The sequence below is a fragment of the Streptomyces sp. NPDC003284 genome, from assembly GCF_053589675.1.
The window spans coordinates 167,631-225,301 of sequence record NZ_JBSFSI010000010.1 but is presented as its reverse complement, the minus strand read 5'-3'; the positions used below and the strand labels follow the sequence as shown (position 1 = coordinate 225,301).

Here is a 57,671-nt window from a genome sequence, read left to right as displayed (position 1 = left end):
GTGCGCAAGGCGCTGGACGAGATGGAGGTCCGCACCCTCCTGTCCGGCGAGTACGACGCCCGTGAGGCCCTGGTCAACATCCGGGCCGAGGCCGGTGGCGTGGACGCCGCCGACTTCGCCGAGAAGCTCCAGCGCATGTACCTGCGCTGGGCCGAGCAGCACGGCTACAAGACCGAGATCTACGAGACGTCGTACGCCGAAGAGGCCGGCATCAAGTCGACCACCTTCGCCGTGCAGGTGCCCTACGCCTACGGCACCCTCTCGGTGGAGCAGGGCACGCACCGCCTGGTGCGCATCTCGCCCTACGACAACCAGGGCCGTCGGCAGACCTCCTTCGCGGGCGTCGAGATCCTCCCCGTGGTGGAGCAGACCGACCACGTCGAGATCGACGAGTCCGAGCTGCGCGTGGACGTCTACCGCTCCTCCGGCCCCGGCGGCCAGGGCGTGAACACCACCGACTCCGCCGTCCGCCTCACCCACCTGCCCACCGGCATCGTGGTCTCCTGCCAGAACGAGCGCTCGCAGATCCAGAACAAGGCCACGGCGATGAACGTCCTCCAGGCCAAGCTGCTGGAGCGGCGCCGCCAGGAGGAGCAGGCCAAGATGGACGCGCTCAAGGGCGACGGCGGCAACTCCTGGGGCAACCAGATGCGTTCGTACGTCCTGCACCCGTACCAGATGGTCAAGGACCTGCGCACCGAGTTCGAGGTCGGCAACCCGGAGGCCGTGTTCAACGGCGAGATCGACGGGTTCCTGGAGGCCGGGATTCGCTGGCGCAAGCAGCAGGAACAGCAGAGCAAGTAGCGATCGGACGCTTTGTCGACAAGGCAACTGCTGCCCTCGTGGCGGCAGTTGCCTTTTCTGTGCCCGATGTCTGGGTTTTGCGTCACACTCACATCGCTCTTCCTCCGGCAAAGAGCGCTTACCCGGACATCGCGGTCGCAACGGCCTTGACGTTGCTTTGAAATATGGGAAGGGTGAGGCGCGGCATGCGTAGGTACGGGGCGCATGTGAACCGGGGGGCTTCATCGTTCAGCACCTCCGTCGATCACTGCCCCCGGCGCGGCCTCATTGACGATCGGCTACTGGGGGTAGCGAACATATGACGAAGAAGACGCGGGTCCGGGTCGCGCGCATAGCCGCCGGCGCGGTGATCGCCGCGGGTGCCTCGCTGACCGCCGCGGGCGCGGCTTCCGCGCTGGACGCGAACGTGCAGGTCGGTCCGGTCAGCCTCGGCGTCGCCGTCGGCGGTGACGACGAGGGCACCAGCGAAGGCACCGACCAGGGCGGCACCAACGAGGGCACCTCGCTGGGTGTGAGCGAGGGCCAGTCGGAGGGCACCTCGACGGGCTCGGAGGGCACCTCCACCGGGTCGTCGGAGGGCACCTCGGAGGGTACGTCCACGGGCACCTCGGAGGGCACCTCCACCGGTACGTCCGAGGGCACCTCCACGGGCACGTCGGAAGGCACGTCCACCGGTACGTCGGAGGGCACGTCCACCGGTACCTCGGAGGGCACCTCCACCGGTACGTCCGAGGGCACCTCCACGGGCACCTCGGAGGGCACGTCCACCGGCAGCTCCGAGGGCACCTCCACGGGTACGTCCCAGGGCGGCGACAACGGCGGCAACGGCAACGGCGGCTCCGGCAACAGTGGGGGCGGCAACGGCGGCAACGGCGGCGGTTCCGGCAACAATGGCGGGAACGGCAACGGCGGGAACACCGGCGGCAACGGCGGGAACACCGGCGGGAACGGCGGCGGTGACACCACCGGCGGCACCACCCCCGACGGCAGCAGCGGCGGCAACGGCGGCCCCGCCCCGCAGGAGCAGGGCTCCTCGGCCCTGACCGACACCGGCACGGACACGCCGGCCGGTACCCCGGCGAACACCGCGCCCCAGGGCAGCGGCAAGCAGCTGGCGGAGACCGGTGCAGGCCAGACCGCGTTCCTGCTGATCGGTGCGGCGACGATGATCGCCGGCGGTATCGGCTTCCGGATCCTGCCGCGCATGATGGCGGGCCGCGGCGGCGCCACCGCCTGAGTGTGCCCACGGCCTCACGGGGCGTGAGCGACACGTGCTGAGGGGCCCGGAGCGCACCGCTCCGGGCCCCTCAGCCCTGTCCTGTCCACCCGCTCCCGGCGGGGCCCGCCGACCGCGGCTATACGCCGCCGCTAAGCGGTCTGCTGCGCCAGCAGCGCCACCCCGGCGATCAGCACCGCCAGCAGCGCGATCAGCGCCATCGGGTTCAGCCCCGCGAGGAAGTTGTTCTCCTGCTGGAGCCGCTCGCGGTTCGCGCGGCACACCGGGCAGCGGCCCTCACTCACGGGCGCCGCGCAGTTCGCGCACACCAGCCGGTCGTACGTCATGCGCTCGCCCTCCTTGCACCGGTTACACCCGGACAACGCCCGCGGGCACGCGAACGTTCCCTTCTCCACCATGCCAGGTTCCCCGGATTTCAGCGCGGGGTCCTCCCGGATCCGGGCCGCGGGCACGACAAAACGCACAACTGTCCCCAACCCCGACCGGTGACTGCGCACCCACACCCGACTCGCGTATGGTCACGCTCATCTACCCCCGGCGACCCGTGGTGCATCCGTGATCCGATTCGACAGTGTCTCCAAGGTCTACCCCAAGCAGACCCACGCCGCCCTCAGGGATGTCTCCCTGGAGGTCGAGAAGGGCGAGTTCGTCTTCCTCGTGGGGTCCTCCGGCTCCGGAAAGTCCACCTTCCTGCGGCTGATCCTCCGCGAGGAGCGGTGCAGCCACGGCCAGGTGCACGTCCTGGGCAAGGACCTCGCGCGGCTGTCCAACTGGAAGGTGCCGCAGATGCGCCGCCAGCTGGGCACCGTCTTCCAGGACTTCCGCCTGCTGCCGAACAAGACGGTCGCGGAGAACGTGGCCTTCGCGCAGGAGGTCATCGGCAAGTCGAAGGGCGAGATCCGCAAGTCCGTGCCGCAGGTGCTGGACCTCGTCGGACTCGGCGGCAAGGAGGACCGCAGGCCGGGCGAGTTGTCCGGTGGTGAGCAGCAGCGCGTCGCCATCGCGCGGGCGTTCGTCAACCGGCCCAAGCTGCTGATCGCCGACGAGCCCACCGGCAACCTCGACCCGCAGACCTCCGTAGGCATCATGAAGCTGCTCGACCGCATCAACCGGACGGGCACCACCGTGGTGATGGCGACCCACGACCAGAACATCGTGGACCAGATGCGCAAGCGCGTCATCGAGCTGGAGAAGGGCCGCCTCGTCCGCGACCAGGCGCGCGGCGTCTACGGCTACCAGCACTGAGAAGTCCACGACGGAAAGGCTTGACCAGACGCCATGCGCGCCCAGTTCGTCCTGTCGGAGATCGGTGTCGGTCTCCGCCGCAACCTGACGATGACGTTCGCCGTCATCGTCTCCGTGGCCCTGTCCCTGGCCCTGTTCGGAGGATCCCTCCTGCTGAGCGACCAGGTGACCAAGATGAAGGGCTACTGGTACGACAAAGTCAACGTGTCGATCTTCCTCTGCAACAAGAGCAACGCCGAGTCCGACGCGAACTGCGCCAAGGGCGCGGTCACCGAGGACCAGAAGAAGGCGATCCTCGCCGACCTCCAGAAGATGTCGGTGGTGGAGAAGGTCACGTACGAATCCCAGGACGAGGCGTACAAGCACTACAAGGAGCAGTTCGGCAACTCGCCGCTGGCCTCCTCGATCACCCCGGACCAGATGCAGGAGTCGTACCGGATCAAGCTGAAGAACCCGGAGCAGTACCAGGTCATCGCCAGCGCCTTCAACGGCCGTGACGGCGTGCAGACCGTGCAGGACCAGAAGAGCATCCTGGACAACCTCTTCACCCTGCTCGGCTATCTGAACTGGGCGGCCCGCGGCGTGATGGCGGTGATGCTCACGGTGGCGACGCTGCTGATCGTCAACACCGTGCGGGTCTCCGCGTTCAGCCGCCGCCGGGAGACCGGGATCATGCGCCTGGTCGGCGCCTCCGGCTTCTACATCCAGGCGCCGTTCATCATGGAGGCCGCCGTCTCCGGACTGATCGGCGGACTGCTGGCCTCCTCCTTCCTGGTGACCGTGCAGTACTTCGTGATCGACAACGGAGTGGCGCTGTCCTCGAAGCTCCAGCTGATCAACTTCGTGGGCTGGGACGCGGTGCTCACCAAGCTGCCGCTCATCCTCGCCGCGAGCTTCCTGATCCCCGCGCTCGCCGGTTTCCTCGCGCTGCGCAAGTATCTGAAGGTGTGACGCTCGTCCATCTGATGGTGTGACACATGTCGGCAGGGCCGCACCGCCAAGCGCGCGTGCGGCCCTGCGCGTTGTCCTAGACTCACCGCCATGTCAGGCCGTGACCCCTTCTGTCAGCCCCGCCGCAGCCGCTCCGGGGCCGGTCTGACGCTGGTCTTCGTGGGCGTGCTCGTGGCGGGCGCGGCGACCGGTTCGCTGCCCGGACACGAGCGCGGGTCCGCGGCGTCCGCGCACCGCGCGGTCCCGGTCCCGTCCGCCCCCGTCGGCCCGCCCGCCCCCGGCTCCGCCCCCGGCTCCGCCCCCGGCTCGTCCTCCGACTCCTCGGACCCCGACTCCGCCGCCGCCTCCGCGCACCGGTCGTCGTCCCCCGTGAGCCCGTCCGAACAGGTCGCGCGGGCCGCCGCCGAGGCCATGGCCGCGGGCAAGTCGCCGGTGGAGGCCGCCGAACACGCCGTCAGCCGCAGCGGCGACCGCTGGGGCGCCGTCTACTCCCCGGGCGACTACGAGGAGTTCCAGGACGCCCTGGACGGCCGCTACACCGGCGTCGGGCTGTGGGCGCGGCGCGCGCGGGACGGCCGGATCGACGTCACCGAGGTGCAGACCGGCTCACCGGCCGCCGACGCGGGGATCCGCGCGGGCGACCGGCTGCGCAGCGTGGACGGCGAGACGGTGGACGGCCGGCCCGTCACCGACGTGGTCTCCCTGCTGCGCGGCGACGCCGACGACGCGCCCGCCGGCACCTCCGTCACCCTGGGCCTCCAGCGCGGCTCGCGCACCTGGACGCGGACGCTGCGCCGGGCCCGCCTGTCCACCGACTCCGTCTCGGTGCGGCGCCTGTCCGACGGTACGACCGTCATCAGGATCACCGCCTTCACCAAGGGCGCCGGGGACAAGGTCCGCACGGCCGTGCGCGGCGCCCCGGCCCGCTCCGGGATCGTCCTGGACCTGCGGGGCAACTCCGGCGGCCTGGTCACCGAGGCGGTCACCACCGCCTCCGCCTTCCTCGACGGGGGCCTGGTCGCCACCTACGACGTCGACGGCAGCCAGCGCGCCCTGCACGCCGAGCCCGGCGGCGACACCACCCGGCCGCTGGTCGCCCTGGTCGACGGCGGCACGATGAGCGCGGCCGAACTGCTCACCGGCGCCCTCAAGGACCGGGGCCGCGCCCTCGTCGTCGGCTCCCGCACCTTCGGCAAGGGCTCCGTCCAGATGCCGACCCGGCTGCCCGACGGCTCCGTCGCCGAACTCACCGTCGGCCACTACCGCACCCCCGCCGGCCGCAGCGTCGACGGCCACGGCATCACCCCCGACCTGGACGCGGGCACAGACCCGCTGTCCCGCGCCCGCACGGTCCTGACGGGGCTGGGAGACCCTTCGTAGCGTCGGGCGACTGCCGTAGCGTCGGACGACCGCCCGGTGCCGATGGTCCCGGTCGGCCGCGGGCCTCATACGGCGCCGGTCAGCGCCGCTATCCCCCGGAACTCGTGCGCCAGCCGGTTCCGGCCAAGACCAGCCCACTCCCTCTCCAGGGCCGCCCGGGGGAGAGGGGTGACGTGCTGGAGTTCGACGAGCATGCGGTGGGCGACCGTCCAGCGGACGGCCGAGGACTCGGCCTGGATCTCCACCCCCACCGCGCGCGGCGCCAGCGTCCGCGGATCGTGGACGTCACCCGTGACACCCCAGTAGGGGGCGTGCCGCGCCCACGCCGCTGTCCAGCAGTCCCGCAGGTCCGGGCAGACCTGGACGGCGACGGCGGCGCAGGGCAGATGAAGGGGCGGGCTGCCGGTGTGCTCCCCCTCGCAGACGGGACCGCCCCCGGCCCTGCGGAGGAAGAGGTAGGGGCCGGTGTATCCGGGATCCACCGGCCGCTTGCAGATCCGGCACCACAGATCGAGCATCGCGCGGCGCTGCCGGTACGGATGGACGACCTGGAGCCGCGGACTCCCGCGCCGGTCCCTCGGCGGCATCGCCGTCCGCGTCCACAGCGTTCCCCAGCTGTCCCGGTCGTACGGCGTCTCGTCCGCGTAGGCCAGCCGACCGCGGACCGGATCCGCGACCAGGGCGAGCGGCAGCGGTGTCTCGCGGCTGTAGCCCGCGATGTAGGGGGTGATTCCGGCGGGGACGGGGGGCAGGACCGAGGGGACACCGGTCGGAGCGGGGCGGCGCTCGGTGCCGGTCATCCCGTTCCCACCTCGGCCCACACGCTCTTGCCGCGGCCGCAGGGCGTGACGCCCCAGTCCCGGGACAGGCCGTCGACCAGACACAGCCCCCGGCCCGTCTCGGCCATGAGGTCCCCGCTCCCCGGTCGCGGCAGCAGCGGGCTCCCGTCCGCGACCGCCACACACACCTTCGCGTGTCCCGTACGGGTCACCGTCATCCCCACGTCCGGGCCACGCGCATGCCGGACGGCATTGGTCACCAGCTCCGAGGCGACCAGTTCGGCGTCGGCCACGAGCCGGGGCAGATGCCACACGGCCAGCACGGTCGCCACCATCACCCGCGCCTCCCCGGCGGCCCGCTCGTCCCGTGGGAAGACTCCGCTGTAGGACGGGTGTCCGGTGGCCGAAGCGACCGGGTGCCATGGCGGCCGCGGCCGTTTCGTACCCGTCGACCTGTGCCCGGCCGCGCCGTCCGTGCCGGGCACAGGCTCGTTCCGATCGCCGGACACGCCGGGGACCATGCTCGTTCTGGTCATCTCACGCCTGGCCTCTTCGGAGAGTGGGATGCCCTGCTCGCCTTCCTCCGCTACGCACGGAGGCGGGCCGGGCCACTAGCCGACGGCCTGTACTGTGCGGGCCGTCCGTGACCAGACAACTCCGCTCGCCAGTGGTCCGGTTAGGGCGATGAGTGGGGAACCGGGCGTCGCCCCCCAGGGGGATTTGACTCGCGGTTTTCCTGTCGAGACGCGTATGCGGCGCTACGGTGCGCGCATGGGTGCCGCGCGCAACGAAGCTCTTGAGACGTGGATGAAGGAGCACGGGCACAGCGCCAACAGCCTGGCTGAAGCGGCCAACAGAGCTGTCGAGCGGCTGACCGGACGCACGGGCAGCTATGACGGTTCGTCGGTCCGCGCCTGGAAGTCTGGCCGGGTCCGGTGGCCGAATGAGTTCACCCGCAAGGCTCTTGAGGCCGTGACAGGGATGTCCGCGACGGAATTAGGGTTCGTGCCTCGGGGTCGGGCTCAGGCCATCCCCACTCCTCAGCAGGAGGACGACATGAAGCGGCGCACCCTGATCGGCGGAATTGCCGTGGCCGCCACCGCAGCAGTTCCCGGCACTGCCCCCCGACGTATCGGCATGAGCGACGTCGACCGTCTGGAGCAGCGATTCACCGAGATCATCGCCAGCGACATCCGCTGGGGAGGACAGCCCGACATCGAGCGGCGGGCCACCGCGCTCGCGGACGAGGCACTGAACCTCCAGAACGCCGGCAGCGCCGCCCAGCGTGTGCGCAGCAGCCTGTACGCCTCTGCTGCCGCGTTCCGTTCGTCAGCGATGTGGGCTGCCATCGACGGCTGTCGCTACGACGCTGCCAAGGCACACATGCGTGAGGCTCAGGCCCTCGCCGAGATGTCCGGTGATCAGGCGATCAAGTTCCGTGTCTGGAGTCACGCGGGCAGCATGTACCGGCACCTGGGCCGGACCGCCGACGCCCTCGCGGCGAACGACGTCGCCCGCAACCTGCACATCACGCGGCGTGATCCCTTGTTCAGCTGCCTCGGACATGCCCGGCATGCCGCCACCCTCGGTCTCACCGGCGACACCGCAGCCGTTCACCGCGCCCTAGGATCCGCCGAGGACGCGCTCGAACGCGCCGACCCGGACGCCGTGCGCCCCATGTGGATGGGCGCTGTACGCAACGGAGCCGAGCTGGAAACGCTGGCCCTGTCCGCACATCTCCGCCTCGGCAACTTCGAACAGGCGGAAGCGCACGCCCACCGGAGCCTGGCCCTGCTGCGTCCCCAGATGCGACGCGACCGTGCCATCAACACGGCCCGGCTCGCACACGCCCAGCTCGGGCAGGGGGAAGCCGACGCCGCCGCGTCCACCGCGATGAAAGTCCCCGCCGTCGTCGCCACCCGACACGCTCGGGTCGCCCGGATGCTCCAAGAGTTCGGCGCCGCACTGCGCGCCACCGCGCCCGGCGACGCCGTCGTCCAGGACTGGACCGAGCACACCGCCACCTGGAGGACGGCCACGTGATCACGGAGCCCACCGTCATACCGCGCGCGCCTCCCCCCCCCCTTGATGTCACCGCCGCCGCGACACGTACCACTGCTCACCTGCCGTCCTACGCCGTCACCCCCTTCGGCGAGCGCTTCGACCGGCACGGCACCGAGCCGGGCTTCGTGGCCGTGCTCGCGTACGCCGACGAGCACCCGGTCGGATACGCCTACGGCAACCGGATCGAGCACGGCGACCGCTACTGGCAGCGCACCAGCCCGGCGCCGGCCGACGAATACACCGAACACCCGGTCCTGGCCGTCAAGGAGATCGGCGTCCGGCCGAACTGGCGCAAGACCGGAACGGCCCGGCGCATCCACGACGCTCTGCTGCTCGCCGGCCCCGACGAGCGGTACGTGACGCTGATGGTCAACGAGGCAGCCGGCGACGGCAAGGTCCACGCGCTCTACCGGTCGTGGGGATACGAGGACATCGGCCACAGCCAGCCGTCACCGGCCTCCCCGCGGCTCACGGTGATGATCCGTCCCGTCCGCTGAGGAGCAGCGGTCGCTGCCTTCGAGCGTCTGAGGCGCGGACCTGAGCCGTCCCCGGCCCCGGTGCCGGGTCCGCCCCCCCCGGAAATGGACTTCCCGCCCACCCCCCGTCTAGTGCCAAAATGGCAGGCACTATGGCTAAGGAAAAAGGGCGCAAGCTGATCGCGCAGAACAAGAAGGCGCGGCACGACTACCTCATCCTCGACACCTACGAGGCCGGTCTGGTGCTGACGGGTACCGAGGTGAAGTCGCTGCGTCAGGGGCGGGCCTCGCTGGTCGACGGGTTCGTGCAGTTGGACGACCACGAGGCGTGGCTGCACAACGTGCATGTGCCGGAGTACACGCAGGGCACCTGGACCAATCACAGCGCCCGGCGCAAGCGGAAGCTGCTGCTGCACCGCGAGGAGATCGACAAGCTGGAGTCGAAGTCCCAGGAGACGGGGCACACGATCGTGCCGCTCGCCCTGTACTTCAAGGACGGCCGGGCCAAGATCGAGATCGCGCTGGCGAAGGGCAAGAAGGAGTACGACAAGCGGCAGACGCTGCGCGAGAAGCAGGACCGCCGCGACGCGGAGCGGGTGATGTCGGCGGTGCGCCGCAAGCAGCAGGCGTGACGCGCGACGGGACCGGGCGGGGCGCCGGGGCAGCGGGAATAAGCTGGCAAGGAGCCGCGTTGGTCACGTACGATGGCAACTGCACCGCACAGCCGGTGCGCACCGCCTCTGCGGAGGGCCTCTGAGGGCCTCTTCGGAGGGATTGAAAAATCAACATGGGGATGATCGGTTTCGACAGCGGCTGTCGAAGCAGGGGAAGCGTGTCGAGGAAGCGGCCATGATCTCGTAAACCACAGGCCGAAAAAAATAATCGCCAATACCAAGCGCGATTCCTCCCAGCAGGCCTTCGCCCTCGCTGCCTGATCTCAGGTAGCGATCGCGAGCCTCCTATACAGGGAGTGTCAGCCCGGGGCTGTTCCCGACCCGGATCCTGGCATCAGCTAGGGGACTAAACCTTGATCCCGGTCACGGGGTGAAGAGGGAAACCAAACAGTGACTGAGCCCGTCGGAGACTTGTCCGCGTGATCTCCGGGGCCGAGAAAATCGTAGCGGACTGCACACGGAGAAGCCCTGGTTCCGCACCGTTGGACGCGGGTTCGATTCCCGCCATCTCCACTCACCCGTCCGCGGGTACCCCATGTGAGACAAAGGCCCTGCCGCTTTCGAGCGGTGGGGCCTTTGTCGTGTGCCGTGCGCGCACCTGCGGGCGGGGACGGTTCAGGGGGCGGGATGGTTCCCGGGTGTGCTGGCGTGATTCGGCCAATCTGGGCCGGGTCCGGGTGTCCGGAAACCGCTGGTTTCACAAGTGCTGCACGGGTCCTGCGGGGCATCTCCTTGTTTCGGTGAGGGGGGCGTTTTCGGCCACCGGGTGATCCGGTTCTTGTCATGTACGCCTGTGACCTGCCTAGAGTTGCCGGCGCGCCCGGCCGGAACTGACCCTTCCGGCGGTGGGCGCATCGGCCTGCGGTCGGGGGAATCGCCGGCAAGTGTCTGCTCGCGTCCCGCGCCTTCGGACTCTCCGGACGGGCTCCCGCCTGCCCGTTCACGAAGCAGGGATGCACTTTGAAGTCCAGAACAGGCCCGAGACCGCCCGTGCGGCGCGGCCGGCGCGGACCAGGGCGGTCCGCGCGTCTCGTACCCGCCCTTCTCACCCTCGCCGTCCTGACCCCGCTCGCCGCGCGGTCCGATCTGATCGGCCGGTGGGCCGAGGACGCGGTCCCGGTGGCCGACAGCTACGACGGCTTCGACGCCGCCGCGGCCGAGCGGCTGCGCCAGGACCAGTGCCTGATGGCCGGTGTGCTGCGCCTGGGCGGCCCCGGGATGTACGGCGTCGCCCAGAACGCGCTGAACCAGACCCCCGAGCAGCTGCACACCGCGGCGAACCAGGAGTACTGGAACAAGACCCCGCTGTCCGAGGCGTACGAGGCGGACCGCAGCGCCGCCGACAAGGAGGGCTCGGCCCTCTACGACCGGGTCAAGGACTGGAAGATCTCCGGCCTGCCCACGCCCGGCGGCTTCAAGTCGGTCGCCGACTTCGAGGACCCGCCCGGCCTGCCCGGCGACAACCGCAAGGACTTCTTCGACCAGACCGGTCTTGGCCAGTGGACCGCGGCCCAGTTCTGGAAGGACGAGGACGGCTTCTACGAGGACCCCACGCCCCAGGCCGACGCCGGGACCGTCAAGGCGGTCAAGGACCTCGGCACCCCGCTCTACGGCAAGGACCCCGACCCGACGCTCCCCGGCCAGGACTGGCAGCAGGCCACGGCCGAGCACGCCGCCTGGGACGACCTGGTCAACTGGGACATGGAGCCGACCGGCGCGGACAACGCCCGGCTCTTCCTGTCCTCCGGCGGATTCGCGCGCACCGCGCCCGAGCCCGGCAGCCTGGAGTACCGCATCGCGGTCGAGGACCTGAAGACCCGCTTCGCGGCCTGCGGCTGGCGCACCCCCGTCGACCCGGACAAGGTGCTGGGCAAGGAGGTCGCCGACGCCTCCGCCGAGTGGCAGCAGGAGATCGCCGCCCAGGCCGTCCAGCGCAACCAGATCCTGACCGCCAACAGCGACGCCACCAAGGCGCTCGCCGCCGGTGCCAAGGCGCTGGGCGAGATGCTCGGCCAGTCCTGGTACGCCGACCACCTCACCCGCTGGCAGGACTACTGGTCCGCGGGCGGCCCCGGCTGGATCGGTGACAGCCCGCTGGTGCTGCACGCCCACGGCTCCTCCGCCAACTGCCTCGACGTGGAGGGCGGCAAGAAGGACAACGGCACACCGGTGCAGCTCTACACCTGCAACGGCTCCGCGGCCCAGCAGTGGCAGATCCGCGACGGCGCGCTCGCGAACGTCGCCTCCGGCAAGTGCCTGGACGTCAAGAGCGCCGGTACGGCCGACGGCACCGCCATCCAGATCTGGACCTGCAACCAGAGCCCGGCCCAGAACTGGACGTACACCTCGCACGCCACCACGAGCCTGGTCAACGCGGGCTCCGGCAAGTGCCTGGACCTGAAGGCGTACACCAAGGGCCAGAACAGCCGGCTGCTCACGTGCAGCACCGCGGGTGTGCAGAAGTTCGACATCGTGCCGTCCGGCCACAAGGGCACGGACAGCCTCGAATACCCGAAGACGGCCCAGTTCAACACGGCCAAGAAGGGCGTCACCGACGCCCAGGCCGCCGCGAAGAAGCAGCTCGACCTGCTGAAGGCACAGGCCGCGGCGGCGAAGAAGGACGCCACCGACACGGACACCGCCGAACAGGCCGCCTACGCCATCGCCGACAAGGCGGGCGCCCCCCGGGGCCGCGCGCTGCTCGTCGGCCAGCAGAAGGCCCAGGTGACCAAGGCGTCCGCCGCGGCGCTGGACGCGATGGCCAAGGCGGGCGACACCGCCTACGCCGCCACCCGCGCCGCCGCCGGTGACAGCGCCACCGTCGCCGCCCGCGCCCTGACGCAGGCCGCCGAGTCGAAGGCCGCCTTCCGTACGGCCGCCGCCCAGGAGGCCAACGCGCAGGCGAAGGCCGCCGCCGACGCCGCCGCCGTACAGGCGCAGACCGCCAAGGCCGCCCGCGACACCGCCCGCGCCAAGCTCGCCGAGACGCGCAAGGCCGAGGCGGACGCCAAGTCGGCCGCGGCCACCGCGCACGCCAAGCGGCTCGCGGCCGAGGCCGAGGAGGCCACGGCCAAGGCGGAGAAGGCGACCGCCGCGCAGAAGCAGGCGGAGGCCGCCCAGCACCGCAAGAACGCCGAGGGCTACGCCAAGACCGCCGAGGAGGCCAAGGGCCGCGCCGAGACGGCCGAGTCCACCGCCCGCGAGAAGCGGCAGGCCGCCGAGCAGGCACGGGACGGCGCCAAGGCCAAGCGGGACGACGCCTGGGACGCGGAGAGCAAGGCGAACGCCGCCCGCGCCAAGGCCGACGCCAAGGACGCCTACGCCGACGCCCACGCCTCCGCCGACGACGCCAAGGACGCGCGCGCCGCGGCCGACGCCGCCGACCAGGCGGCCGACGACGCCGAATCCGCCGCGCGCTCGGCACGCGGCGAGGCGAACGCGGCCACCCAGGCCGCCGCCGACGCCGACGCGGCCGCCACCCGCGCCGAGGCCGCGGCCGAGCGGGCCCGCTCCGACTCCGACGCCGCCCAGGCCGCCAAGCTCAAGGCGGACGCCGCGGTGCGCACCGCGACCAGTTCGGCGGCGGATGCCATCAAGGCGTCCCAGGACGCGGCCACCGCGGCCCGTACCGCCGTACAGCTGGCCGACGAGGCGGAGAAGCACGCCGCCGACGCGAAGAAGCAGGCCGACGCGGCCAAGGCGGAGGCCGCCAAGGCGGTCTCCGGCGCGGCGGACGCGGCCGGACACGCCCACGTCACCGCGCAGGCGGCCGAGGACGCCCGCAACTCCGCCCAGCAGGTGGCCGCCCCGGCCAACGACGCGATCCAGCTCGGCTCGCCGTACATCACCACCGACGCCGCCGCCGGGCTCGCCGTGCTGACGGGCCAGTCGTCCAAGACGATCGCCGAGCAGCAGCAGGCGGTCGCCGAGGCGCACGCCCAGAACGCGCAGCAGGCCGCCGCGCAGGCGCAGTCCACCGCGAACGCGGCGACCGGCGACGCCAAGGCCGCCTACACGATCGCGGCCGAGGCCGCCGGACACGCGGCGGACGCCCGCAAGTCGGCGAAGGAGGCCCTGGGATACGCGGCCGAGGCGGCACAGGCGGCCGCCGACGCCCAGACGTCACTGGCCAACACCCTGGAGTACGACCGCCAGGCCGGTGAGGACGCGGCGGCGGCCGACAAGGCCGCGGGACGCGCCGAGGGCTACGCCAAGGACGCCCGGGACTCCGCCGACCAGGCGGCCCTGGACGCCGAGGCCGCCCGTACCGCCGCCACCGAGGCGGAGCAGGCGGCCAAGGACGCCCGCGCCGCCGCCGACCGCGCCGACGCCGAGGCCACCGCGGCCGAGGAGGCGGCCAAGGACGCGCAGAAGTACGCGGACTCGGCCCAGCAGGCGGCCGACGAGGCACAGCGCAACGACGCCAACAAGCAGGTGCAGGCCGGTGCCGCCACCGGTGCCGGGGGCGTGTTCTCCGTCATCGACGAGATCAAGCAGAGCGGGGACCCGGAACGCCTTCCGGACGACTGCTCGCGGCTGCCCTGCGACCTGGTGTTCAAGGCGCACTTCGACGCGGTCGTCAGCTTCTACCTCTGCACCAACCCCGATGTCCCCGCCACCGAGTCCGGCTGCCCGGCCGAGGACACCGTCTTCCTCACCACGCAGACGATCAAGGGCCTGACCAAGACGGTCAAGGTCTCCTCGTGGCAGGCGACCAAGGACCTGTGGAAGGGCATCTTCGACTCGGTCGTCGGTGACTTCACCGGCTGCTACCACAAGATCAAGGGCGACGGCAGCGGCAGCTACGGCGACTGCGCCTGGGCCGCCACCTGGCTCCCGCTGGGCGGCCCCATCGCGAAGATCACCGAGGCGATCCGCGGGGTGGACGCCGCGCTGCGCACCGGCGTGGGCGTCTCCGACGCGCTGAAGGCGCTCAAGGCCCTCGACGTGGACGCGCACACGCTCGCCGACATCGAGCGCACGGTGTCCGTCTACGAGGACGCGCGGACGGCGTGCCGGATCAACAGCTTCCCCGGCACCACGGACGTCGTCCTGGCCGACGGGAGCCGCAAGCCGATCCGCGACGTGCGCCTGGGCGACCGGCTCCTGGCCGCCGACCCGGCCACCGGACGCAACCGGTCCGAGCCGGTCACGCGGACCTTCCGGCACACCACCGAGGACCTGCTGGACGTCACCCTGGCGGGCGGCGGGCACCTCACCAGCACGCCGGGCCACCGCTTCTACGTCACCGGCCGCGGCTGGACCCTCGCGTCCGACCTGCGCACCGGGGACCGGCTGCGCACCCCGGACGGCGGGACGCGCACGGTGGCCGCGCTGCCCGGCCGTGACTCCGCCGCGCCCCGGACGGTGTACGACCTGACCGTGTCGGGCCTGCACACCTTCTACGCGGTGGCGGGCAACGCCCCGGTCCTGGTCCACAACTGCAACGACCTGATCGCCGACGAGGGCAAGTTCCCCGGTCTCGCGCACGTCCTGGACGAGCACGTGGACCCGAGCAAGGCGGAGGCGGTCGCCCTGGCCGCCCAGAAGTCCGCCAAGGCCGGCCGGGACACGCCCAACAGCGTGTTCTCCGACGGCGTGACGGCCCAGCAGGTCGTCGACTACGCCGTCGCCGGCCGGGCGGGCGCCATCGCCAAGTGGCTGCGCGGGTCGAAGCAGGAGCTGGAGTGGAGCGGTACGTTCGGGGCGAAGAACTCCCTGGGCACCGTCTACTACGCCAACAACACCGAGAAGGCCGCCGGCAACGGCTTCTACATCATGCTCAAGCGGGCCAAGGGCCACCCGCACGGCTACTACGTGTACACCGCGTACCCGAAGTAGGAAGAAGCAGGGAAGCAGGAAGAAGCAGGAAGGAAGCGGAACGAGATGCAGCGCTTCACCGACTTCGAGTTCGGTGTGCCGTGGGTGATGGGCTTCTTCCACGCGGACTGGACCCACTCGGGGGACACCCCCGCCGAGGTGGTGGCCAATCACTTCGCGGAGGAGGACGACCGGGAGGTCCTGGCCGTCCGGCGGGACGCCCTGACCCTGCTGGACGGCCTCGCCCCGGAGGCGGTCGGAGCGCTGTGGTCGGCCGGCGCGGAGTACCTGCCCGGTGCCGCGCCGGCCGACGGGACCGCGTGGACGCGGACGGTCGTCGCCCTGTGCGACGCACGGCTGTCCGCGGCCACGGAACCGGCCGCCCTGTCCGGGGCCGACCTGGAGGACGGACGGGACCAGGAGGAGGCGGTCGTCGCCGAGATCGCGGGACTGTCCTTCCTGGCCGCGGGCGTACGGGACGCGCTCACCGCGTGCGCCCGCCGCGGCACCCCCGACCTCGCGTTCCGGATCCTGCTGCGCGTCCTGCGCGGCACTCCGGGCGCGTGGCTGGCGCCGGACCGGTACGCGCGGATGGAGGCGATCGGTACGGCGCTGCGCCTCGGCGAGTTCGTGGTGGACTCCGTCCGGTACCTGGTCGACGACGAGCCCCCGCCGGACCCGCCGACGGAGCGCTTCACCGACGGCGACTTCGGCATGAGCGGGCTGATGCGCGCCTTCGCTCCGGACGGCGGGGCAACAGCGCCGGTCGCCGTCGTCCGGGACCTGCTGGCCGAGGCGTCCGACCCGCGGGCGGTGCTCGCCGTCCGCCGGGACGCGCAGGCGCTCCTCGACTACCTCCCCGGCCGTACGGGCGAGGTGCTGTGGTGCGCCGGTACGGGGCTGGGCCCCGGCTTCTTCGCCGGGGACGACCCCGCGAGGGCCTCGGGCAAGGCGTGGCTGCGGACCGTCGTCGCGGAGTGCGACGCCCGGCTGTCCGGCCTCGACGTGCCGCCGCTGGACGGAGGCGACCTGGTGGGCGGCAGCGCCAGGAACGGCCCGGCGACCCGTGAACTGGGCGAGTTCGCCGCGGTCCTGGACCCGGAGACCGCCCAGGCCCTCACCGACTGCGCCTGGCTCTACGACCCGGAACTGGCCCTGCGCCTGCTGCTGCGGACGCTCGTGCGGACGCGGACACCGCTGACCGCCGGGCAGTACGAACTGCTCGCGGGCCGCGCGACGGCCTGTCTCCACGGCCCCCGCCTGCTGGCGGACGTCCGCCGCCTGGTGCCCGAGAACGCGGAGGGCTGACCCCGCCCGCACCCGGGGCGTGTCCGGCGATGAGAACATGAGGTCTCGGCAACTACACCGCTGTAGAAGGACGTCAGGCACATGTTCGAACAGCTCAAGAACCTGAAGAACCTCAAGGACAAGGTCGAGGACCTGGCCGAGACCCACGGGGACAAGATCTCCGCCGGTCTGGAGAAGGCCGGTGACTTCATCGACGGCAAGACCGGTGGCAAGCACCACGACAAGATCGACAACGCCGTCGACAAGGCCCAGGACTACATCGGCAAGCTCGGCGAGAAGGAGAGCGGCAAGAAGCCGGAGAACCCGGAGAACCCGGAGAACCTGGAGAAGTCAGAGAAGCCGGAGAGCGCGGGGGACGGGAAGGGCGGGGAGAAGTCCTGAGCCTCCCGGGAAGGGGGCGGGCGGCCGGTCCCGCGAAGCCCGCCCTCTCGGCCCGCCCCCGCCCCGCCCCCGAGTGAGCGGGGCGGGCGACAATCGGGGGGCGAGGTCGCGGCGCCGCGACGGCACGTGACACTGGTGGCAGGCACGACGAGGCGAGCACGGGACGATGAGCCATGGGTGAGGTCGAGGAACAGCAGCAGCCGGGACACGGACCCCTGGCCGGGTTCACCGTGGGGGTGACGGCCGCGCGGCGCGCCGACGAACTGGGCGCGCTGCTCGGGCGGCGCGGCGCGCTCGTCGTGCACGCGCCCGCGCTGCGCATCGTCCCGCTCGCCGACGACAGCGAACTCCTGGCCGCCACCGAGGAGATCGTCGGCCGGGCGCCCGACATCGTGATCGCCACCACCGCGATCGGATTCCGCGGCTGGCTGGAGGCCGCCGCCGGCTGGGGCCGGGGCGAGGCCCTGCTCGACCGGCTGCGGCAGGCGGAGGTGCTGGCCCGCGGGCCCAAGGTCAAGGGCGCGATCCGGGCCGCCGGACTGACCGAGCGGTGGTCGCCGTCCTCGGAGTCGATGGCCGAGGTGCTGGACCGGCTGCTCGAACAGGGCGTGGCCGGACGGCGGGTGGCCGTCCAGCTGCACGGGGAGCCGCTGTCCGGCTTCGTGGACACGCTGCGGGCGGCCGGGGCCGAGGTCGTCCCTGTGCCGGTGTACCGGTGGCTGCCGCCCGAGGACCCCGGCCCGCTGGACCGGCTGCTGGACACCACCGTCGCGCGCGGCCTCGACGCGCTCACCTTCACCAGCGCCCCGGCCGCCGCGTCCCTGCTGTCCCGCGCGGCCGAACGGGGGCTGCTGGCCGAGCTGCTGGCCGCGCTCGCCCACGATGTGCTGCCCGCGTGCGTCGGCCCGGTGACCGCCGTGCCGCTGGAGGAGCACGGGGTGGCCACGGTGCAGCCCGAGCGCTTCCGGCTGGGGCCGCTGGTGCAGGTGCTGTGCCGCGAACTGCCGGGCCGGGCGCAGACGTTGCCGGTCGCCGGGCACCGCGTGCAGCTCCGCGGGCACGCGGTGCTGGTGGACGACGACCTGAGGCCGCTGCCGCCCGCCGGTACGGCGCTGCTGCGGGCGCTCGCGCGGCACCCCGGCCGCGTGGTCTCCCGCGCCGACCTGCTGCGCGCCCTGCCCGGCACCGGCCACGACGAACACGCGGTGGAGAGCGCCATGACCCGCCTGCGCACCGCACTCGGCCATCCCGAACTGATCCGGACGGTGGCCGAACGCGGCTACCTGCTGGCCCTCGACCCGACGCCGGACGCGAAGCACACGGACGACTAGGGTCTGTCCGCGCACTGCCGTGTCCTCGGCGGGACGGCGTCCCCGCCACGCCCGGCGGCCCGGCGGGGCGGCGTCCTCGGCCGGGCGGCGTCCGCGTGGGGTGGCGTGTCCGGTGCGGTCCACCGGCCGCGGCCCCCGGCCGTCCCGCCGGCCGCCGTCGGGCGGTCCTGCCGGTCGACGGCCCCGGTGCGGGCCGGGCCGCCGGTCGGCCACGGCCGTGCCCCGCGCGCCGCTCGGCCCGGCGAGCCCGCCCGCCGGGCGGCCCGCAGCGGCTGCCGGTCTCCCCACGCCGCACGGTCCGCCGCCCCGACGCCGTACGGCCCCTGCCCGGCCCGGCGGCCCGGCCTGCCGGTCCCCGGGCCGCCCGTCGACCCCCGCCCGTTGCCCCCCGTCCGCCGCCCCCTCACCCGCGCCGCTCCGTCCGCCCGTGCAGCAGCAGCGCCCGTGCCAGGCACGCCAGGGCCAGTGTCACCAGTACGGTCCGGACGGCGTTCCAGGCCACCCACGGGTTCTCGAAGTGCGCGCGGGCCGCGCCGGGGGCGGTGGCGCGGGCCAGCGCGTCGTTGAGGGGGACGTTGCACGCCGCGGTGACCGCGAAGGCGAGGACGTGCGCCGCCAGGGCCGCCCACACCCACGGGCGGGGCGGCCGGGCGCCGCGCAGCCGCCACGCAGAGACGGCGGTCAGCAGCGGGGCGCCGAGGAAGGCGAGGAAGAAGAGCGGGTTCTGGATCACGTCGTTGACGTCCCGCACGACCTCGACGTACGTGCGGTCGTCGCTGCGGGCCAGCGCGGGCATCACCGCGCAGGCGAAGACGTAGTAGACGCCCGCCAGCAGCCCGGTGGCGACGGCGGCCGTGCCCAGCACACCCGCCGTGGCGCCACGGCGCACCCTGTCCCCGCCCGCGCCGCGGCCCAGTCCCTCGCGGTCGCCGATCTCGATGTCCGTCATGCCACCCAGTCAACGCACCGGCCCGGCCCGCGCCCATCGCCGAGACGCGCGGGCGCATACGCGGCCGTCCACGCGCGGGGGGTTCCGGCCGGGGGAACGGGCGGGCACTGTGGAAGGGAACGCTTCCCCCAGCCCTGACGAGCACCCCGCCGCCCGGTCCGGCGACCGGCCGGGGTGTCGCCCCCTAGGCGGTGACAGGCACATGGCACTGGGTACGGCTCCGCACACGGCCACGGTCCTCCCCGAACTGCGCTTCGACGCCGGGAGGATCTGTCTGGACCTGCTCGCCACCACCCACCCGGTGGAACGGCTCGGCACGCCCGCGCCGCTGCGCGCCTGGATCACGGGCTCGGGCCTGGTCCCGCCGGGCACCGGCCTGGCACACGCCGACCACACCTGGGCGGCGGCCTTCCGCGAACTGCGCGGGCAGGTGGCGTACCTGGTGGACGCGCACCTGGACGGACCGCCGCCGCGCGACCCCCGTGACCCCCGCGCACCGCGTGACCCGCGCGACCCCCGCGCCCACGGCCTCGCTCTCGCCCTGGCCCGCGTCAACGACACCGCGCGCGCCGCCCCGCCCGCCCCGCGCGCCGTGCGCGGCGCGGACGGCGCCCTCGTACGGGTGCTGGCCGCCCCGCCCGAGCGCGCCGCGCTGCTCGCGGCCGTCGCCCGCGACGCCCTGGACCTGCTCACCGACCCCGCCGCGCGCGCCGCGCTGCGCCGGTGCGCGGGCGACAACTGCCCCCTCGTGTACCTGGACACCTCCCGGGGCCGGCGGCGCCGCTGGTGCTCCAGCGAGGTCTGCGGCAACCGCGAACGGGTCGCCCGCCACCGCCGCCGCGCCGCCCTCGCCCGCACCTGACGGACCGCCCCGCCCCCGCCCGGCCCACCGCTCCGGGCGGCGCCCCGCCCGCAGGCCGGGTCCGGCTTCCGCCGACGGGCCTCCTTCGCGTACGGTTGACGGCTGCCCAGCACGTCAGAAGGGGGCCCGGTGGCCGCTCAGGCTCAACAGGATTCCGCGGTCGGTTCGGTTCACGACGCAGCGCACGACACCGTGCGCGACCGAGAGATCAGCATGGAGCAGGACCACCTGGACCGGGTGTACCGGCGGCTCGAGGTGAAGATCCACGAGGCCGAGTTCCTGATGCGGGACGCGGCCGAGCGCGGCCAGGTCGGCACGCCCGGCGCGCTGGCCGAACGGGACGCCCAGGTCTTCCGGGCGGGCATCCACCTCAACCGGCTGAACAACGAGTTCGAGGACTTTCTCTTCGGCCGCATCGACCTGCTGCGGGGCAAGGACGGCAAGAAGGGCCCGGACGGCGCCTACACCGCCGTCGAACCGGCCGAGGGCGCGGTGCGCGAGGACAACACCGCCGACATCGCCGAGACCCTGCACATCGGCCGCATCGGCGTCCTGGACGAGGACTACGCCCCGCTGGTCATCGACTGGCGGGCGCCCGCCGCCGCGCCGTTCTACCGCTCCACCCCGGTCGACCCCGGCCGGGTCGTGCGCCGCCGGGTGATCCGCTCCAAGGGGCGGCGGGTGCTCGGCGTCGAGGACGACCTGATGCGGCCCGAGCTGACCGCCCGGCTGGACGGCCGCGAGCTGCCCGCCGTCGGCGACGGCGCGCTGATGGCCGCGCTCGGCCAGGCCCGCAGCCACAGCATGCGGGACATCGTCTCCTCCATCCAGGCCGAGCAGGACCTCGTCATCCGGGCGCCCGCCGCCTCGGTGACCTATGTCGAGGGCGGTCCGGGCACCGGCAAGACGGCGGTCGCCCTGCACCGCGCCGCCTACCTGCTCTACCAGGACCGCCGCCGGTACGCGGGCGGCATCCTCATCGTCTCGCCGACCCCGCTGCTCGTGGCGTACACCGAGGGCGTGCTGCCCTCCCTCGGCGAGGAGGGCCAGGTCGCCGTCCGGGCGATCGGCTCGCTCGTCGACGGCGTCGAGGCCACCGTGTACGACGCGCCGTCCGTGGCCCGCGCCAAGGGCTCGTACCGGATGCTGAAGGTGCTGCGGAAGGCGGCGCGGGGCGCGCTGGAGCTGGGCCCCGGCGCACGCGGCGGGGCGCACACCTCGGCGGGCACGCCCGCGCACACGCCCGCGGGACAGCTCGCCTTCGGCGAGGACCCGGAGGACCCGGAAGAGGCGGCGAAGATCCCGGCCGGGCCGCCCACCCGGCTGCGGGTGGTCGCCTTCGGCCGCCGCCTCGAACTGGAGGCCGCGGAGCTGGAACACGTACGGCGCACCGCCCTCGGCGGCACCGCCCCGGTCAACCTGCTGCGCCCGCGCGCCCGCAAGCTGCTCCTGGACGCCCTGTGGGAGAAGTCCGGGGCCGGTACCCGGCACAGCGACCCGGAGCTGGCCGCCGAACTGCGCTCCTCCTTCGACGACGACGTCACGGACGAGGACTCCTTCATCGCCTTCCTCGACGCCTGGTGGCCCGAGCTGACCCCGCGCGCGGTGCTCGCCGCCATGGCCGACGAGCGGCGCCTGGGCCGCTGGGCCCGCCGGGTGCTCAACCCGGGCGAGGTGCGCAAGGTCGCCCGCTCGCTGCGGCGGGACGGCTACTCGGTGCACGACATCGCGCTGCTCGACGAGCTCCAGGCGATCCTCGGCACCCCGGCCCGGCCGCGCAGGAAGCGCGACCTGGACCCGCTGGACCAGCTCACCGGCCTGGAGGAGCTGATGCCGGTGCGCGAGGAGTCGCAGCGCGAGCGCGCCGAGCGGCTGGCCCAGGAGCGCGTCGAGTACGCGCACGTCATCGTCGACGAGGCGCAGGACCTCACGCCCCTCCAGTGGCGCATGGTGGGCCGCCGCGGCCGGCACGCGACCTGGACGGTGGTGGGCGACCCGGCGCAGTCCTCCTGGTCCGACCCGGACGAGGCGGCCGAGGCCCGCGACGAGGCGCTGGGCACCCGCCCGCGCCGCCGCTTCGAGCTGACGGTGAACTACCGCAACCCGGCCGAGATCGCCGAGCTGGCCGCCCGGGTGCTGGCCCTGGCCATGCCCGGCTCCCGCGCGCCCTCCGCGGTGCGCTCCACGGGCGTGCAGCCGCGCTTCGCCGTCGTCCGGGACTCCCTGGCGGCCACCGTGCGGGCGGAGGCCGAACGGCTGCTGGAGCGGGTGGAGGGCACCGTCGGCGTGGTCGTGGCGATGAACCGGCGCGAGGAGGCCCGCCGCTGGCTGGCCGGCCTCGGGGACCGGGTGGTGGCGCTGGGCAGCCTGGAGGCCAAGGGCCTGGAGTACGACGCGACGCTGGTCGTCTCGCCCGCGGAGATCGCCGACGAGTCACCGGCCGGGCTGCGGGTGCTCTACGTCGCGCTGACCCGCGCGACCCAGCAGCTCACCGTGGTCTCCGGCGAGCGCGACGAGCCCGACGCCGCCGGGGTGCCGGACCTGCTGCGGGACTGAGCGCGGAAAGGAACCTCGCCCGGGGGGAATGGTCTCGCCGGATCCGTTTGTTAGCCTTGGTGTGGCACCGGCCCGATCCAAGCCCCCGGGCCCAACCTTCGTCGCTACGAGCGACCACTTGCCGCGAGGCGAGCATGGCGGGCCGGTGTCATCAAGCTCAGCGGAGGCCCACGTCACAGCGAATGTGACGTGGGCCTCTTTTGCTGCTTCCGCCCCTACCGCGGCCCCCACTCTTCTCGTATGGTGGAAGTCACTTTCCGAAAACAGCGCCTCCCGGTGAACACAAAGTCCGCAATACGGGGCGGCTACCACGTACTCAGGGGTAGGTGCGACGATCGGACGGCACAACTTCGCGACACGGTGAAAGCAGAGGAAGTCGGCCATGGCAACGGCGCCCAGCGTCTCCTACTCGATGACCATCCGGCTGGAGGTGCCCGCGAGCGGAACGGCAGTCTCGCAGCTCACCACCGCTGTGGAGTCCTCCGGAGGCTCGGTCACGGGCCTCGACGTCACCGCGTCCGGCCACGAGAAGCTCCGTATCGACGTCACCATCGCGGCGACGTCCACCGGCCACGCCGACGAGATCGTCGAGCAGCTCCGGGGCATCGAGGGCGTCACCCTCGGCAAGGTCTCCGACCGTACGTTCCTGATGCACCTCGGCGGCAAGATCGAGATGCAGTCCAAGCACCCCATCCGCAACCGTGACGACCTCTCCATGGTCTACACGCCGGGTGTGGCCCGCGTCTGCATGGCGATCGCCGAGAACCCCGAGGACGCCCGCCGCCTCACCATCAAGCGCAACTCCGTTGCGGTCGTGACGGACGGTTCCGCGGTGCTGGGCCTGGGCAACATCGGCCCCAAGGCCGCGCTGCCCGTCATGGAGGGCAAGGCGGCCCTCTTCAAGCGCTTCGCCGGCATCGACGCCTGGCCGATCTGCCTGGACACCCAGGACACCGACGCCATCGTCGAGATCGTCAAGGCGATCGCCCCCGGGTTCGCCGGCATCAACCTGGAGGACATCTCCGCGCCCCGCTGCTTCGAGATCGAGGCCCGGCTGCGCGAGGCCCTGGACATCCCGGTCTTCCACGACGACCAGCACGGCACCGCGATCGTCGTGCTCGCCGCGCTCACCAACGCGCTGCGCGTGGTGGACAAGCCGATCGAGAACGTCCGGGTCGTGATGTCGGGCGCGGGCGCGGCCGGTACCGCCATCCTCAAGCTGCTGCTCGCCGCGGGCGTGAAGAACGCCGTCGTCGCCGACATCCACGGCGTGGTGCACGCGGGCCGCGAGGACCTGGTCGACGCGGCCCCCGAGTCGGCGCTGCGCTGGATCGCCGACAACACCAACCCGGAGAACCTCACCGGCACCCTGAAGGAGGCCGTGCGCGGCGCGGACGTCTTCATCGGCGTGTCGGCGCCCAACGTGCTCGACGGCGCCGACGTGGCCGCCATGGCCGACGGGGCGATCGTGTTCGCGCTCGCGAACCCGGACCCGGAGGTCGACCCGGCGGTCGCCCGCCGGACGGCCGCGGTGGTGGCCACCGGCCGCTCCGACTTCCCCAACCAGATCAACAACGTGCTGGTCTTCCCGGGTGTCTTCCGCGGCCTGCTGGACGCGCAGTCGCGCACCGTCAACACCGAGATGATGCTCGCCGCCGCCCAGGCGCTGGCCGATGTCGTCACCGAGGGCGAGCTGAACCCGAACTACATCGTCCCCAGCGTCTTCAACGACAAGGTCGCCGGGGCCGTCGCCGGGGCGGTCCGGGAGGCCGCCAGGGCGGCCGGTGCGAGCGCGGCGGCCGGCCCGGCCACCGGAGTCTGACAAACGGCACGCATCAGCCAGAACGGACGTTCGGGGGCGATGGTTCCCGGGCGTGATGATCGCCACGACGCGCCGGGACCCGGCGCGTCGCGGCGGACGCTGTCAGTGGGGCGCCCTATCGTGGCTGGCCGGAGTCTGCGGCTGGAGCCGGACGGCAGGCCCTGGTCGGCAGACCCTCTTTTCGTGTGACTCCCAAGGGTGTTCTCACGACTCCTACGGGTGCCGGATTGGCTTTCCCGCCGCAGGTGGGGGCAGGATGCCTCCCTGGGCGCGAGGGTCTGACGAGGGACCCGGGTCCGGGGACCCCCGAGGACCCTGGCAGCATCGGCTTGGCTGGCCCAACATGCGGCTTCGCCGCGTGGCACGCCTCAACGGCAAGAAGAACACGGGAGTAACAACATGAACCGCAGTGAGCTGGTGGCCGCGCTGGCCGACCGCGCCGAGGTGACCCGCAAGGACGCCGACGCCGTGCTGGCCGCGTTCGCCGACGTCGTCGGCGACATCGTCTCCAAGGGGGACGAGAAGGTCACCATCCCTGGCTTCCTCACCTTCGAGCGCACCCACCGTGCCGCTCGCACCGCCCGCAACCCGCAGACCGGCGAGCCGATCCAGATCCCGGCCGGCTACAGCGTGAAGGTCTCCGCGGGCAGCAAGCTCAAGGAAGCCGCCAAGGGCAAGTGACCTCGCCTTCCGTACGCCACGGGACGGCGTACGGGGCCCGCTAGGGCCGACAACGTCCATGGGGCGGCCCCCTTCACCGGGGGCCGCCCCATCGTCGTCGTACGCACGCGCGCGGCCCCTCCGGCAGGAGGCCGCGCGCACGTGCCCGATGGCTCAGCCGAGCGCCTGGCCCGGCAGCTCGACCTTCGCGCCCAGCTCCACCAGCTTGTCCATGAAGTTCTCGTAGCCGCGGTTGATCAGGTCGATGCCGTGGACACGGGAGGTGCCCTGGGCGGCCAGGGCGGCGATCAGGTAGGAGAAGCCGCCGCGCAGGTCGGGGATGACCAGGTCGGCGCCCTGGAGCCGGGTGGGGCCCGACACCACCGCGGAGTGCAGGAAGTTGCGCTGGCCGAAGCGGCAGTCGGAGCCGCCCAGGCACTCGCGGTAGAGCTGGATGTGCGCGCCCATCTGGTTGAGCGCGGAGGTGAAGCCGAGGCGGGACTCGTAGACCGTCTCGTGGACGATCGACAGGCCGGTCGCCTGGGTGAGGGCGACCACCAGCGGCTGCTGCCAGTCCGTCTGGAAGCCGGGGTGCACGTCCGTCTCCAGCGCGATGGACGTCAACTGCCCGCCGGGGTGCCAGAACCGGATGCCCTCGTCGTCGATCTCGAAGGCACCGCCCACCTTCCGGTAGGTGTTCAGGAAGGTCATCATCGACCGCTGCTGGGCGCCGCGGACGTAGATGTTGCCCTCGGTGGCCAGCGCCGCCGACGCCCAGGAGGCCGCCTCCAGGCGGTCCGAGAGGGCGCGGTGGGTGTAGCCGCCGAGCTTGTCGACACCGGTGATGCGGATGGTGCGGTCGGTGTCCATCGCGATGATCGCGCCCATCTTCTGCAAGACGCAGATGAGGTCCTCGATCTCCGGCTCGACGGCCGCGTTGGACAACTCGGTGACGCCCTCGGCGAGTACGGCCGTCAGCAGCACCTGCTCGGTCGTGCCCACCGACGGGTAGGGCAGCCGGATCTTGGTGCCGCGCAGCCGCTGCGGCGCCTCCAGGTACTGGCCGTCCGCGCGCTTCTCGATCGTCGCGCCGAACTGCCGCAGCACGTCGAAGTGGAAGTCGATGGGCCGGCCGCCGATGTCGCAGCCGCCCAGACCGGGGATGAAGGCGTGGCCGAGCCGGTGCAGCAGCGGGCCGCAGAACAGGATCGGGATGCGGCTGGAGCCCGCGTGGGCATCGATGTCGGCCACGTTGGCGCTCTCCACCCGGGTCGGGTCGAGCACCAGCTCGCCCGGCTCCTCACCCGGACGGACCGTCACCCCGTGCAGTTGCAGCAGACCGCGTACGACGCGCACGTCACGGATGTCCGGAACATTGCGCAGCCGGCTCGGTTCGCTGCCCAGCAGAGCGGCGACCATGGCCTTCGGTACGAGGTTCTTCGCACCGCGGACACGGATCTCGCCCTCCAGCGGGGTTCCGCCGTGGACAAGCAGTACGTCATCAGTGCCGTTGACGGTCATGTATCTCGCGTTCCGATGAGGTGGGGCAGGGGCGCGGCCGGTCACTCGGGCAGGGGCCGGACAGACAGACTAGTCGCGGCGGAGCCTGCTTTCGTAAGCCTGTGCACCACCCGTACGTCATGGCTGTGTCACAACACGAAGTGTCGGGCACCGGGCACGTGCGGTGACCGCCGCGGCCGTGCGCCCGCGACGCTCCCGTGCCCCGGGCGCGCCCTCACTCCGGTAGCCGGATTGGCTCCCCACGCCGGGGGAAGATGCGGGATCATGTCTGGCATGACCGAGGTGTCCTCGCTCACAGGGCGGCTGCTCGTGGCCACGCCCGCCCTGGCGGACCCGAACTTCGACCGTGCGGTGGTGCTCCTTCTCGACCACGACGAGGAGGGTTCCCTCGGTGTCGTCCTCAACCGGCCCACCCCGGTGGACGTGGGCGACATCCTGGCCGGCTGGGCGGACCTGGCCGGGGAGCCGGGCGTCGTCTTCCAGGGCGGGCCGGTCTCGCTGGACTCCGCGCTCGGTGTCGCCGTCATCCCGGGCGGCGGCGCGGGCGGCCGCGCCCCGCTGGGCTGGCGCCGGGTGCACGGCGCGATCGGCCTGGTCGACCTGGAGGCGCCGCCGGAGCTGCTGGCCTCCGCCCTCGGTTCGCTGCGCATCTTCGCCGGGTACGCGGGCTGGGGCCCCGGACAGCTGGAGGGCGAGCTGGGGGAGGGCGCCTGGTACGTCGTCGAGTCGGAACCGGGCGACGTGTCCTCACCGTTCCCCGAGCGGCTGTGGCGCGAGGTGCTGCGCAGGCAGCGCAGCGAGCTGGCGATGGTCGCCACCTACCCGGACGACCCGTCGCTCAACTGATGCCCGCGCACTTCAGTACCCTTGGCGTATGAGCACTCTCGAGCCCGAGCGCGGCACTGGTACGGGAACCCTCGTAGAGCCGACGCCGCAGGTGTCCCACGGAGACGGCGACCACGAGCGCTTCGCCCACTACGTCCAGAAGGACAAGATCATGGCGAGCGCCCTGGACGGGACACCCGTCGTGGCGCTGTGCGGCAAGGTGTGGGTGCCGGGCCGTGACCCGAAGAAGTACCCGGTCTGCCCGCTGTGCAAGGAGATCTACGAGTCCATGAGCGGCGGCGGCGACCAGGGCAAGGGCGGCGACAAGAAGTAGGCCACCGGCTTTCCCCGCCCGTCCCGCGGGCCTTCGGGCCGACTGGGCCCCCGAGTGCGTTTCGCGCGCTTCGGGGGCCTTTGTGCGTTCCCGCGTTGCACGGGGTGCGTCGGGCGGTCACAGAGTGGTTGAGACCTCTTGTCGTCGCGTTCATGGAGTACCTAGCCTCCGTGGTGTTGTGCAGAGCAAAACCGCCATTGCATATGTTGCAACACTGACCGGAGGAACCGCTCCATGAAGCTCTCCGCAAGACTCCCCGGCCGACTGGCCCTGCTGGCCGCCGCGGCCGTCGTCGCCGCCACCGCCTGCGCCCCGCAGACCTCCGACAACTCCTCCTCCGGCAAGGACGAGAAGTCCGGCACCGTGCGTCTCTGGATGTTCCAGGAGGTCAACAACAAGCCGAAGGAACAGGTGGTCGCACAGGTCCTCGCCGACTTCCGCACGGCCCACAAGGACACGAAGGTCACCGTCGAGTACATCCCCGTGGAGACCCGCGCCCAGCGGATCAAGGCCGCCTTCAACGACCCGAAGAGCGCCCCCGACGTCATCGAGTACGGCAACACCGACACCGCCGGCTACGTCAAGGACGGCGGACTCGCCGACGTCACCGCCGAGTTCGGCGCCTGGAAGGAGGCCAAGGACACCGACCCCACCGCCCGCACCTCGGTCACGGTGGACGGAAAGGTCTACGGAGCCCCGTACTTCGTCGGCGTCCGCGCTCTGTACTACCGCACGGACGTCTTCCGGGAACTGAACCTCCAGCCGCCGAAGACCCTGGACGAACTGGCCCGCACCGCCAAGAAGATCCGGTCGGAGAAGCCGGACCTGTACGGCCTCGCCGTCGGCGGCGCCTACACCTACGGCGCCATGCCGTTCATCTGGGCCAACGGCGGCGCCCTCGCCACCGGCCAGGGCGGCTCCTACGCCTCCGCGATCGACACCCCCGCGGCCCGCAAGGGCATCGAGCAGTACACGGACCTGTTCGGCGACGACAACTGCCCCGCCGCCAAGTGCGCCGGGATGACCGGCAACGACACCATCACCGCCTTCGCCGCGGGCAAGGCCGCCATGGCGGTCGGCGGCGACTTCAGCCACCAGGCCGTGGAGGCGGGCAAGGCCAAGGGCAAGTACGCGGTCGTGCCGCTGCCGGGCGTCAAGGCCGGCTCCATCGCCCCCGCCTTCGCGGGCGGCAACAACATCGGCGTGCTCAAGAGCACCGCGCACCGCAGCCTCGCCGTGGACCTGATGGAGCGGCTCGCCTCGAAGAAGACCCAGGCCCAGACGTTCGACGCGATGGGCTTCCTGCCCACCTTCACGGACGTGCGCCGGGAGGTCGCCGCGAAGAACCCCTTCGTGAAGCCCTTCGTCGACACCCTCGCCGCGGGCACCGAGTTCGTGCCGGCCTCGCCCGCCTGGGCGCAGATCGACTCCTCGCTGGTGCTGCCGACCATGTTCCAGGAGGTCGTCAGCGGCAAGAAGGACGTCGCGGCCGCCGCCGGGGACGCCGCGAAGAAGATGAACGACGCGTTCGGCTCCGTCGGATGACCGCTTCGCCCACGAGCCCGCAGGGCGTGGTGCGCGGACGGCCGCGGGCGCTCCGCGGCCGCCCGCGCGGCGCCCCGCGCCCCGGCGGGCGCGCCGTCACCCCCTGGCTGTATCTCGCCCCCGCCCTCGTCGTCCTCGGCGGACTGCTCGTCTACCCCGTCTACCAGCTCGGCCTGATCTCCTTCCTGGAGTACACCCAGGCCCAGGTCAGCGGCGGACAGCCGGCCACCTTCCAGGGCCTGGGCAACTACGCCGAGCTGTTCGGCGACGACCAGTTCTGGCGGGTCCTGCTGGCCACCGTGGTCTTCGCCGCGGCCTGCGTGCTGTGCACCCTCGCCGCCGGCTGCGCGCTCGCCGTGCTCCTCACCCGGGTGCGCGCCGTGCCGCGGCTCGCGCTGATGCTCGCCGCCCTCGGCGCCTGGGCGACCCCCGCGGTCACCGGCTCCACGGTCTGGCTGCTGCTGTTCGACGCCGACTTCGGGCCCGTCAACAAGATCCTCGGCCTGGGCGACCACTCCTGGACGTACGGGCGCTACAGCGCCTTCCTGCTCGTCCTGCTCGAAGTGGTCTGGTGCTCCTTCCCGTTCGTCATGGTGACCGTCTACGCCGGGATCCGCGCCGTCCCCTCCGAGGTGCTGGAGGCCGCCGCGCTGGACGGCGCCTCCCAGTGGCGGATCTGGCGCTCGGTGCTGGCACCGATGCTGCGGCCGATCCTCGTCGTGGTCACCATCCAGTCCGTCATCTGGGACTTCAAGGTCTTCACCCAGATCTACGTCATGACGAACGGCGGCGGCATCGCCGGACAGAACCTCGTCCTCAACGTCTACGCCTACCAGAAGGCGTTCGCGTCCTCGCAGTACAGCCTCGGCTCCGCCATCGGCGTCGTGATGCTGCTGATCCTGCTGGCCGTGACGCTGGTCTATCTGCGGCTGCTGCGCCGCCAGGGGGAGGAGCTGTGAGCCTGGTGCGCACCTGGGTGCGCCGCCCCTGGCGGCTCGCCGCCGAGGCGTCGGCGCTGCTGATCGCGGCCGTGGTCGCCTTCCCGTTGTACTGGATGGTGCTGAGCGCCTTCAAACCGGCCGGGGAGATCGAGTCCGCCGAACCGCGCCCCTGGACGGCGTCCCCCTCCCTGGACTCCTTCCGGCGGGTCTTCGGCCAGCAGGAGTTCGGCCGCTACTTCCTCAACAGCCTGCTCGTCGCGGGCACCGTGGTGATCGCCTCCGCGCTGATCTCGTTCCTGGCGGCGACCGCCGTCACCCGGTTCCGCTTCCGCTTCCGGACCACCCTGCTGATCATGTTCCTGGTGGCCCAGATGGTGCCCGTGGAGGCGCTCACCATCCCGCTGTTCTTCCTGATGCGGGACTTCGGCCAGCTCAACACCCTGGGCTCGCTGATCCTGCCGCACATCGCCTTCTCGCTGCCGTTCGCGATCTGGATGCTGCGCGGCTTCGTCAAGGCCGTACCCGAGGCCCTGGAGGAGGCCGCCTACCTCGACGGAGCCGGCCGGGCGCGTTTCCTGTGGCAGATCCTCTTCCCGCTGGTCTTCCCCGGACTCGTGGCGACCAGTGTGTTCTCCTTCATCTCGACCTGGAACGACTTCCTGTTCGCGAAGTCCTTCATCATCAGCGACACCTCCCAGTCGACGCTGCCGATGGCGCTGCTGGTCTTCTACAAGCCCGACGACCCCGACTGGGGCGGGGTGATGGCCGCGTCCACGGTGATGACGATCCCGGTACTGATCTTCTTCGTACTCGTACAACGACGACTCGTCTCCGGCCTCGGCGGAGCGGTAAAGGACTGACGTGATGGACGTGATCCCCCAGCCAGGGCGTGCGACGGCCGACGAGGAACGCTTCCTCGAACTGGGCCCGGACACCACGGTGTCGGCGGGCGAGGGCACCGGGCGCACCGAACGCTGGCTGCGCACCGCCCTCGGCGCCGCCACCGGACTGCCGCTGGCCCCCGCCCCGGCCGGTGACGACGGCACCCTGCGCCTGCGCCTGGACGACACCGTCGCCCGCGACCTCGGGCCCGAGGGCTACCGCCTGACGGTCACTGAGCGGGGCGCCGACCTCGCGGGCGGCGGCCCCGCCGGGCTCTTCTGGGGCGCCCAGACGCTGCGCCAGCTCCTCGGCCCGGCCGCCTTCCGGCGCGCGCCGCTGCCCGGCGGCCGCTGGCGGCTGCCGCTCACCGAGATCGAGGACACCCCGCGCTTCCGCTGGCGCGGCGTGATGCTGGACGTCGCCCGGCACTTCATGCCCAAGGACGGCGTCCTGCGCTACCTCGACCTGATGGCCGCCCACAAACTCAACGTCCTGCACTTCCACCTGACGGACGACCAGGGCTGGCGCGTCGAGATCAAGCGCTACCCGGAGCTGACCGCCACCGGCTCCTGGCGCTCCCGCACCAAGTACGGCCACCGGGCCTCCCCGCTGTGGGAGGACAAGCCGCACGGCGGCCACTACACCCAGGACGACATCCGGGAGATCGTCGCCTACGCCGCCGAGCGGCACATCACCGTCGTCCCCGAGGTGGACGTACCGGGGCACTCCCAGGCCGCCATCGCCGCCTACCCGGAACTCGGCAACACCGACGTCGTCGACACCGCCGCCCTCGGCGTCTGGGACGACTGGGGCGTCAGCAAGAACGTGCTCGCCCCGACCGACGCCACCGTGCGCTTCTACGAGGGCGTCTTCGAGGAACTGCTCGACCTCTTCCCGCCGGACGCCGCGCCGTTCTCGGACTTCTTCCACATCGGCGGCGACGAGTGCCCCAAGGAGCAGTGGCGCGCCTCGGCCACCGCCCAGGCCCGCATCAAGGAACTCGGACTGGCCGACGAGGACGAGCTCCAGTCCTGGTTCATCCGCCACTTCGACACCTGGCTCGCCGCGCGCGGCCGCCGGCTCATCGGCTGGGACGAGATCCTGGAGGGCGGCCTCGCCGAGGGCGCGGCCGTCGCGTCCTGGCGCGGCTACGCGGGCGGACTCGCCGCCGCGCGCGCGGGACACGACGTCGTCATGTGCCCCGAGCAGCATGTGTACCTGGACCACCGGCAGGACGGCGGCGCCGACGAACCCGTACCGATCGGCTTCGTCCGCACCCTGGAGGACGTCTACCGGTTCGAGCCGGTTCCGGCCGGTCTGGAACCGGAGTTCACCGGCCATGTGCTGGGCACCCAGGCCAACCTGTGGAGCGAGGTGATGGACAACCCCGCGCGCGTGGACTATCAGGCTTTCCCCCGGCTGGCCGCCTTCGCGGAGGTCGCCTGGAGCGCCCTGCCCGCTCCGGAGCAGCGGGACTTCGCCGGGTTCGAGGAGCGGATGACGGCCCACTACCGGCGTCTGGACGCGCTGGGGGTCGGCTACCGGCCGCCCGCCGGACCGCACCCCTGGCAGCGCAGGCCCGGTGTCCTGGGGCGGCCGATCGACGGCCCGCCGCCGGTCAGGTAGCGGGCGGCGGCCCCGGGCCGGGCGGGGGTGCGGTGCGGGCGGCGTGGCCGTCCGTACCGCACCGCCGTGTCGCCGTACCGTCCGTGCCGGCCGTCTGTCTCGAACTGGCGGCGGAAAAACACCGCAAGAGTCAGCGAACACCGGTAATTCGCTCGCATCGGTGATCCCGCGCCAAAACGGACCCGGCCCCCGATGAGGTGGGCGAACGCCTCCGCGCGGACCCGTGTCCGCGAGCCCTGCGAAGATGTGCCAGAGTTGCCACGTCCGCCCTGTCAGGCCGTACCGTACGGCAGCACGGGTGGGACCAGTGGGGCAGCGGGAAGGGGCAGCCGGTTTGACCACGCACGCACCACAGGCGGCGCAGGCCGTCACGCTGCCCACGACACTCGACGAGGCCGTGGCGGCACTCGCGGCCATGCCCGCCGCCGTGCCCGTGGCCGGCGGCACCGACCTCATGGCCGCCGTCAACTCCGGGCAGCTCAGGCCCGCCGCGCTGGTCGGCCTCGGCCGGATCAGCGAGATCCGCGGCTGGCAGTACCAGGACGGGCACGCGCTGCTCGGCGCCGGTCTCACCCACGCGCGGATGGGCCGTCCCGACTTCGCCGCCCTGATCCCGGCGCTCGCCGCCGCCGCCCGCGCCGCCGGACCGCCGCACATCCGCAACGCCGGCACCCTGGGCGGCAACATCGCCTCGGCCGCCCCCACCGGGGACGCGCTGCCGGTGCTGGCCGCCCTGGAGGCGACCCTGATCGTCGCGGGCCCGGACGGCGCCCGCCGCGAACTCCCGGTCTCGCACCTGCTGGCCGGTGTGGAGATGCTCCGCGGCGGCGAACTCATCGGCTACGTACGCGTCCCGCTGCTGCACGCGCCGCAGGTCTTCCTCAAGGCCACCGGCCGCACCGGCCCCGGCCGAGCGGTCGCGTCCGTGGCGCTGGTCCTCGACCCGGCCCGGCGCGGGGTGCGCTGCGCGGTGGGCGCCATAGCGCCGATGCCGCTCAGGCCGCTGGACGCCGAGCAGTGGGTGGCCTCGCTCATCGACTGGGACAACGGCCGCGCGATCGTCCCGGAGGCGCTGGACGCCTTCGGCGAGTACGTGGCCGCGGCCTGCATCCCCGACCCGGTTCCGGCCGAGGACGGCTCGGTGCAGCAACTGCCGCCCGCCGTACTGCACCTGCGGCGGACCGTCGCCGCACTGGCCCGGCGAGCACTGGGGAGGGCGCTGTCGTGACCGACGACCAGCACGGACAGGGCACGCCTCACGGCGGCGGCCGGTGGGACCCGCTGCCGCAGGGCGACTACGACGACGGCGCCACCGCGTTCGTGCAGCTCCCCGAGGGCGGTGTCGACGCCCTGCTGGCCGCCGACAGCCCGCTCGCCGCGCCCGGCCACGGCTATGTGCCGCCGCAGATAACGGTCACCGCCGCCCCGGCCGAGGCCACCGACCCGGCGGCCACCGGCACCTGGGCGGTGCCCGGCGTGCCCGCCCCGGGAGCGGGCTGGCCCGACCCGAACGCGGTGCCCCGGCAGGACGAGGGCACCGGCGGCGACCCGGGCGCGGGCGCCCCGTACGCCTACCGGCCGGACGCGACCCAGCAGTGGAACTTCCAGGAGGTCCACGGCCATCAGGAGCACCCGGGCCACCACCAGGAGGCGGCGGCGCGGGGAGCGGTGCCCGGACACGACGTGACCGGGCAGTGGTCGATTCCGGTGGCCGGGGGTGACATCCCGGACGAATCCGGCGAGTTCACCACATCGGCGCTCATCGAGCAGTGGGGCGGCACCCCGCCGGCCACCCTGCCCGGCGGCGCCCCCGCCCCTTGGGCCACGGAGGGCGCGGGCCAGCCGTGGGGCCGGACCGCGCAGGAACCCGCCCCGGCGCAGCCCTACGAGAGCGACGACCAGCCGTACGGGGCCGACCAGCCGTACGAGAGTGACCAGCCGTACGAGGGTGGGCAGGCGTACGGGAGCGACCCGTCCGGGCACTCGTACGGAGCCGGTCTCCCGGCCCCGGCGCCGGAGCACCCGACGGCCGACCACCCGGGGGCTGCTCCCGGGCATCCGGGGCACCCCGGGCATCCCGCGCCGACCGAGGCGGCCGAGGCGGCCGTACCGGAGGCACCGGCGGAGGAGCCCGCCGAGGCACCGGAGGCCACGGGTCCCACGGGTCCCACGCGGCCCGCGCAGCCCACCGAAGCAGGCCACCCGGCCGAGCCCGCCGCCGGGCAACTCCCCGAGGAGGCCACGGCGGAGGACGGCGAAGGCCCCGTGGAGGCCGCCGAGGGCGCCACCGAGCCGCCCGCGGGCCCCGCCCCGGCCGAGGACACCCCCGCCGCTTCCCGGGCCGCCCAGGAGCCGCCCACGGCCCCGGAGGACACCCCCGCCCCGGCGGCCGAACCCGCCCCCGGCCCCGACACGGCCACCGACGCCACGGACCCCGAACAGACCGGACCGGCCGAAGCGACGGGAACGACCGAGACGGATGCGGCCGCGGATGCGGCCGCGGCCACGGAGGCGGCCCCCGAAGCCGCCGAGCCCGAGGACGGCCCCGGCACCGACACCCCCCACCCCGGGACGGCGACCGCACCGGACCCGCAGGGCCCGCCCCCCGTGCCGCCGCAGGACGAACACCCGCTCGCCTCCTACGTGCTGCGCGTCAACGGCGTGGACCGCCCCGTCACCGACGCCTGGATCGGTGAGTCGCTGCTCTACGTGCTGCGCGAGCGGCTCGGCCTCGCGGGCGCCAAGGACGGCTGCTCGCAGGGCGAGTGCGGCGCCTGCAACGTGCAGGTGGACGGCCGCCTCGTCGCCTCCTGCCTGGTGCCCGCCGTCACCACGGCCGGCAGCGAGGTCCGTACCGTCGAGGGCCTGGCCGCCGACGGGCAGCCCTCGGACGTGCAGCGGGCGCTCGCGCGCTGCGGCGCGGTGCAGTGCGGCTTCTGCGTGCCCGGCATGGCGATGACCGTGCACGACCTGCTGGAGGGCAACCCGGCCCCGAGCGAGCGCGAGGCCCGGCAGGCCCTGTGCGGCAACCTGTGCCGCTGCTCGGGCTACAAGGGCGTCCTGCGGGCCGTCGAGGAGGTCGTCGCCGAACGCGAGGCACAGGCGGCGGCGGAGCACGCGGCGGCCGAGTCCGCGGGCGCGGACCACCGCGCCGCGCGGCACCCCGCCGACGGTGGCGGCGCGCCGGACACCGACGAGCCCCGCATCCCGCACCAGGCGGGCCCCGGAGCGGGCGGCGTCCACCCGTCCGCCTTCGACACGCCCGACACGCCCGACACGCACGGACACCCGCGCCCGCACCCGGACCCGCAGGGCCACGGCGAGGCGCGCGCCCCGCACGAACCACCGCACGACACGCACGATCCGCACCACCCGCACGACCCCTACGGCCAGGACGGAGGCCAGGCGTGAGCAACGACGCCGGCACCGCTGCCACCGCTTCCGCCGCCTCCGCCGCGGAGTCCGCGTCCGCGCCGGAGCCGCTGCCGCACGGGATCGGCTCCTCGCTGCCGCCCGCCGACGCCCGCGCCAAGACGGAGGGCACCTTCCCGTACGCGGCCGACCTGTGGGCCGAGGGCCTGCTGTGGGCGGCCGTGCTGCGCTCACCGCACCCGCACGCGCGCATCGTGTCCATCGACACCCGCCACGCGCGCGAGATGCCCGGTGTCCGCGCCGTCGTCACCCACGAGGACGTGCCCGGCAGCCCCCTGTACGGCCGGGGCCGGGCCGACCGGCCGGTGTTCGCCTCCGACGTCGTACGCCACCACGGCGAGCCCATCGCCGCCGTCGCCGCCGACCACCCGGACACCGCGCGGATGGCCGCCGCCGCCGTCATCGTCGAGTACGAGGTGCTCGACCCGGTCACCGACCCCGAGCAGGCGTTCGAGGCCGAACCGCTGCACCCCGACGGCAATCTGATCCGGCACATCCCGCTGCGCCACGGCGACCCGGAGGCGGCCGCAGAGGTCGTCGTCGAGGGTCTGTACCGCATCGGCCGCCAGGACCCGGCGCCCATCGGCGCCGAGGCCGGGCTCGCGGTGCCCCGCCCGGACGGCGGCGTCGAGCTGTACGTGGCCTCCACCGACCCGCACGCCGACCGGGACACGCTCGCCGCCTGCTACGGCCTGGCGCCCGACCGCGTCAAGATCGTCGTCACCGGCGTGCCCGGCGCCACGGCCGATCGCGAGGACCAGGGCTTCCAGCTCCCGCTGGGCCTGCTGGCGCTGCGCACCGGCTGCCCGGTGAAGCTGACGGCGACCCGCGAGGAGTCCTTCCTCGGCCACGTCCACCGCCACCCCACCCTGCTGCGCTACCGCCACCACGCCGACGCCGAGGGGCGGCTGGTGAAGGTCGAGGCGCAGATCCTGCTGGACGCGGGCGCCTACGCCGACACCTCCGCCGAGGCGCTGGCCGCCGCCGTGTCCTTCGCCTGCGGCCCGTACGTCGTCCCGCACGCCTTCATCGAGGGCTGGGCGGTACGCACCAACAACCCGCCCTCGGGCCATGTGCGCGGCGAGGGCGCCCTCCAGGTGTGCGCCGCCTACGAGGCGCAGATGGACAAACTGGCCAGGAAACTCGGCGTCGACCCGGCCGAACTGCGCCTGCGCAACGTGCTGGCCACCGGCGACGTGCTGCCCACCGGCCAGACGGTGACCTGCCCGGCACCGGTCGCCGAACTGCTCCAGGCCGTACGGGACCAGCCGCTGCCGCCGCTGCCCAAGGACACCCCCGAGGACGAGTGGCTGCTGCCCGGCGGCCCCGAGGGCGCGGGCGACCCGGGCGCGGTGCGCCGGGGCGTGGGCTACGGCCTGGGCATGGTCCACATGCTCGGCGCCGAGGGCGCCGACGAGGTGTCCACGGCCACCGTGAAGGTCCACGACGGCGTCGCGACCGTGCTCTGCGCGGCCGTCGAGACCGGCCAGGGATTCACCACGCTCGCCCGGCAGATCGTCCAGGAGACGCTGGGCGTCGACGAGGTGCACGTGGCCCCCGTCGACACCGACCAGCCCTCGGCCGGCGCGGGCTGCCGCGGCCGCCACACCTGGGTGTCGGGCGGCGCGGTGGAACGCGCGGCGAAGATGGTCCGCACCCAGCTCCTCCAGCCGCTGGCGCACAAGTTCGGCATGTCCACCGAACTCCTCCAGATCGCCGACGGCAAGATCACCTCCTACGACGGCGTGCTGTCGACCACGGTCACCGAGGCGATGGAGGGCAAGGAGCTGTGGGCCACGGCGCAGTGCCGGCCGCACCCCACGGAACCGCTGGACGAGTCGGGCCAGGGAGACGCCTTCGTCGGCCTCGCCTTCTGCGCGATCCGCGCGGTGGTGGACGTGGACATCGAACTGGGCTCGGTGCGGGTGGTGGAGCTGGCCGTGGCCCAGGACGTCGGACGCGTCCTCAACCCCGCGCAGCTGGCCGCCCGGATCGAGGCGGGTGTCACCCAGGGCGTGGGCATCGCGCTCACGGAGAACCTGCGCGCCCCGCGCGGCCTGCTCCGCCACCCCGACCTCACGGGCTACGCCCTGCCCACCGCCCTGGACACGCCCGACATCCAGATCGTGCGCCTGGTCGAGGAACGGGACGTCGTGGCCCCCTTCGGCGCCAAGGCGGTCAGCGCGGTCCCGGTCGTCACCTCCCCGGCGGCGATCGCCTCCGCCGTGCGTGCCGCCACCGGCCGCCCGGTCAACCGCCTGCCGATCCGCCCCCAGGCCGCGGTCGTCACCGGCGGGTGACCACCCGTTCCCCGGGTGTTTCCCCAGGCCGGGGGCGTTGTCAGTGGTGCGGCGTAGTGTGCTGGGCAGTGGGGAGGACGGCTTCCGCGGCCCGACCCGCACCGGGACACACGGAACCACGGAATCACGGGACACGGGGGACAGATGAGCACGACCGGCGCCGCCACCGCGGTGATCACCCTGCCCGAGGCCGCCCTCGACCCGTACGTCACGCACGCGCCGACCCGCCACCGGCTGACCGGCCCCGGCCTGCCGGCCGACAGCGCGTACCTGACGTTCGCTCCGCTGCGCCGCGACGGCCTGCGCACGGTGGCCGACTCCACGGGTGACCCCGACGGACTCGACGCCGAGCTGCGCGACCAGTTGGTGATAGGCGGTCTGCTGGGCCCCGGCGGTCTGGAGGCGGACACACTGCTGCTCGACGGCGGCACCGGCGAGGTCTCCACGACGTACTTCCTGCACGACCGCCCCGACCTGATGGACGCCGCCCCGCTGGCCCCGTCCCTGGACGCCCTGGTCCGCTTCGCCGCGGTCACGGAGGAACTGGCGGGCCTGCGCGGCCAGTTCGCCTCCTACGCCGGGCGGTACGGCCCGGAGGCGGTGGCGGAGGCGTCCCGCCAGCTCCTGGCCGTGTTCGAGGAGGGCACGGACGGCGAGGTGCCGCCGTTCTGGAAGGCCGCCGCCCTCATCCGCCCCCTGGCCCTGATCGCGGGCCCCGGCACCCGCTCGGGCCTCGCCCTCGACCTGCCCGCCCGCCTCCTGGAGACGGAGTTCGGCCCCGGCCGCGTCGCCCGCTTCGAGGACGTCGACTTCCCCGCCGCCCTCACCCACGAGCCGACCCGCCGCTTCCTGCGCGAGACGGGCCTCCCCGAGGACGGCATCCTCTTCCAGCTGGACACCGACGTCCCCCTGCCCACCCTCACCGAGCACCACACCGACGCCAGCCGCCCGCCCCTGCCGCCCACCGGACTCCCGGTCCCCGCCGACCGCCTGATACGCCTCGGCCACCTCGTCGCCGACAACAGCCTGGTCGTCGACGGCGCCACGGGCACGGTCTGGAACTGGAGCGAACCGGAAGCCCTGCTCCGCCCGCTCAACACGGACGTCTCCACCCTCGCCTACACCCTCTGGCTCCTGCACCGCGAGAAGCAGATCGACGCCGACCTCGACGCCGAACTCACCACCGACGCCTACGACCAGCTCGCGATGCTCATGATCCAGGCCCTCACCACCATCGACCCGACGGGCACCACCCCGGACACCGACTGGCACTACTGGACAGAAATGTTCCAGGACGAGGCAGGCGGAGTCCTGTGACCCTCCACCTGCCCCGCCCTCGTCCGGAGGCCGTGGCGGGAATCGAACCCGCGTAACTCGCTTTGCAGGCGAGTCCCTCAACCACTCGGGCACACGGCCGGGTCGGCGGGGCCGTGAGGCGGGCCGCCGTGTCGGTGTGATGACCGTAGGGCGGGTGGGGCGGGGGACTCAAGGGGAGAGGCGGGGGTGCAACGGGACTGCCATACGGCGTTCATGAACGGGGGAGGGCGGCGCGCGGGGTCGTACGACCAAGGTCCCGTCGCGAGGGCGACTCCGGACAGGGGTCACAGCGGGCCGTGCACCTTACGCTGGCGACCATGACCGCCCTCGAACCACGCGACGCCGATGTCGCCGACACCCCTGGCAGATCCGGGACGCCCGCTCCGCCGTCCGTCCGGGAGGCGGCGGAAGGGTCGGTGCTGGGCCGGGCCCACCGGGCGCTCAGTATCGGGATCGTCTCCGTCGTGCTGCTGATCGCCTTCGAGGCGACCGCCGTGGGCACGGCCATGCCGGTCGCGGCGCGGGAACTGCACGGGGTGCCGCTGTACGCGTTCGCGTTCTCGGGGTACTTCACGACCAGCCTGTTCGGGATGGTGCTCGCCGGGCAGTGGGCGGACCGGCGCGGTCCGCTGGCCGCGCTCACCACGGGCATCGGGGCGTTCGCCGCCGGGCTGCTGCTCGCCGGTACCGCGGGCACGATGTGGGTGTTCATCCTGGGCCGGGCGGTCCAGGGCCTGGGCGGCGGACTGGTGATCGTCGCGCTGTACGTGGTCGTCGGCCGGGCCTACCCCGAGCGGCTGCGTCCGGCGATCATGGCGGCGTTCGCGGCGGGCTGGGTGGTCCCCTCGATCGTCGGGCCGCTCGCCTCCGGCGCGGTGACCGAACACCTGGGCTGGCGTTGGGTGTTCATCGGCATCCCCGTCCTGGTGGTGCTCCCGCTGGCGATGGCCCTGCCGCAGATACGCCGCCGGGCCTCGGGCCCGGTGCACGACGCCGGTCCGGCGAAGGGGGGCGGTGGGAGAGCGGACCGGGGCACCGCGGCCTTCGACGCCCGCCGCATCCGGCTCGCCCTCGTCCTCTCCCTCGGCGCGGGACTCCTCCAGTACGCGGCCCAGGACCTGCGCTGGATCTCGCTGCTCCCGGGTGCGGCGGGCGCCGCGCTGCTGGTGCCGGCCGTGCGCGGGCTGCTGCCGCACGGCACCTGGCGGGCGGCGCGCGGTCTGCCCTCCGTGGTGCTGCTGCGCGGCGTGGCCGCCGGGTCGTTCATCGCCGCCGAGTCCTTCGTCCCGCTGATGCTCGTCACCCAGCGCGGTCTGTCCCCGACCCTGGCCGGGTTCTCGCTCGCCGCGGGCGGGGCCACCTGGGCGCTGGGCTCCTGGGTGCAGTCCCGGCCGGGCCCGGCGGCCCACCGGGAGCGGCTGATGACGCTCGGCATGGTGCTGGTCGCGGCGGCCGTCGCCACCGCGCCGAGCGTGCTGATCCACTCCGTCCCGGTGTGGACGGTCGCCGTCGCCTGGGGCTTCGGCTGCTTCGGCATGGGCCTCGTGATCTCCTCCACCAGCGTGCTCCTGCTGAAGCTGTCCGCCCCCGAGGAGGCCGGCGCCAACTCCGCCGCCCTCCAGTTGTCCGACGCCCTCTCCAACGTGCTCCTGCTCGCCGCGGGCGGCGCCGCCTTCGCCGCGCTGGGCGGCGGCACGGTGGCCCACACCACGGCGGCGGCCAGCGGCACCGCCGCCCACCCCGCCGCCTTCGCGGCGGTCTTCCTGCCGATGGCGGGGGTGGCGCTCGCGGGCGCGTGGGTGACGCGGCGGCTCCGGACCCCCGACGGCACGGACGGACACCCCATCACGGGCGATCTCACGGCCGATCTCACGGATGACGTCACGGATGACGTCACGGATGATCTGTGACCCGTGTCGCACCCGCCCCCGGTGGGGTGTCGTCGGCTCAGGGCCGGGGTGAGGACACCGGTAGGGTGGCCCGGTTGTCATACGTAGCCGAGCCCCGAGCCCCCAGCACAGCGAACCGGAGACCGTGACTACCACCACCGCCGCCGCCTCCCATCACCTCTCGCCCGCCTTCCCCGGCCGTGCCCCGTGGGGAACCGCCAGCAAGCTGCGTGCCTGGCAGCAGGGCGCGATGGAGAAGTACCTCCAGGAGCAGCCGCGCGACTTCCTCGCCGTCGCCACCCCCGGCGCCGGCAAGACCACCTTCGCGCTGACGCTCGCCTCCTGGCTGCTGCACCACCACGTCGTCCAGCAGGTGACCGTGGTCGCGCCCACCGAGCACCTGAAGAAGCAGTGGGCGGAGGCCGCCGCACGCATAGGCATCAAGCTGGACCCCGAGTACAGCGCGGGCCCGCTGGGCCGCGAGTACCACGGAGTGGCCGTCACCTACGCCGGTGTCGGCGTCCGCCCCATGCTGCACCGCAACCGCGTCGAGCAGCGCAAGACCCTCGTCATCCTCGACGAGATCCACCACGCCGGAGACTCCAAGTCGTGGGGCGAGGCATGCCTGGAGGCGTTCGAACCGGCCGCCCGGCGGCTCGCGCTGACCGGTACGCCGTTCCGCTCCGACACCAACCCCATCCCCTTCGTCACGTACGAGGAGGGCAACGACGGCATCCGCCGCTCGTCCGCCGACTACACCTACGGCTACGGTTCGGCGCTGGGCGACGGCGTCGTCCGGCCGGTCATCTTCCTCTCCTACAGCGGCAACATGCGCTGGCGCACCAAGGCGGGCGACGAGATCGAGGCCCGGCTCGGCGAGCCGATGACCAAGGACGCCGTCAGCCAGGCGTGGCGCACCGCGCTCGATCCGCGCGGCGAGTGGATGCCGTCCGTGCTGCGCGCCGCCGACCAGCGGCTCACCGAGGTCCGCAAGGCCATCCCGGACGCCGGTGCGCTGGTCATCGCCTCCGACCAGGACTCCGCGCGCGCCTACGCCAAGCTGATCCGCGAGATCACCGGGGAGGGCGCCACCGTCGTCCTGTCCGACGACACCGGCGCCTCGCAGCGCATCGACGACTTCAGCCACGGCGACGACCGCTGGATGGTCGCCGTGCGCATGGTGTCCGAGGGTGTCGACGTGCCGCGGCTCGCGGTCGGGGTGTACGCGACGACGATCTCCACCCCGCTCTTCTTCGCCCAGGCCGTCGGCCGTTTCGTACGGTCCAGGCGGCGCGGCGAGACCGCGTCCGTGTTCCTGCCGACCATCCCCGACCTGCTGACCTTCGCCAACGAGATGGAGGTCGAGCGCGACCACGCCCTCGACAAGCCGAAGAAGGAGGGCGAGGAGGACCCCTACGCCGAGTCCGAGAAGGAGATGGACGAGGCGAACAAGGAGCAGGACGAGGACACCGGCGAGCAGGACATGCTGCCGTTCGAGGCGCTGGAGTCCGACGCCGTCTTCGACCGGGTTCTCTACGACGGCGCCGAGTTCGGCATGCAGGCCCACCCGGGCAGCGAGGAGGAGCAGGACTACCTCGGCATCCCGGGGCTGCTGGAGCCCGAGCAGGTGCAGATGCTGCTCCAGAAGCGGCAGGCGCGGCAGATCGCGCACAGCCGCAAGAAGCCGGACGACGAGGCGGATCTGCTCGAACTGCCCGCCGAGCGGCGCCCGGTGGTGACCCACAAGGAGTTGATGGAGCTGCGCAAGCAGCTCAACACCATGGTCGGCGCCTACGTCCACCAGAGCGGCAAGCCGCACGGCGTGATCCACACCGAGCTGCGCCGGGTGTGCGGCGGCCCGCCGAGCGCGGAGGCCACCGCCGGACAGCTGCGCCAGCGCATCGCCAAGGTGCAGGAGTGGGCGACCCGGATGCGCTGACGGCACCGGTGCGCCGGGGGCCGGAGACGGACCGTGGGGCCCCGGGGGCGTGTGAGGGATGTGTGCAGGCGGGTGCGGTACGTATCGGGACGAACGCGAGCAGTTTGTTTCGGTCGTTGACCGGATTCTGGACGGAGCCTTCCGCTCAGCGAACCGGCTTCGCTACTGTCCCGCTACGCACACGCCCCGTGGCAGCGCCGCCGCGGAGCGCAGCCGTGAAGCGACCGAGTCCGGGACCGCCCCCGGACCCGCCGGCCGATCGGCGGCCTCTGTCGCGCGTCACTGACGGGACTCGGTGACGCCCCGCCGCGATGAGCGCCGCCGACCTCACCACTGAAGGAGTGGGCGTCGTGACCGCGGAGACATCCCAGACGCTCGACCGGGGACTGCGGGTCCTCAAACTGCTGGCCGACACGGACCACGGGCTGACCGTCACCGAGCTGTCCCAGAGACTGGGCGTGAACCGGACCGTCGTCTACCGCCTGCTCGCCACCCTCGAACAGCACGCGCTGGTCCGCCGCGACCTGGGCGGCCGGGCCCGGGTCGGACTCGGGGTGCTGCGGCTGGGCCGCCAGGTGCACCCGCTGGTGCGCGAGGCGGCGCTGCCCGCACTGCGGTCGCTGGCCGAGGACATCGGGGCGACCGCGCATCTGACGCTGGTGGACGGCGCGGAGGCGCTCGCGGTCGCCGTGGTCGAGCCGACCTGGACCGACTACCACGTGGCCTACCGGGCCGGTTTCCGCCACTCCCTGGAGCGGGGCGCCGCGGGCAAGGCGATACTGACCGCCCGCCGCCAGCCGTCGGCCGAACCCGGCTACATCCTCACCCACGGCGAACTGGAGGCGGGTGCCTGCGGTGCCGCCGCGCCGCTGCTCGGGGTGACCGGCGTCGAGGGCAGCGTGGGGGTGGTGATGCTCGCCGACGCGGTGCCCGAGCGGGTGGGGCCGCGGGTGGTGGACGCGGCCCGTGAGGTGGCCGAGGCTCTCAGATGAGGGTGCCGCGCGGTCGCGTAGATTGATTCCGTGCTCTCTCGCCTCACACGCCCCCAGGCCCTCACCGTCTGCGCGTTGCCCGTCGTGGCCCTGATCGCCACGGCGGTCTTCGCGCCGCTGCCGTTCTCGGTGGCGCAGCCGGGGTCGACGGCGGACGTGCTCGGCAGCTACCGGGGCAACCAGGTGATCACCATCTCCGGGGCGCCCGTGCGCGGCACGACCGGGCAGCTGCGGATGACGACGATCGAGGCGACCGGTCCGGACGCGCGCATCTCGCTGAGCGAGGTGATCGACGGCTGGTTCGCCACCGACCGCGCGGTCATGCCGCGCGACGCGGTCTACCCGAGCGGCGACACCGTACGGCAGATCGAGCAGCACAACGCCGCACAGATGAAGGAGTCGCAGGACTCGGCGACCCAGGCGGCGCTGAAGTACCTCGGCAGGTCCGGCGAGAAGATCGACGTCAAGCTCGACCTCGCCAACGTCGGCGGTCCCAGTGCGGGGCTGCTGCTCTCCCTGGGCATCGTCGACAAGCTGCACGGCGCCGGCGGCGGCGCCGATCTCACCGGCGGCCGGACGATCGCGGGCACCGGCACCATCACCCCCGACGGCACGGTGGGCGCGGTCGGCGGGGTCGGCCTCAAGACGCAGGCCGCGCGGCGGGACGGCGCCACGGTCTTCCTGGTGCCCCGGGCCGAGTGCAAGGACGCCGGGGCGGAACTGCCCGAGGGGCTGCGCCTGGTCCCGGTGACCACGCTGAAGGGCGCGATCACCGCCCTGACCGCCCTGCGCGAGGGCAAGGAGTCGGCCGTACCGAGCTGTTAGCGGGTCGTACCGAGCCGTCAGACCGTCACGGCGCGCGGGGCGGCGGGGGCGGCTGTGGCCAGGCGCAGGCCGACCTCCACGAGGGTCCAGCCGAGCCGGCCCCTCAGGCCGCGGGTCTGCCGCTGCCGTGCGCCGTCGGCCAGCCGGTCGGCGTCGGCCTCCGCGCGGAGTGCGGCGGCGCGGTCGTGGTGCAGGGCGAGATGGATCTCGGAGTGCATCGGGCTGCCTCTCAGGCCGTACGGGTGGGGAGGACGTGCGTGTGGATGCGGACCTGCTCGCTGTCCGGGGTGTTCTCCTCCGGGGCCAGGGCCCGGTAGCTGTTCAGGAGCGCGTGCATCTTCTCGATGAGGTCGCGGGCGAGGTCGGGCGTCAGGCGCAGGGTCCAGTCGCTCATGTCCGAGGCCCGGCTCCAGCCCTCGCCCCAGTCGTTCCTGGTGGCGAGCCAGGTCGCCAGTTCCTGGGTGTGGTGGTTGGCGATCCCGTGCAGGAACACGTCGGCGGCGCCGCGCACGGTCGGGTCGGGGTCCTTGAGGAGCTGTTCGTCGAAGCTCACGCCGTCGTGCGCCGCCCGCCACCAGCGCTCGCGGCCCTTGCCGTGCTCGGGCGCGTCCTCGATGAAGCCGTGCGCGGCGAGCTGGCGCAGGTGGTAGCTGGTGGCGCCGCTGGACTCGCCCAGCCCGGCGGCGAGCTGGGAGGCGGTGGCGGGGCCGCCCTGGCGCAGCGCGGTGAGCAGCTGCATCCGCAGGGGGTGGGCCAGCCCGCGGAGCGTCCGGGCGTCCAGGCGGCGGACTTCGGGCAGTTCGGGCTCGGGCAGTTCGGGTTCCGGCATGCGTACAAAGATAGCCTTGCAAAGGAACCCTTGCAAGGACTTCTTTGCAACTAAGTCTTTGTATCTTTGTCCGGGTGACTCTTTGTCCGGGCTCTCCCGCTGTACGCGATCTCCCGGGGGCCGGGACCGGGCCCCCGCCGGGTCACTCCTCCGCCGCCTGCTCCACCAGCGGGATGATCCGCATCGGCACCGGGTTCTCCATCACGATCGCCGTGGAGGCGCGGACGATGCCCTCGATGCCCACCACCCGGTCGATCACCCGCTGGAGGTCGGCGTTGGAGCGGGCCACGAGGCGGCACAGCATGTCGCCGGTGCCGGTGGTGGTGTGCAGCTCCAGCACCTCCGGCACGGTCGCCAGATGCGCCCGCACCCCCGCGCCCTGCCCCTGCCGGATCTGGAGCGTGGCGAAGGCGGTGACCGGATAGCCGAGCGCCGCCGGGTCCACCTCCGGGCCGAAGCCGCGGATCACCCCGCCCGAGCGCAGCCGGTCCAGCCGGGCCTGCGCCGTCCCCCGCGCCACCCCCAGCCGCCGGGACATCTCCAGCACACCGATCCGCGGCTCGCGCGCCAGCAGCACGATGATGCGGCCGTCCAGATGATCGATCGCCATCAGCCCGCCTCCCGGTGGTCATCCTGTACAGAAAGCCCGACGTCACCGGGCATTCACTGGTCACCTTGCCCAGCGATTGTGCGAACTATTGCGCACCTTGCGGAGCCGGGTGACGCTTCGCCTATGACGCAGACCACACAGCACACTCCCGACGCGACCGCACGGCAGGCCGACCCCTTCCCGGTCAAGGGAATGGACGCGGTCGTCTTCGCCGTGGGCAACGCCAAGCAGGCGGCGCACTACTACTCCACCGCCTTCGGCATGACCCTGGTCGCCTACTCCGGACCGGAGAACGGCAGCCGCGAGACCGCGAGCTATGTCCTGGAGAGCGGCTCCGCCCGGTTCGTGTTCACCTCCGTGATCAAGCCCTCCACCCCCTGGGGCCGCTTCCTCGCCCAGCACGTGGCCGACCACGGCGACGGCGTCGTCGACCTCGCCATCGAGGTCCCGGACGCGCGGGCCGCGTACACCTACGCCGTCGAGCACGGCGCGCGCTCGGTGACCGAGCCGTACGAGCTGAAGGACGAGCACGGCACGGTCGTCCTCGCCGCCATCGCCACCTACGGCGAGACCCGGCACACCCTGGTCGAGCGCAAGGGCTACGACGGCCCCTACCTGCCGGGCTTCACCTCCGCCGAGCCCATCGTGGCGCCGCCCGCCCAGCGCTCCTTCCAGGCGGTCGACCACTGCGTCGGCAACGTCGAACTCGGCCGGATGAACGAGTGGGTCGAGTTCTACAACAAGGTCATGGGCTTCACGAACATGAAGGAGTTCGTGGGCGACGACATCGCCACCGAGTACAGCGCGCTGATGTCGAAGGTGGTGGCCGACGGCACGCTCAAGGTCAAGTTCCCGATCAACGAGCCCGCCATCGCCAAGAAGAAGTCCCAGATCGACGAGTACCTGGAGTTCTACGGCGGTGCCGGCGTCCAGCACATCGCGCTGAACACCAACGACATCGTGCACACGGTCCGCCAGATGCGCGCCGCCGGAGTCCGCTTCCTGGACACCCCGGACTCGTACTACGACACCCTCGGCGAGTGGGTCGGCGACACCCGGGTGCCCATCGACACCCTGCGCGAGCTGAAGATCCTCGCCGACCGCGACGAGGACGGCTACCTGCTCCAGATCTTCACCAAGCCGGTCCAGGACCGCCCGACGGTGTTCTTCGAGATCATCGAGCGGCACGGCTCCATGGGCTTCGGCAAGGGCAACTTCAAGGCCCTGTTCGAGGCGATCGAGCGCGAGCAGGAGCGCCGCGGCAACCTCTGACCGCACCGCACCGCACCGCACCCGCACCGCACCCCGCAACGGTGAGGCCCGGCCGTCCGTCCCGGCGGCCGGGCCTCACCGTCGCGGGCCTATCCGGTGGCGTCCGCCGCCACCTCCACCCCCGCGGGCGCCTCCGCCGCCACCGGCTCGCCCAGCTCCGCCAGCGCCCGGCCCGCCTCCGGCGCCCGGAGGGGGGAGAAGGCCGGGGCGGTGCGCAGCGCCTGCTCCAGATGGCGGCGGGCCGGTCCGGTCAGCCCCAGCTCCGCCTCGACCGCCCCCCGGTGGAACTCGTACAGCGCGTCGCGCACCCCGCCCCCCTGCGCCTCCTCCGTCGCCGTCGTCGCGAACTCCAGCGCCTCCTGGTCCTGCCCCGCCCGGTGCAGCGCCCAGCCCAGCGCGTCGGCCACCGCCGTGCCCGGCTGGCGCCGCCACTCCTCGCGCAGCCCGCGCACCGCCTCCTCCGGATCCCCGTGGTCCGCCTCCAGCCGCCCGAGGACCAGCGCGGTGTCCACCCCGGCCGCCTCCTCCTGCCCGGCCCGCTCCCGCACCCGCTCGTACTGCGCCTCGGCCGGTCCGTCCTGCCCCAGCGACTCGTACAGCTCGCCCAGTTCCAGCAGATGTTCCGGGCGCGGCCGGTCGCCCAGCGCCCGCCGGTAGGCGGCCACGGCCTCCGCGGACCGGCCCAGCGAGGCCAGCGTCCGGGCCCGCCCCGCCAGGGCGTCCCGCCGGGCCGGGTCCAGGCGCAGCGCCGCCGTGAAGGAGCGCTGTGCCTCGTCGAGATCGCCGCGCTCCCAGGCGTAGCGCCCGGACTGCTCCAGGTACGCGGCCCGTTCCGCCGGTCCGGTCGCGGCCGCCACCGCGTCCGTGAGCTGGGCCGCCGCGTCCTCGCGCCAGCCGCGGTCCCGGTAGACGGCCGCGGCCCGCGCCCGTGCGGCGGGGGAGTGGTCCGCCTTCAGCGACTGCTCCAGATAGCGGCCGACGGCCTTGTGGTCACCCGTCCCGGTGCAGGCGTCGATCAGCAGCGCGTACGTCGCCCCGCGCCCCGGCGCCAGGGCCAGCGCCTGCTGGGCCCAGGTGCGCGCCGCGGGGAAGTCCCGCCGCTCGACGGCCAGCGCCGCCAGGGCGCTGGTCGCGTCCGCGTTGTGCTCCGGGCTCAGCCGCAGCGAGGTGCGCAGCGCCCGTTCGGCCGCCGGGAGGCCGGCCGGATCCGCCGTGTGCCGCGCCCGCTCGACGTACGCCGCTCCCAGCACCGCCCACGCCCGCGCGTCCGCCGGATGCGCCCGCACCCGCCGCTCCCGGTCGGCGATCAGCTCCGTCAGACCGGGCAGCGCGGCGGGCACCCCGGCCGTCACCGCGTCCAGCGCCGCCGCCGTCAGTGCGGCCGCCCGTGCCGCGCCGGGCGCCCCGGGCGCGGACGGCCGCAGCGCCGGGCGCTCCGCGGGCCGCGCGAGCAGGACCGCGCCGACCGCGCCGCCCAGCACGGCCAGCGCGACGAGGATCCGTGCCGCCGTCCGGCGCGCCGGGCGTCCCCCGCGCGCCGGGCGAATGGCCGGGGCTGGGTCCGGGGCCGGGTCCGGGGTCCGTGCAGGCTTCTCCATGGCGCACACTGTGCGCCGGTGCGCCCGCGCACGCCCGGCGCGACCCGGCGGCGGCGCCGAGGGCCACCCGGCGGGCGCAACCAGCCGCCACCGGGCAGGGGCACCGGACAGGGGCACCGGGCGGGCCACCCGGCGGGCGGAGGGATCACGTCCACGGGGTTCCCACCGGTCGCCGCGGGTGTCACGCTGTGATCATGAGCCGTATCCAAGCCGCACCCGACGCAGTGGAGGCCAACCTCACCGACCGGCTCCTCGCGGGCCTGCCGGCCGAGGCGGTCCTCACCGATCCCGACGTCACCGCCGCCTACGCCCAGGACATGGCGAGCTTCTGCCCGTCCGGCGCCCCGGCCGTCGTCGTCCTGCCGCGCACCGTGGAACAGGTCCAGCACGTCATGCGGACCGCCACCGAGCTGCGCGTCCCGGTCGTCCCGCAGGGCGCCCGCACCGGCCTGTCCGGCGCGGCCAACGCCTCTGACGGCTGCATCGTCCTCTCCCTGACCAAGATGGACCGCATCCTGGAGATCAACCCCGTCGACCGGGTCGCGGTCGTCGAGCCCGGCGTCGTCAACGCCACCCTCTCCCGCGCGGTCAACGAGTACGGCCTCTCCTACCCGCCGGACCCCTCCAGCTGGGAGATGTGCACCATCGGCGGCAACATCGGCACCGCCTCCGGCGGCCTGTGCTGCGTGAAGTACGGGGTCACCGCGGAGTACGTCCTCGGCCTGGACGTGGTGCTCGCCGACGGCCGCCTGCTGTCCACCGGCCGCCGTACCGCCAAGGGTGTCGCCGGGTACGACCTCACCCGGCTCTTCGTCGGCTCCGAGGGCTCGCTCGGCATCGTCGTGCGGGCCGTCCTCGCGCTCAAGCCGCAGCCGCCGCAGCAGCTCGTGCTGGCCGCCGAGTTCTCCTCCGCGAGCGCCGCCTGCGACGCGGTGTGCCGGATCATGGAGGGCGGCCATGTGCCCTCCATGCTCGAACTGATGGACCGTACGACGGTCAAGGCCGTCAACGACCTGGCCCGCATGGGCCTGCCGGAGACCACCGAGGCGCTGCTGCTCGCCGCGTTCGACACGCCCGACCCGGCCGCCGACCTCGCCGCCGTCGGCGCGCTGTGCGAGGCGGCCGGCGCCACCCAGGTCGTCCCCGCCGACGACGCCGCCGAGTCCGAACTGCTGCTCCAGGCCCGCCGGATGTCGCTGACCGCGCTGGAGGCGGTCAAGGGCACGACGATGATCGACGACGTGTGCGTGCCCCGCTCCCGGCTCGGCGAGATGCTCGACGGGGTCGAGCGGATCGCCTCGAAGTACGGGCTCACCATCGGTGTCTGCGCGCACGCCGGTGACGGCAACACCCACCCGACCGTCTGCTTCGACGCCCGGGACCCGGAGGAGTCGCGGCGCGCCCGCGAGTCCTTCGACGAGATCATGGCCCTCGGGCTGCGGCTGGGCGGCACCATCACCGGCGAGCACGGCGTGGGCGTCCTGAAGAAGGAGTGGCTGGCGCGCGAGATCGGCCCGGTCGGGGTGGAGATGCAGCGGGCCGTCAAACAGGTCTTCGACCCGCTGAACCTCCTCAACCCGGGCAAGCTGTTCTGACCGCCGCCCGGCCCCCGTCCGCCCCGCTCGCTCCTCCCGCTCCTCCGGCTCACTGAGCGAGCAGTCCGGCCAGCCCCGCGTCGATCCCGAGCTGCTCGCCCTCGCTGCCCGGCGGCACCACCCGCAGGGTGCGCTCCAGCCACGACGACACCTGCGCGGAGGGCGCCTCCAGCAGCGCCGTACCGGACGGCGAGCTGAGCGCCATCAGCACCACGCTGCGGCCCTCCGCCTTCGACGGCCACACCCGTACGTCGCCGTGGCCGCACGGCCGGAACACCCCCTCCACCAGCAGATCCCGGGCGAACGCCCAGTGCACCGGCTGACCGGAGTCGACATGGAAGTCGATGTGCACGGCGTACGGATCGGCGGTGCGGTAGGCGAGCCGGGCCGGGACGGGGATCCCCCGCTCGGGCGACAGGATCAGCCTCAGCTCCAGCTCGCGCTCCACCACGGTGTGTCGCATGGTTCTCGTCCTCTCCACTCATGACGCGTGTCGCGTACGGCCCCGGGTGCGGGCCCGCACGGGAGAGAGGCGGCCGGACGCCGGGCATTACGCGGGTCCGCGAAACTTTTTCCGCGCCCGTCCCGGGGAGGAGGGAGGCGGCGCCCGGGTCCGGGAGGTGACGCGCATGTACGAGGGAGTGCCCGGAAAGGGGTGGGTCCGGCGGGACGGGCCGTGCCGGGTGCGCCGGTCTGATAGATGTGGAGGCCCCCAAGACGGCCCCCGAGCAGATACGGGACGACGGACATGAGCGCCCCAACCCCCGCACCAGGCGACGACAGGCCCCGCGAGGGGTACTACCCGGACCCGTCCATCCCCGGATACGTCCGGTACTGGAACGGTTCCTCCTGGGTGCCGGGCACCAGCCGGCCGGCCCCCGCCGACGGCGAGCCGCTCAGCCCGCCGCCCGGCGCGCGGCCCGCCGCGTCCGCGACCCCGGCGGTCGAGGAGACGGGCCCGCACTTCTTCGACGAGGACCCGCCCCCGGCGGCCGCCCGCCCGGAACCGGCGGCCGCGCCGTGGACCGCCGACCCGGATCCGCACCCCCGGTGGACCGCACCGGCCGGTCCCGACCCCCGGATCGCCCACACGAACTCCCCGGCGGGGGAGGGCGACCGGGGCCAGGGCCAGGGCCACTTGCAGGGCCAGTTGCCGGGGCAGGGGCAGGGGCAGGGTGGTGGCGCCGCTCCGGCACAGGACAGCGGCGGATCCGCCGGTACGTTCGTGTTCCGGCGGCCGACCGCCGCCGACGCCCCGGCCGGACCGGCCGACGCTGCCGCCCCCGCTGCTCCCGCCGGTCCCGGCATCCCCGGGCCGGGCGGTCCCGTGGACGACGGCACCATGACCTTCCGGCCCGTCCCGCGCTCCGGCCCGTCTCGGGCCGCGTCCGGGCAGCCCTCCGTGCCCGCCCAGGGCGCCCACGACCCGGCCCCCGCACAGGCACAGGTCCAGCCGCAGCCCCAGGTCCAGCCGCAGGGTCCGGTCCAGCCACAGGGCCCGGTGCGCGCCCAGCCCCCGAGCCCGGCACCGGCAGCAGGGCCCGCCCCGGCGCACGTACCCGCCCCCGCGTCGCCCTCGCCCGCCCCCGCTCCGTCCGCGCCCGTCGCCCCCGCGGCGCCGCTGCCCCACCAGGCCGCAGCGCCCCCGCACGCCGCCGCGGTGCCCGGCTCGCTTCCCTCCCCGGTGGCCGGTGGCCCCGGTGGCGGCCAGGCGTCCTGGGCGCAGCAGGTGCACCAGCTCGCGGGAGCGGGGACCGGAGCGGGCCCCGGCGCGGCGGCCGAGGAGCAGCCCGTGGCGCCCTGGAAGCCGCCGGTGGAGGACGTGTTCCAGGCCGCGGCGCGGCGGCAGGCGGCGGCCCGGCCGGCGGGCCTCGGCAAGCGGCTGGCCGCCCGCCTGGTCGACACCGTGCTCCTCGCGGGCGTCACCGCCGTGGCCGCCGTGCCGCTCGGCACCCGGGCCGTCGACCATGTCGACGCGAAGATCGACGCGGCCAAGCTCACCGGGCGCACGGTCACCGTCTGGGTGCTGGACGGCACGACGGCGGCGTACCTCGGTGTCGTCCTGGCCGTCCTGCTGCTCGCCGGGGTCCTCTACGAGGTGCTGCCCACCGCCAAGTGGGGCCGCACGCTCGGCAAGAAGCTCTGCGGACTCCAGGTGCGGGACATCGAGGGCCATGAGCCGCCGTCGTTCGGCCCGGCGCTGCGCCGCTGGCTGGTGTACAGCGTGCCCGGACTGCTGGGCGTGGGGATCGTGGGCGTCCTGTGGTGCCTGTTCGACCGGCCGTGGCACCAGTGCTGGCACGACAAGGCGGCGCACACCTTCGTGGCGGACTGACCCGGCCCCGGGCCGCGGGCGCCCACGGCCGTCCGCCCGCCACCTGCCGTCCGGCACCCGCTGCCCGGCACCCGTCACCCGCCGTCCGGCCCCCGTCATCCGTACGGATGCTCGCCGGATGCGCCCCGCCCGCGTTCGGGTTCCACTCGGCGCATGAGCACCGAACCGCCGCCCCCCGGCTCCGAACCGCCCGCGGGCTCCGGACCCCCGCCCGGAGGCCGGCCGCCGCAGGGCGGCCCGCCCCCGGGAAGCGGCAACCCGTACAGCGGCGGCGGCAGTCCGTACAGCGGGGGAGGCGGCCCGTACGAGGGCGGCGGCTCTCAGGAGGGCGGCGGCCCCTACGGCGGCGGAGGCGGTCCGTACGGTGGTGGCCCGCCCCCCGGCGGCCCGCTCGCGGGGATGCCGCCGCTGGCGGAGAGCGGCAGGCGCACCCTCGCCCGGATCATCGACCTGGTCCTGGTCGGCATCGTCACCTGGGTGATCACCTGGGCGCTGCGCGTCAACGAGACGACGATGAACGCCGATCAGGTCGAGGTCGGTACGTCCATCGCGCAGTCGGTCGTCGGCGTGGTGCTCTATGTCGCCTACGACACCTTCATGATTTCCCGGTCGGGGCAGACGCTGGGCAAGAAGTGGCTGGGGATGCGGGTGGCGAACCTGAGCGACGGGTCGACGCCGTCCGCGGCCACCGCACTGGGGCGCTCGGCGGTGCTCTGGGTGCCGTTCTGGTTCTGCTGCGCCTGCATCTGGCTCGCGGTGTGCGGCGGCTGGAGCTACTTCGACCGGCCCTACAAGCAGGGCCTGCACGACAAGGCGGCCAAGACGGTGGTGGTCAGCACGGACCGGTGAGCCGACGCGGCGTCAGGGACGCGTGAGAGCGGCGCGGTCCGGTCCGGCGGCCCCGGCGACAGCCGTCAGCGGCGGGCCGGGGTCCGGGGGCGTCCGGCGGCGGTCCGAGCGGCGGCGGCCATCGCGCCGGAGCCCGGCACCGCCGGGGAACCGGCCGCGGCGCCGCCGGCGGCCGACGCGCGTGACTTCGGCAGCGGCACCGTCATGGCGACCAGGAGCCCCAGCGCGAGCGCCGCGAGGGCGATGACGGCGATCCCCACCCCCGAACTCGTCTGCGACAGCAGCAGCATGGCGAGCGTCGAGCAGATCACGGTGCAGGAGCCGTAGGCGAGCTGTGCGGCGGTCGGACGAGGCATGGCAATCGTGTCCTCGGAAGGATTGGGGGGTGCGACGGGGGCCGGCCTGGCGTCCCGTCCGCCGACTTCCGGGCGATCCGCCACATCGACTGTAATCTCCTGGATGCCCCTGCGGAACGCCCGGTAAGCGTGACCTAACCCACGGTGCCGGTGCACAGGGGGCGCACGGATTCACGGTGCGCCCTCCCGGGCCCGTTCCACGCGCCGGGACGGTCACCGGCCCGCGTCCGGCCCGCGTCCGGGCTGCCTGCGGCGCACCCCTGACCGTCCGTAAAGCGAACGAACGCTCCGCATAGTGCACTTGAACTGTCCAAGTCAAGGTCTGTCTTTTCTCGTAAACCTCTAGTCAAATGTCGTCACTTGACTAACACGCGTTGATCGCGCGCGGACTTTCTCGTGCCTCAGAGACCCCCCTTCCGCGCGTACGGACGCGTCAGGGGAGGACAGCAAGTGACCAGTAGACCCTGGACTTTCAGAGCAGCCGCGATCGGCGTCTCGCTCGCGGCGGCCGCCGCGACGTTCTCGACGTTCGCCGTCGCGGAGGCCGCCACCACGGCCGGCTCTCCCGCCGCCGTGAACCGGCACGACCCGCAGCCGGTCGGGCAGCACGAGCACAACCTCGACGGACCGCTGAGCAAGACCCAGGAGGCCCAGCGCCAGGAGGCCCTCAGCCAGGTCATCTCCGGCAAGGCCAAGGTCCAGAACCGCAACGGTTCCAAGGTCGTCGGCCTCAAGGGCAAGAAGGGCGACACCAAGTACGTCGAGCTGGGCCGGGAGAAGACCGACAAGATCTTCACCATCCTGGTCGAGTTCGGCGACCAGACCGACCCGAAGTACGGCGGCACCCCCGGGCCGCTGCACAACCAGATAGCCGCGCCGGACCGCAAGAAGGACAACTCCACGGCCTGGCAGAAGGACTACAACCAGAAGCACTTCCAGGACCTGTACTTCGGCACCGGCAAGAAGACCGAGTCGGTCAAGAAGTACTACGAGAAGCAGTCCTCGGGCCGCTACTCGGTGGACGGCGAGGTCTCGGACTGGGTCAAGGTCCCCTACAACGAGGCCCGTTACGGCTCGAACTACTGCGGCTCCACCAACTGCTCCAGCGTGTGGAACGTCGTCAGCGACGGCGTCAACGCCTGGGTGGCGCAGCAGAAGGCGGCCGGCAAGTCGGACGCCGCGATCAAGGCGGACCTGGCCAAGTACGACCAGTGGGACCGCTACGACTACGACGGCGACGGCAACTTCAACGAGCCGGACGGCTACATCGACCACTTCCAGATCGTGCACGCGGGCGAGGACGAGTCCGCGGGCGGCGGCGTCCAGGGCACCGACGCGATCTGGGCGCACCGCTGGTACGCGTACGGCACCGACGCCGGTTCCACCGGCCCGTCGGACAACCGGCTCGGCGGCGCGCAGATCGGTGACACCGGCGTCTGGGTCGGCGACTACACCATCCAGCCGGAGAACGGCGGACTCGGCGTCTACGCGCACGAGTACGGCCACGACCTCGGCCTGCCCGACGAGTACGACACCGCGGGCGGTGACAACTCCACCGGCTTCTGGACGCTGATGTCCTCCGGTTCCTGGCTGGGCCGGGGCGAGGACGCCATCGGCGACCTGCCCGGCGACATGAACGCCTGGGACAAGCTGCGTCTTGGCTGGCTGAACTTCGACACCGCCAAGGCCGGTGTGAAGTCCTGGCACAAGCTGGGCGTGTCCGAGTACAACACCAAGTACCGGCAGGCCGTGGTGGTCTCGCTGCCCGACAAGGCGGTCACCACCGAGGTCGTCAAGCCCGCGCAGGGCGCCACCCAGTGGTGGAGCGGCAGCGGCGACGACCTGAAGAACACCCTGACCCGGTCCGTCGACCTGACCGGCAAGAAGTCGGCCACGCTCAGCCTCGACGGCTGGTACGACATCGAGGCCAACTACGACTTCCTCTACACCGAGGTCTCGACCGACGGCGGCGCCAACTGGACCGCCCTGGACGGCACCGTGGACGGCCAGGCCATCCCGCGTGACGGCAGCGACAAGCCGGCCCTGACCGGTTCGGTCGACGCGTACAAGAAGCTGGCGTACCCGCTGGACGCCTACGCGGGCCAGAAGATCCAGCTCCGCTTCCGCTACCAGACGGACGGCGGCGCCGCGCTCAAGGGCTTCGCGGCCGACGAGATCGCGGTGACCGCGGACGGCACGGCGCTCTTCTCCGACAACGCCGAGACCGAGGACGCCGCCTGGACGGCGAAGGGCTTCTCCCGCATCGGCGCGTCCTTCACCAAGGACTACGAGCAGTACTACATCGCGGAGAACCGCCAGTACGTCTCGTACGACACCACGCTGAAGACCGGCCCGTACAACTTCGGTTCGGCCAAGCGCCCCGACTGGGTCGAGCACTACCCGTACCAGAACGGTCTGCTCATCTGGAAGTACGACACCTCCCAGGCGGACAACAACACCAGCGTCCACCCGGGCACCGGTCTGATCCTCCCGGTCGACTCGCACCCGACGGCCCTGCGCTGGTCGGACGGCACCCTGCTGCGCAACCGCGTCCAGGCGT

At 73.1% G+C, this 57,671-nt stretch carries 45 protein-coding genes, 1 tRNA gene, 1 other RNA gene and 1 pseudogene (2 of these 48 cut by a window edge); 36 read left to right on the top strand and 12 right to left on the bottom strand.

The window, feature by feature from the left end; translation table 11 throughout:
* Together prfB and ACWDYF_RS22405 are read left to right on the top strand one after the other, a co-directional pair.
* Positions 1–804, top strand: partial view of a peptide chain release factor 2 gene (gene prfB / locus ACWDYF_RS22410; protein WP_018565516.1) — the 3' portion only. It extends 312 nt beyond the left edge of the window; only the last 804 of its 1,116 coding nucleotides appear in the window; its start codon lies beyond the left edge, outside the window; it ends in the stop codon at positions 802–804.
* Between the two features lie 298 nt (positions 805–1,102).
* Positions 1,103–2,041 (top strand): hypothetical protein, encoded by a 939-nt coding sequence (locus ACWDYF_RS22405; protein ID WP_389465828.1) that lies wholly within the window; start codon positions 1,103–1,105, stop codon positions 2,039–2,041.
* A 131-nt stretch (positions 2,042–2,172) separates the two neighbouring features.
* Here the strand turns inward: ACWDYF_RS22405 and ACWDYF_RS22400 are convergent, their stop codons facing one another.
* Positions 2,173–2,367, bottom strand: coding sequence for a hypothetical protein (locus ACWDYF_RS22400; RefSeq protein ID WP_018565518.1), 195 nt, complete (start codon positions 2,365–2,367; stop codon positions 2,173–2,175).
* 229 nt (positions 2,368–2,596) lie between these two features.
* On the opposite strand from ACWDYF_RS22400, the gene ftsE reads away from it, so the two are divergent.
* The 3 genes from ftsE to ACWDYF_RS22385 all read left to right on the top strand — a co-directional run bounded on the left by ftsE (position 2,597) and on the right by ACWDYF_RS22385 (position 5,617).
* Positions 2,597–3,286 (top strand): cell division ATP-binding protein FtsE, encoded by a 690-nt coding sequence (gene ftsE, locus ACWDYF_RS22395; RefSeq protein ID WP_389465835.1) that lies wholly within the window; start codon positions 2,597–2,599, stop codon positions 3,284–3,286.
* 33 nt (positions 3,287–3,319) lie between these two features.
* Complete coding sequence (gene ftsX, locus ACWDYF_RS22390; protein ID WP_381740602.1) at positions 3,320–4,237, top strand: permease-like cell division protein FtsX; 918 nt, start codon at positions 3,320–3,322, stop codon at positions 4,235–4,237.
* A gap of 90 nt (positions 4,238–4,327) precedes the next feature.
* The gene (locus ACWDYF_RS22385) at positions 4,328–5,617 is read left to right on the top strand and encodes a S41 family peptidase (protein ID WP_389465839.1); all 1,290 of its coding nucleotides are present in this window, start codon (positions 4,328–4,330) and stop codon (positions 5,615–5,617) included.
* Positions 5,618–5,682: 65 nt separating this feature from the next.
* Here the strand turns inward: ACWDYF_RS22385 and ACWDYF_RS22380 are convergent, their stop codons facing one another.
* Positions 5,683–6,417: a hypothetical protein gene (locus tag ACWDYF_RS22380; RefSeq protein WP_389465842.1), complete on the bottom strand. Its 735-nt coding sequence runs from the start codon at positions 6,415–6,417 to the stop codon at positions 5,683–5,685.
* On the bottom strand, positions 6,414–6,917 hold the full coding sequence (locus ACWDYF_RS22375; RefSeq protein WP_451584299.1) for an ATP-binding protein: 504 nt from the start codon (positions 6,915–6,917) through the stop codon (positions 6,414–6,416). The genes ACWDYF_RS22380 and ACWDYF_RS22375 overlap by 4 nt, the downstream gene beginning before the upstream one ends.
* 250 nt (positions 6,918–7,167) lie before the next feature.
* Between ACWDYF_RS22375 and ACWDYF_RS22370 the strand changes: the two genes are divergently transcribed.
* The 8 genes and pseudogenes from ACWDYF_RS22370 to ACWDYF_RS22335 all read left to right on the top strand — a co-directional run bounded on the left by ACWDYF_RS22370 (position 7,168) and on the right by ACWDYF_RS22335 (position 18,450).
* Positions 7,168–8,439 (top strand): hypothetical protein, encoded by a 1,272-nt coding sequence (locus ACWDYF_RS22370; RefSeq protein WP_389465848.1) that lies wholly within the window; start codon positions 7,168–7,170, stop codon positions 8,437–8,439.
* A complete protein-coding gene (locus tag ACWDYF_RS22365; RefSeq protein ID WP_389466198.1) occupies positions 8,421–8,957 on the top strand; it encodes a GNAT family N-acetyltransferase in 537 nt (178 codons plus the stop codon). The genes ACWDYF_RS22370 and ACWDYF_RS22365 overlap by 19 nt, the downstream gene beginning before the upstream one ends.
* A gap of 131 nt (positions 8,958–9,088) precedes the next feature.
* Positions 9,089–9,568 carry an SsrA-binding protein SmpB gene (gene smpB / locus ACWDYF_RS22360; protein WP_018565526.1) on the top strand — a complete coding sequence of 160 codons (480 nt, stop codon included), beginning with the start codon at positions 9,089–9,091 and terminating at the stop codon, positions 9,566–9,568.
* Between the two features lie 157 nt (positions 9,569–9,725).
* Positions 9,726–10,126: a transfer-messenger RNA gene (gene ssrA / locus ACWDYF_RS22355) on the top strand.
* Positions 10,127–10,600: 474 nt separating this feature from the next.
* Positions 10,601–15,451 (top strand): ricin-type beta-trefoil lectin domain protein, encoded by a 4,851-nt coding sequence (locus ACWDYF_RS22350; RefSeq protein WP_389466200.1) that lies wholly within the window; start codon positions 10,601–10,603, stop codon positions 15,449–15,451.
* A gap of 45 nt (positions 15,452–15,496) precedes the next feature.
* A complete protein-coding gene (locus ACWDYF_RS22345; RefSeq protein WP_389465852.1) occupies positions 15,497–16,738 on the top strand; it encodes a hypothetical protein in 1,242 nt (413 codons plus the stop codon).
* An 81-nt stretch (positions 16,739–16,819) separates the two neighbouring features.
* Positions 16,820–17,020 (top strand): annotated as a pseudogene (locus ACWDYF_RS22340) (antitoxin); the annotation flags it as partial.
* Between the two features lie 272 nt (positions 17,021–17,292).
* Complete coding sequence (locus tag ACWDYF_RS22335) at positions 17,293–18,450, top strand: uroporphyrinogen-III synthase (RefSeq protein WP_389465854.1); 1,158 nt, start codon at positions 17,293–17,295, stop codon at positions 18,448–18,450.
* A gap of 403 nt (positions 18,451–18,853) precedes the next feature.
* Here the strand turns inward: ACWDYF_RS22335 and ACWDYF_RS22330 are convergent, their stop codons facing one another.
* The gene (locus ACWDYF_RS22330; protein ID WP_389465858.1) at positions 18,854–19,399 is read right to left on the bottom strand and encodes an anthrone oxygenase family protein; all 546 of its coding nucleotides are present in this window, start codon (positions 19,397–19,399) and stop codon (positions 18,854–18,856) included.
* Between the two features lie 202 nt (positions 19,400–19,601).
* On the opposite strand from ACWDYF_RS22330, the gene ACWDYF_RS22325 reads away from it, so the two are divergent.
* The 4 genes from ACWDYF_RS22325 to ACWDYF_RS22310 all read left to right on the top strand — a co-directional run bounded on the left by ACWDYF_RS22325 (position 19,602) and on the right by ACWDYF_RS22310 (position 25,320).
* Entirely contained in the window at positions 19,602–20,261 is a 660-nt protein-coding gene (locus ACWDYF_RS22325; RefSeq protein WP_389465860.1) for an ABATE domain-containing protein, read from the top strand.
* Between the two features lie 129 nt (positions 20,262–20,390).
* Positions 20,391–22,817 (top strand): HelD family protein, encoded by a 2,427-nt coding sequence (locus ACWDYF_RS22320; protein ID WP_389465863.1) that lies wholly within the window; start codon positions 20,391–20,393, stop codon positions 22,815–22,817.
* A gap of 382 nt (positions 22,818–23,199) precedes the next feature.
* On the top strand, positions 23,200–24,639 hold the full coding sequence (locus ACWDYF_RS22315; protein ID WP_381740620.1) for an NAD-dependent malic enzyme: 1,440 nt from the start codon (positions 23,200–23,202) through the stop codon (positions 24,637–24,639).
* A 399-nt stretch (positions 24,640–25,038) separates the two neighbouring features.
* Positions 25,039–25,320, top strand: a complete 282-nt coding sequence (locus tag ACWDYF_RS22310; RefSeq protein ID WP_003990598.1) for an HU family DNA-binding protein — start codon at positions 25,039–25,041, stop codon at positions 25,318–25,320.
* A gap of 153 nt (positions 25,321–25,473) precedes the next feature.
* Here the strand turns inward: ACWDYF_RS22310 and murA are convergent, their stop codons facing one another.
* Positions 25,474–26,820 (bottom strand): UDP-N-acetylglucosamine 1-carboxyvinyltransferase, encoded by a 1,347-nt coding sequence (gene murA, locus ACWDYF_RS22305; protein ID WP_018565535.1) that lies wholly within the window; start codon positions 26,818–26,820, stop codon positions 25,474–25,476.
* A 273-nt stretch (positions 26,821–27,093) separates the two neighbouring features.
* On the opposite strand from murA, the gene ACWDYF_RS22300 reads away from it, so the two are divergent.
* The 10 genes from ACWDYF_RS22300 (at position 27,094) to ACWDYF_RS22255 (ending at position 40,022) form a co-directional block, all read left to right on the top strand.
* The gene (locus ACWDYF_RS22300) at positions 27,094–27,666 is read left to right on the top strand and encodes a YqgE/AlgH family protein (protein ID WP_018565536.1); all 573 of its coding nucleotides are present in this window, start codon (positions 27,094–27,096) and stop codon (positions 27,664–27,666) included.
* 28 nt (positions 27,667–27,694) lie between these two features.
* Positions 27,695–27,979, top strand: a complete 285-nt coding sequence (locus ACWDYF_RS22295; protein ID WP_026252153.1) for a DUF3039 domain-containing protein — start codon at positions 27,695–27,697, stop codon at positions 27,977–27,979.
* 234 nt (positions 27,980–28,213) lie between these two features.
* Positions 28,214–29,524: an extracellular solute-binding protein gene (locus ACWDYF_RS22290; protein WP_381740623.1), complete on the top strand. Its 1,311-nt coding sequence runs from the start codon at positions 28,214–28,216 to the stop codon at positions 29,522–29,524.
* The gene (locus tag ACWDYF_RS22285; RefSeq protein WP_026252154.1) at positions 29,521–30,483 is read left to right on the top strand and encodes a carbohydrate ABC transporter permease; all 963 of its coding nucleotides are present in this window, start codon (positions 29,521–29,523) and stop codon (positions 30,481–30,483) included. The genes ACWDYF_RS22290 and ACWDYF_RS22285 overlap by 4 nt, the downstream gene beginning before the upstream one ends.
* Entirely contained in the window at positions 30,480–31,325 is an 846-nt protein-coding gene (locus ACWDYF_RS22280) for a carbohydrate ABC transporter permease (protein WP_018565540.1), read from the top strand. The genes ACWDYF_RS22285 and ACWDYF_RS22280 overlap by 4 nt, the downstream gene beginning before the upstream one ends.
* 4 nt (positions 31,326–31,329) lie before the next feature.
* A complete protein-coding gene (locus ACWDYF_RS22275; protein ID WP_381740627.1) occupies positions 31,330–32,973 on the top strand; it encodes a beta-N-acetylhexosaminidase in 1,644 nt (547 codons plus the stop codon).
* Positions 32,974–33,307: 334 nt separating this feature from the next.
* Positions 33,308–34,201 (top strand): FAD binding domain-containing protein, encoded by an 894-nt coding sequence (locus ACWDYF_RS22270; RefSeq protein ID WP_018565542.1) that lies wholly within the window; start codon positions 33,308–33,310, stop codon positions 34,199–34,201.
* Positions 34,198–36,384 carry a 2Fe-2S iron-sulfur cluster-binding protein gene (locus ACWDYF_RS22265; RefSeq protein ID WP_389465877.1) on the top strand — a complete coding sequence of 729 codons (2,187 nt, stop codon included), beginning with the start codon at positions 34,198–34,200 and terminating at the stop codon, positions 36,382–36,384. The genes ACWDYF_RS22270 and ACWDYF_RS22265 overlap by 4 nt, the downstream gene beginning before the upstream one ends.
* Positions 36,381–38,705 carry a xanthine dehydrogenase family protein molybdopterin-binding subunit gene (locus tag ACWDYF_RS22260; RefSeq protein WP_389465879.1) on the top strand — a complete coding sequence of 775 codons (2,325 nt, stop codon included), beginning with the start codon at positions 36,381–36,383 and terminating at the stop codon, positions 38,703–38,705. The genes ACWDYF_RS22265 and ACWDYF_RS22260 overlap by 4 nt, the downstream gene beginning before the upstream one ends.
* A 144-nt stretch (positions 38,706–38,849) precedes the next feature.
* Positions 38,850–40,022, top strand: coding sequence for an SUKH-4 family immunity protein (locus tag ACWDYF_RS22255; RefSeq protein WP_389465882.1), 1,173 nt, complete (start codon positions 38,850–38,852; stop codon positions 40,020–40,022).
* A 27-nt stretch (positions 40,023–40,049) separates the two neighbouring features.
* On the opposite strand, the gene ACWDYF_RS22250 is transcribed toward ACWDYF_RS22255, so the two are convergent.
* A tRNA-Cys gene (locus tag ACWDYF_RS22250) sits at positions 40,050–40,121 on the bottom strand.
* A gap of 218 nt (positions 40,122–40,339) precedes the next feature.
* Here ACWDYF_RS22250 and ACWDYF_RS22245 point away from each other — a divergent pair.
* The 4 genes from ACWDYF_RS22245 (at position 40,340) to ACWDYF_RS22230 (ending at position 45,667) form a co-directional block, all read left to right on the top strand.
* Positions 40,340–41,932 (top strand): MFS transporter, encoded by a 1,593-nt coding sequence (locus tag ACWDYF_RS22245; RefSeq protein ID WP_389465885.1) that lies wholly within the window; start codon positions 40,340–40,342, stop codon positions 41,930–41,932.
* 124 nt (positions 41,933–42,056) lie between these two features.
* Positions 42,057–43,850: a DEAD/DEAH box helicase gene (locus ACWDYF_RS22240; protein ID WP_018565547.1), complete on the top strand. Its 1,794-nt coding sequence runs from the start codon at positions 42,057–42,059 to the stop codon at positions 43,848–43,850.
* A gap of 350 nt (positions 43,851–44,200) precedes the next feature.
* Positions 44,201–44,842, top strand: coding sequence for an IclR family transcriptional regulator (locus ACWDYF_RS22235; protein ID WP_018565548.1), 642 nt, complete (start codon positions 44,201–44,203; stop codon positions 44,840–44,842).
* Positions 44,843–44,872: 30 nt separating this feature from the next.
* Positions 44,873–45,667 (top strand): S16 family serine protease, encoded by a 795-nt coding sequence (locus ACWDYF_RS22230; protein ID WP_381740643.1) that lies wholly within the window; start codon positions 44,873–44,875, stop codon positions 45,665–45,667.
* Between the two features lie 17 nt (positions 45,668–45,684).
* Here the strand turns inward: ACWDYF_RS22230 and ACWDYF_RS22225 are convergent, their stop codons facing one another.
* The 3 genes from ACWDYF_RS22225 to ACWDYF_RS22215 all read right to left on the bottom strand — a co-directional run bounded on the left by ACWDYF_RS22225 (position 45,685) and on the right by ACWDYF_RS22215 (position 47,106).
* On the bottom strand, positions 45,685–45,885 hold the full coding sequence (locus ACWDYF_RS22225; protein WP_389465889.1) for a hypothetical protein: 201 nt from the start codon (positions 45,883–45,885) through the stop codon (positions 45,685–45,687).
* 11 nt (positions 45,886–45,896) lie between these two features.
* Complete coding sequence (locus ACWDYF_RS22220) at positions 45,897–46,496, bottom strand: ArsR/SmtB family transcription factor (RefSeq protein WP_389465892.1); 600 nt, start codon at positions 46,494–46,496, stop codon at positions 45,897–45,899.
* A 142-nt stretch (positions 46,497–46,638) separates the two neighbouring features.
* Complete coding sequence (locus ACWDYF_RS22215) at positions 46,639–47,106, bottom strand: Lrp/AsnC family transcriptional regulator (protein WP_018565552.1); 468 nt, start codon at positions 47,104–47,106, stop codon at positions 46,639–46,641.
* 123 nt (positions 47,107–47,229) lie between these two features.
* On the opposite strand from ACWDYF_RS22215, the gene hppD reads away from it, so the two are divergent.
* The gene (gene hppD, locus ACWDYF_RS22210) at positions 47,230–48,378 is read left to right on the top strand and encodes a 4-hydroxyphenylpyruvate dioxygenase (protein WP_381740649.1); all 1,149 of its coding nucleotides are present in this window, start codon (positions 47,230–47,232) and stop codon (positions 48,376–48,378) included.
* Between the two features lie 89 nt (positions 48,379–48,467).
* Here hppD and ACWDYF_RS22205 read toward each other — a convergent pair whose 3' ends face one another.
* Complete coding sequence (locus tag ACWDYF_RS22205) at positions 48,468–49,976, bottom strand: tetratricopeptide repeat protein (protein ID WP_389465896.1); 1,509 nt, start codon at positions 49,974–49,976, stop codon at positions 48,468–48,470.
* Between the two features lie 188 nt (positions 49,977–50,164).
* Between ACWDYF_RS22205 and ACWDYF_RS22200 the strand changes: the two genes are divergently transcribed.
* On the top strand, positions 50,165–51,571 hold the full coding sequence (locus ACWDYF_RS22200; protein WP_389465899.1) for an FAD-binding oxidoreductase: 1,407 nt from the start codon (positions 50,165–50,167) through the stop codon (positions 51,569–51,571).
* A 49-nt stretch (positions 51,572–51,620) separates the two neighbouring features.
* Here the strand turns inward: ACWDYF_RS22200 and ACWDYF_RS22195 are convergent, their stop codons facing one another.
* Positions 51,621–52,034, bottom strand: a complete 414-nt coding sequence (locus tag ACWDYF_RS22195; RefSeq protein ID WP_381740653.1) for an SsgA family sporulation/cell division regulator — start codon at positions 52,032–52,034, stop codon at positions 51,621–51,623.
* A gap of 285 nt (positions 52,035–52,319) precedes the next feature.
* On the opposite strand from ACWDYF_RS22195, the gene ACWDYF_RS22190 reads away from it, so the two are divergent.
* Positions 52,320–53,906 carry an RDD family protein gene (locus tag ACWDYF_RS22190; RefSeq protein WP_389465901.1) on the top strand — a complete coding sequence of 529 codons (1,587 nt, stop codon included), beginning with the start codon at positions 52,320–52,322 and terminating at the stop codon, positions 53,904–53,906.
* A gap of 153 nt (positions 53,907–54,059) precedes the next feature.
* The gene (locus ACWDYF_RS22185) at positions 54,060–54,755 is read left to right on the top strand and encodes an RDD family protein (RefSeq protein ID WP_389465903.1); all 696 of its coding nucleotides are present in this window, start codon (positions 54,060–54,062) and stop codon (positions 54,753–54,755) included.
* Between the two features lie 65 nt (positions 54,756–54,820).
* Here the strand turns inward: ACWDYF_RS22185 and ACWDYF_RS22180 are convergent, their stop codons facing one another.
* Complete coding sequence (locus tag ACWDYF_RS22180; RefSeq protein WP_389465906.1) at positions 54,821–55,111, bottom strand: hypothetical protein; 291 nt, start codon at positions 55,109–55,111, stop codon at positions 54,821–54,823.
* 450 nt (positions 55,112–55,561) lie between these two features.
* Here ACWDYF_RS22180 and ACWDYF_RS22175 point away from each other — a divergent pair, with 450 nt between their 5' ends.
* Positions 55,562–57,671 carry the 5' portion of an immune inhibitor A domain-containing protein gene (locus ACWDYF_RS22175; RefSeq protein ID WP_381740661.1) on the top strand. The gene runs 242 nt beyond the window's last position, so only the first 2,110 of its 2,352 coding nucleotides appear in the window; its start codon is at positions 55,562–55,564; its stop codon lies off the right edge, out of view.

Bases quoted from the DNA above. Each gene is read 5' to 3' on its own strand.
- ACWDYF_RS22405 (WP_389465828.1), top strand. From the start codon at position 1,103: ATGACGAAGAAGACGCGGGTCCGGGTCGCGCGCATAGCCGCCGGCGCG.
- ACWDYF_RS22400 (WP_018565518.1), bottom strand. From the start codon at position 2,367: ATGACGTACGACCGGCTGGTGTGCGCGAACTGCGCGGCGCCCGTGAGT.
- ftsX (WP_381740602.1), top strand. From the start codon at position 3,320: ATGCGCGCCCAGTTCGTCCTGTCGGAGATCGGTGTCGGTCTCCGCCGC.
- ACWDYF_RS22385 (WP_389465839.1), top strand. From the start codon at position 4,328: ATGTCAGGCCGTGACCCCTTCTGTCAGCCCCGCCGCAGCCGCTCCGGG.
- ACWDYF_RS22380 (WP_389465842.1), bottom strand. From the start codon at position 6,417: ATGACCGGCACCGAGCGCCGCCCCGCTCCGACCGGTGTCCCCTCGGTC.
- ACWDYF_RS22375 (WP_451584299.1), bottom strand. From the start codon at position 6,917: ATGGTCCCCGGCGTGTCCGGCGATCGGAACGAGCCTGTGCCCGGCACG.
- ACWDYF_RS22370 (WP_389465848.1), top strand. From the start codon at position 7,168: ATGGGTGCCGCGCGCAACGAAGCTCTTGAGACGTGGATGAAGGAGCAC.
- smpB (WP_018565526.1), top strand. From the start codon at position 9,089: ATGGCTAAGGAAAAAGGGCGCAAGCTGATCGCGCAGAACAAGAAGGCG.
- ACWDYF_RS22345 (WP_389465852.1), top strand. From the start codon at position 15,497: ATGCAGCGCTTCACCGACTTCGAGTTCGGTGTGCCGTGGGTGATGGGC.
- ACWDYF_RS22335 (WP_389465854.1), top strand. From the start codon at position 17,293: ATGGGTGAGGTCGAGGAACAGCAGCAGCCGGGACACGGACCCCTGGCC.
- ACWDYF_RS22330 (WP_389465858.1), bottom strand. From the start codon at position 19,399: ATGACGGACATCGAGATCGGCGACCGCGAGGGACTGGGCCGCGGCGCG.
- ACWDYF_RS22325 (WP_389465860.1), top strand. From the start codon at position 19,602: ATGGCACTGGGTACGGCTCCGCACACGGCCACGGTCCTCCCCGAACTG.
- ACWDYF_RS22315 (WP_381740620.1), top strand. From the start codon at position 23,200: ATGGCAACGGCGCCCAGCGTCTCCTACTCGATGACCATCCGGCTGGAG.
- ACWDYF_RS22310 (WP_003990598.1), top strand. From the start codon at position 25,039: ATGAACCGCAGTGAGCTGGTGGCCGCGCTGGCCGACCGCGCCGAGGTG.
- murA (WP_018565535.1), bottom strand. From the start codon at position 26,820: ATGACCGTCAACGGCACTGATGACGTACTGCTTGTCCACGGCGGAACC.
- ACWDYF_RS22300 (WP_018565536.1), top strand. From the start codon at position 27,094: ATGACCGAGGTGTCCTCGCTCACAGGGCGGCTGCTCGTGGCCACGCCC.
- ACWDYF_RS22295 (WP_026252153.1), top strand. From the start codon at position 27,695: ATGAGCACTCTCGAGCCCGAGCGCGGCACTGGTACGGGAACCCTCGTA.
- ACWDYF_RS22290 (WP_381740623.1), top strand. From the start codon at position 28,214: ATGAAGCTCTCCGCAAGACTCCCCGGCCGACTGGCCCTGCTGGCCGCC.
- ACWDYF_RS22285 (WP_026252154.1), top strand. From the start codon at position 29,521: ATGACCGCTTCGCCCACGAGCCCGCAGGGCGTGGTGCGCGGACGGCCG.
- ACWDYF_RS22275 (WP_381740627.1), top strand. From the start codon at position 31,330: ATGGACGTGATCCCCCAGCCAGGGCGTGCGACGGCCGACGAGGAACGC.
- ACWDYF_RS22255 (WP_389465882.1), top strand. From the start codon at position 38,850: ATGAGCACGACCGGCGCCGCCACCGCGGTGATCACCCTGCCCGAGGCC.
- ACWDYF_RS22245 (WP_389465885.1), top strand. From the start codon at position 40,340: ATGACCGCCCTCGAACCACGCGACGCCGATGTCGCCGACACCCCTGGC.
- ACWDYF_RS22225 (WP_389465889.1), bottom strand. From the start codon at position 45,885: ATGCACTCCGAGATCCATCTCGCCCTGCACCACGACCGCGCCGCCGCA.
- ACWDYF_RS22220 (WP_389465892.1), bottom strand. From the start codon at position 46,496: ATGCCGGAACCCGAACTGCCCGAGCCCGAACTGCCCGAAGTCCGCCGC.
- ACWDYF_RS22215 (WP_018565552.1), bottom strand. From the start codon at position 47,106: ATGGCGATCGATCATCTGGACGGCCGCATCATCGTGCTGCTGGCGCGC.
- hppD (WP_381740649.1), top strand. From the start codon at position 47,230: ATGACGCAGACCACACAGCACACTCCCGACGCGACCGCACGGCAGGCC.
- ACWDYF_RS22205 (WP_389465896.1), bottom strand. From the start codon at position 49,976: ATGGAGAAGCCTGCACGGACCCCGGACCCGGCCCCGGACCCAGCCCCG.
- ACWDYF_RS22195 (WP_381740653.1), bottom strand. From the start codon at position 52,034: ATGCGACACACCGTGGTGGAGCGCGAGCTGGAGCTGAGGCTGATCCTG.
- ACWDYF_RS22190 (WP_389465901.1), top strand. From the start codon at position 52,320: ATGAGCGCCCCAACCCCCGCACCAGGCGACGACAGGCCCCGCGAGGGG.
- ACWDYF_RS22185 (WP_389465903.1), top strand. From the start codon at position 54,060: ATGAGCACCGAACCGCCGCCCCCCGGCTCCGAACCGCCCGCGGGCTCC.
- ACWDYF_RS22180 (WP_389465906.1), bottom strand. From the start codon at position 55,111: ATGCCTCGTCCGACCGCCGCACAGCTCGCCTACGGCTCCTGCACCGTG.